This is a genomic window from Kitasatospora sp. NPDC032757, assembly GCF_055579305.1.
Window position 1 is genome coordinate 1 of sequence record NZ_JBVINN010000036.1, and the last position, 56,720, is coordinate 56,720.

The 56,720-nt window shown below is 71.9% G+C and carries 53 protein-coding genes (1 of these 53 running past the window's edge); 11 read left to right on the plus strand and 42 right to left on the minus strand.

What is annotated here, in order from left to right:
• The first annotated feature begins 231 nt into the window (after positions 1-231).
• Genes ACZ5WK_RS30240 through ACZ5WK_RS30250 form a run of 3 tightly spaced genes read left to right on the plus strand, consistent with a single transcriptional unit; the run spans position 232 to position 2,451 of the window.
• Positions 232-1,023, plus strand: a complete 792-nt coding sequence (locus tag ACZ5WK_RS30240; RefSeq protein ID WP_465552046.1) for a hypothetical protein — start codon at positions 232-234, stop codon at positions 1,021-1,023.
• Positions 1,020-1,754, plus strand: coding sequence for a DUF4166 domain-containing protein (locus ACZ5WK_RS30245; RefSeq protein WP_465552048.1), 735 nt, complete (start codon positions 1,020-1,022; stop codon positions 1,752-1,754). The genes ACZ5WK_RS30240 and ACZ5WK_RS30245 overlap by 4 nt, the downstream gene beginning before the upstream one ends.
• A gap of 52 nt (positions 1,755-1,806) precedes the next feature.
• The gene (locus ACZ5WK_RS30250) at positions 1,807-2,451 is read left to right on the plus strand and encodes a TetR/AcrR family transcriptional regulator (RefSeq protein WP_465552050.1); all 645 of its coding nucleotides are present in this window, start codon (positions 1,807-1,809) and stop codon (positions 2,449-2,451) included.
• A 74-nt stretch (positions 2,452-2,525) separates the two neighbouring features.
• On the opposite strand, the gene ACZ5WK_RS30255 is transcribed toward ACZ5WK_RS30250, so the two are convergent.
• The 9 genes from ACZ5WK_RS30255 to ACZ5WK_RS30295 form a co-directional block, all read right to left on the minus strand.
• Positions 2,526-4,049 carry a CoA-acylating methylmalonate-semialdehyde dehydrogenase gene (locus ACZ5WK_RS30255; RefSeq protein ID WP_465552052.1) on the minus strand — a complete coding sequence of 508 codons (1,524 nt, stop codon included), beginning with the start codon at positions 4,047-4,049 and terminating at the stop codon, positions 2,526-2,528.
• Positions 4,050-4,258: 209 nt separating this feature from the next.
• Positions 4,259-5,041 carry a hypothetical protein gene (locus ACZ5WK_RS30260; RefSeq protein WP_465552054.1) on the minus strand — a complete coding sequence of 261 codons (783 nt, stop codon included), beginning with the start codon at positions 5,039-5,041 and terminating at the stop codon, positions 4,259-4,261.
• Between the two features lie 85 nt (positions 5,042-5,126).
• On the minus strand, positions 5,127-5,558 hold the full coding sequence (locus tag ACZ5WK_RS30265) for a bifunctional DNA primase/polymerase (protein WP_465552056.1): 432 nt from the start codon (positions 5,556-5,558) through the stop codon (positions 5,127-5,129).
• A gap of 152 nt (positions 5,559-5,710) precedes the next feature.
• On the minus strand, positions 5,711-7,105 hold the full coding sequence (locus ACZ5WK_RS30270) for an NAD(P)/FAD-dependent oxidoreductase (RefSeq protein ID WP_465552058.1): 1,395 nt from the start codon (positions 7,103-7,105) through the stop codon (positions 5,711-5,713).
• A gap of 80 nt (positions 7,106-7,185) precedes the next feature.
• A complete protein-coding gene (locus tag ACZ5WK_RS30275) occupies positions 7,186-7,989 on the minus strand; it encodes an ABC transporter permease (RefSeq protein WP_465552060.1) in 804 nt (267 codons plus the stop codon).
• Positions 7,989-8,933, minus strand: coding sequence for an ABC transporter permease (locus tag ACZ5WK_RS30280; RefSeq protein WP_396325967.1), 945 nt, complete (start codon positions 8,931-8,933; stop codon positions 7,989-7,991). Before ACZ5WK_RS30280 ends, ACZ5WK_RS30275 begins: the two co-directional genes overlap by 1 nt.
• Entirely contained in the window at positions 8,930-10,072 is a 1,143-nt protein-coding gene (locus ACZ5WK_RS30285) for an ABC transporter ATP-binding protein (RefSeq protein ID WP_465552062.1), read from the minus strand. Before ACZ5WK_RS30285 ends, ACZ5WK_RS30280 begins: the two co-directional genes overlap by 4 nt.
• 41 nt (positions 10,073-10,113) lie before the next feature.
• Positions 10,114-11,367, minus strand: a complete 1,254-nt coding sequence (locus ACZ5WK_RS30290; protein ID WP_465552064.1) for an ABC transporter substrate-binding protein — start codon at positions 11,365-11,367, stop codon at positions 10,114-10,116.
• A gap of 55 nt (positions 11,368-11,422) precedes the next feature.
• Positions 11,423-12,934 carry a gamma-aminobutyraldehyde dehydrogenase gene (locus tag ACZ5WK_RS30295; RefSeq protein ID WP_465552066.1) on the minus strand — a complete coding sequence of 504 codons (1,512 nt, stop codon included), beginning with the start codon at positions 12,932-12,934 and terminating at the stop codon, positions 11,423-11,425.
• Between the two features lie 443 nt (positions 12,935-13,377).
• On the opposite strand from ACZ5WK_RS30295, the gene ACZ5WK_RS30300 reads away from it, so the two are divergent.
• Entirely contained in the window at positions 13,378-15,030 is a 1,653-nt protein-coding gene (locus tag ACZ5WK_RS30300; RefSeq protein ID WP_396325963.1) for a PucR family transcriptional regulator, read from the plus strand.
• An 85-nt stretch (positions 15,031-15,115) separates the two neighbouring features.
• Here ACZ5WK_RS30300 and ACZ5WK_RS30305 read toward each other — a convergent pair whose 3' ends face one another.
• The 3 genes from ACZ5WK_RS30305 to ACZ5WK_RS30315 all read right to left on the minus strand — a co-directional run bounded on the left by ACZ5WK_RS30305 (position 15,116) and on the right by ACZ5WK_RS30315 (position 19,429).
• On the minus strand, positions 15,116-16,315 hold the full coding sequence (locus tag ACZ5WK_RS30305) for a polyamine ABC transporter substrate-binding protein (RefSeq protein ID WP_465552068.1): 1,200 nt from the start codon (positions 16,313-16,315) through the stop codon (positions 15,116-15,118).
• A 67-nt stretch (positions 16,316-16,382) separates the two neighbouring features.
• Positions 16,383-17,741 carry an aminotransferase class III-fold pyridoxal phosphate-dependent enzyme gene (locus ACZ5WK_RS30310; protein ID WP_465552070.1) on the minus strand — a complete coding sequence of 453 codons (1,359 nt, stop codon included), beginning with the start codon at positions 17,739-17,741 and terminating at the stop codon, positions 16,383-16,385.
• 194 nt (positions 17,742-17,935) lie between these two features.
• Positions 17,936-19,429: a gamma-aminobutyraldehyde dehydrogenase gene (locus ACZ5WK_RS30315; protein ID WP_465552072.1), complete on the minus strand. Its 1,494-nt coding sequence runs from the start codon at positions 19,427-19,429 to the stop codon at positions 17,936-17,938.
• 251 nt (positions 19,430-19,680) lie between these two features.
• Here ACZ5WK_RS30315 and ACZ5WK_RS30320 point away from each other — a divergent pair, with 251 nt between their 5' ends.
• From ACZ5WK_RS30320 to ACZ5WK_RS30335, 4 genes are all read left to right on the plus strand, one after another.
• Entirely contained in the window at positions 19,681-20,154 is a 474-nt protein-coding gene (locus ACZ5WK_RS30320) for an Lrp/AsnC family transcriptional regulator (protein WP_030243538.1), read from the plus strand.
• Positions 20,151-21,545, plus strand: coding sequence for an aspartate aminotransferase family protein (locus ACZ5WK_RS30325; RefSeq protein WP_465552074.1), 1,395 nt, complete (start codon positions 20,151-20,153; stop codon positions 21,543-21,545). The genes ACZ5WK_RS30320 and ACZ5WK_RS30325 overlap by 4 nt, the downstream gene beginning before the upstream one ends.
• A 350-nt stretch (positions 21,546-21,895) precedes the next feature.
• Positions 21,896-22,681, plus strand: coding sequence for an ABC transporter ATP-binding protein (locus tag ACZ5WK_RS30330; RefSeq protein ID WP_465552076.1), 786 nt, complete (start codon positions 21,896-21,898; stop codon positions 22,679-22,681).
• A gap of 27 nt (positions 22,682-22,708) precedes the next feature.
• Entirely contained in the window at positions 22,709-23,860 is a 1,152-nt protein-coding gene (locus tag ACZ5WK_RS30335; protein ID WP_465552078.1) for a hypothetical protein, read from the plus strand.
• Positions 23,861-23,971: 111 nt separating this feature from the next.
• On the opposite strand, the gene rlmN is transcribed toward ACZ5WK_RS30335, so the two are convergent.
• Together rlmN and ACZ5WK_RS30345 are read right to left on the minus strand one after the other, a co-directional pair.
• Positions 23,972-25,072 carry a dual-specificity RNA methyltransferase RlmN gene (rlmN, locus tag ACZ5WK_RS30340; RefSeq protein WP_465552080.1) on the minus strand — a complete coding sequence of 367 codons (1,101 nt, stop codon included), beginning with the start codon at positions 25,070-25,072 and terminating at the stop codon, positions 23,972-23,974.
• A 124-nt stretch (positions 25,073-25,196) separates the two neighbouring features.
• On the minus strand, positions 25,197-25,475 hold the full coding sequence (locus tag ACZ5WK_RS30345; protein WP_465552082.1) for a hypothetical protein: 279 nt from the start codon (positions 25,473-25,475) through the stop codon (positions 25,197-25,199).
• A gap of 249 nt (positions 25,476-25,724) precedes the next feature.
• Between ACZ5WK_RS30345 and ACZ5WK_RS30350 the strand changes: the two genes are divergently transcribed.
• Complete coding sequence (locus tag ACZ5WK_RS30350) at positions 25,725-25,904, plus strand: hypothetical protein (protein ID WP_465552084.1); 180 nt, start codon at positions 25,725-25,727, stop codon at positions 25,902-25,904.
• 214 nt (positions 25,905-26,118) lie between these two features.
• Here the strand turns inward: ACZ5WK_RS30350 and ACZ5WK_RS30355 are convergent, their stop codons facing one another.
• The 5 genes from ACZ5WK_RS30355 to rpsB form a co-directional block, all read right to left on the minus strand.
• Positions 26,119-27,258 carry a phosphatidate cytidylyltransferase gene (locus ACZ5WK_RS30355; protein ID WP_465552168.1) on the minus strand — a complete coding sequence of 380 codons (1,140 nt, stop codon included), beginning with the start codon at positions 27,256-27,258 and terminating at the stop codon, positions 26,119-26,121.
• 293 nt (positions 27,259-27,551) lie between these two features.
• Positions 27,552-28,109 carry a ribosome recycling factor gene (gene frr / locus ACZ5WK_RS30360; RefSeq protein ID WP_148642762.1) on the minus strand — a complete coding sequence of 186 codons (558 nt, stop codon included), beginning with the start codon at positions 28,107-28,109 and terminating at the stop codon, positions 27,552-27,554.
• A gap of 119 nt (positions 28,110-28,228) precedes the next feature.
• A complete protein-coding gene (pyrH, locus tag ACZ5WK_RS30365; protein WP_465552086.1) occupies positions 28,229-28,993 on the minus strand; it encodes a UMP kinase in 765 nt (254 codons plus the stop codon).
• 263 nt (positions 28,994-29,256) lie between these two features.
• The gene (gene tsf, locus ACZ5WK_RS30370) at positions 29,257-30,096 is read right to left on the minus strand and encodes a translation elongation factor Ts (RefSeq protein ID WP_396325954.1); all 840 of its coding nucleotides are present in this window, start codon (positions 30,094-30,096) and stop codon (positions 29,257-29,259) included.
• 129 nt (positions 30,097-30,225) lie between these two features.
• Positions 30,226-31,128, minus strand: a complete 903-nt coding sequence (gene rpsB / locus ACZ5WK_RS30375) for a 30S ribosomal protein S2 (RefSeq protein ID WP_465552088.1) — start codon at positions 31,126-31,128, stop codon at positions 30,226-30,228.
• 1,061 nt (positions 31,129-32,189) lie between these two features.
• Between rpsB and ACZ5WK_RS30380 the strand changes: the two genes are divergently transcribed.
• On the plus strand, positions 32,190-32,603 hold the full coding sequence (locus ACZ5WK_RS30380; protein WP_465552090.1) for a M23 family metallopeptidase: 414 nt from the start codon (positions 32,190-32,192) through the stop codon (positions 32,601-32,603).
• A gap of 12 nt (positions 32,604-32,615) precedes the next feature.
• On the opposite strand, the gene ACZ5WK_RS30385 is transcribed toward ACZ5WK_RS30380, so the two are convergent.
• The 18 genes from ACZ5WK_RS30385 to proS all read right to left on the minus strand — a co-directional run bounded on the left by ACZ5WK_RS30385 (position 32,616) and on the right by proS (position 49,748).
• Complete coding sequence (locus ACZ5WK_RS30385) at positions 32,616-33,188, minus strand: TetR/AcrR family transcriptional regulator (RefSeq protein ID WP_465552170.1); 573 nt, start codon at positions 33,186-33,188, stop codon at positions 32,616-32,618.
• 236 nt (positions 33,189-33,424) lie between these two features.
• Positions 33,425-34,225: an RNA polymerase sigma factor WhiG gene (gene whiG, locus ACZ5WK_RS30390; RefSeq protein ID WP_465552172.1), complete on the minus strand. Its 801-nt coding sequence runs from the start codon at positions 34,223-34,225 to the stop codon at positions 33,425-33,427.
• A 666-nt stretch (positions 34,226-34,891) separates the two neighbouring features.
• Positions 34,892-36,070: a DNA-processing protein DprA gene (dprA, locus tag ACZ5WK_RS30395; protein WP_465552092.1), complete on the minus strand. Its 1,179-nt coding sequence runs from the start codon at positions 36,068-36,070 to the stop codon at positions 34,892-34,894.
• A gap of 38 nt (positions 36,071-36,108) precedes the next feature.
• Complete coding sequence (locus tag ACZ5WK_RS30400; RefSeq protein WP_465552094.1) at positions 36,109-37,803, minus strand: YifB family Mg chelatase-like AAA ATPase; 1,695 nt, start codon at positions 37,801-37,803, stop codon at positions 36,109-36,111.
• A 1-nt stretch (position 37,804) separates the two neighbouring features.
• Positions 37,805-38,191: a YraN family protein gene (locus ACZ5WK_RS30405; RefSeq protein WP_465552174.1), complete on the minus strand. Its 387-nt coding sequence runs from the start codon at positions 38,189-38,191 to the stop codon at positions 37,805-37,807.
• Positions 38,192-38,623: 432 nt separating this feature from the next.
• Positions 38,624-38,950, minus strand: a complete 327-nt coding sequence (locus ACZ5WK_RS30410; RefSeq protein ID WP_030306725.1) for a DUF2469 domain-containing protein — start codon at positions 38,948-38,950, stop codon at positions 38,624-38,626.
• 55 nt (positions 38,951-39,005) lie between these two features.
• A complete protein-coding gene (locus tag ACZ5WK_RS30415) occupies positions 39,006-39,479 on the minus strand; it encodes an NUDIX hydrolase (protein WP_465552096.1) in 474 nt (157 codons plus the stop codon).
• Positions 39,480-39,660: 181 nt separating this feature from the next.
• Positions 39,661-40,347: a signal peptidase I gene (gene lepB / locus ACZ5WK_RS30420; RefSeq protein ID WP_465552098.1), complete on the minus strand. Its 687-nt coding sequence runs from the start codon at positions 40,345-40,347 to the stop codon at positions 39,661-39,663.
• Positions 40,348-40,564: 217 nt separating this feature from the next.
• Entirely contained in the window at positions 40,565-41,569 is a 1,005-nt protein-coding gene (lepB, locus tag ACZ5WK_RS30425) for a signal peptidase I (protein WP_465552099.1), read from the minus strand.
• A gap of 245 nt (positions 41,570-41,814) precedes the next feature.
• A complete protein-coding gene (gene lepB / locus ACZ5WK_RS30430; protein WP_465552176.1) occupies positions 41,815-42,798 on the minus strand; it encodes a signal peptidase I in 984 nt (327 codons plus the stop codon).
• Positions 42,782-43,477, minus strand: a complete 696-nt coding sequence (gene lepB / locus ACZ5WK_RS30435) for a signal peptidase I (protein ID WP_465552101.1) — start codon at positions 43,475-43,477, stop codon at positions 42,782-42,784. The genes lepB (ACZ5WK_RS30430) and lepB (ACZ5WK_RS30435) overlap by 17 nt, the downstream gene beginning before the upstream one ends.
• Before the next feature lie 326 nt (positions 43,478-43,803).
• Positions 43,804-44,154 carry a 50S ribosomal protein L19 gene (gene rplS / locus ACZ5WK_RS30440; RefSeq protein WP_063347674.1) on the minus strand — a complete coding sequence of 117 codons (351 nt, stop codon included), beginning with the start codon at positions 44,152-44,154 and terminating at the stop codon, positions 43,804-43,806.
• Between the two features lie 154 nt (positions 44,155-44,308).
• Positions 44,309-45,127, minus strand: a complete 819-nt coding sequence (trmD, locus tag ACZ5WK_RS30445) for a tRNA (guanosine(37)-N1)-methyltransferase TrmD (RefSeq protein ID WP_465552103.1) — start codon at positions 45,125-45,127, stop codon at positions 44,309-44,311.
• Between the two features lie 110 nt (positions 45,128-45,237).
• Positions 45,238-45,798, minus strand: coding sequence for a ribosome maturation factor RimM (rimM, locus tag ACZ5WK_RS30450; protein WP_465552105.1), 561 nt, complete (start codon positions 45,796-45,798; stop codon positions 45,238-45,240).
• 143 nt (positions 45,799-45,941) lie between these two features.
• The gene (locus ACZ5WK_RS30455) at positions 45,942-46,181 is read right to left on the minus strand and encodes an RNA-binding protein (RefSeq protein WP_030306741.1); all 240 of its coding nucleotides are present in this window, start codon (positions 46,179-46,181) and stop codon (positions 45,942-45,944) included.
• 2 nt (positions 46,182-46,183) lie between these two features.
• The gene (rpsP, locus tag ACZ5WK_RS30460) at positions 46,184-46,612 is read right to left on the minus strand and encodes a 30S ribosomal protein S16 (RefSeq protein WP_396325485.1); all 429 of its coding nucleotides are present in this window, start codon (positions 46,610-46,612) and stop codon (positions 46,184-46,186) included.
• Between the two features lie 590 nt (positions 46,613-47,202).
• A complete protein-coding gene (locus tag ACZ5WK_RS30465; RefSeq protein ID WP_380327407.1) occupies positions 47,203-47,781 on the minus strand; it encodes a hypothetical protein in 579 nt (192 codons plus the stop codon).
• Between the two features lie 554 nt (positions 47,782-48,335).
• Complete coding sequence (gene proS / locus ACZ5WK_RS30470; RefSeq protein ID WP_465552109.1) at positions 48,336-49,748, minus strand: proline--tRNA ligase; 1,413 nt, start codon at positions 49,746-49,748, stop codon at positions 48,336-48,338.
• 339 nt (positions 49,749-50,087) lie between these two features.
• On the opposite strand from proS, the gene ACZ5WK_RS30475 reads away from it, so the two are divergent.
• Entirely contained in the window at positions 50,088-50,792 is a 705-nt protein-coding gene (locus tag ACZ5WK_RS30475) for a class I SAM-dependent methyltransferase (RefSeq protein ID WP_465552111.1), read from the plus strand.
• A 296-nt stretch (positions 50,793-51,088) separates the two neighbouring features.
• Here ACZ5WK_RS30475 and ACZ5WK_RS30480 read toward each other — a convergent pair whose 3' ends face one another.
• From ACZ5WK_RS30480 to ACZ5WK_RS30500, 5 genes are all read right to left on the minus strand, one after another.
• Complete coding sequence (locus ACZ5WK_RS30480) at positions 51,089-51,631, minus strand: GNAT family N-acetyltransferase (RefSeq protein WP_465552113.1); 543 nt, start codon at positions 51,629-51,631, stop codon at positions 51,089-51,091.
• 132 nt (positions 51,632-51,763) lie between these two features.
• Entirely contained in the window at positions 51,764-53,329 is a 1,566-nt protein-coding gene (ffh, locus tag ACZ5WK_RS30485) for a signal recognition particle protein (protein WP_465552178.1), read from the minus strand.
• A 148-nt stretch (positions 53,330-53,477) separates the two neighbouring features.
• Positions 53,478-55,976, minus strand: a complete 2,499-nt coding sequence (locus ACZ5WK_RS30490) for a [protein-PII] uridylyltransferase (protein ID WP_465552115.1) — start codon at positions 55,974-55,976, stop codon at positions 53,478-53,480.
• Between the two features lie 148 nt (positions 55,977-56,124).
• Positions 56,125-56,463 (minus strand): P-II family nitrogen regulator, encoded by a 339-nt coding sequence (locus ACZ5WK_RS30495; RefSeq protein WP_371479378.1) that lies wholly within the window; start codon positions 56,461-56,463, stop codon positions 56,125-56,127.
• Positions 56,463-56,720 carry the 3' end of an ammonium transporter gene (locus tag ACZ5WK_RS30500; protein ID WP_465552117.1) on the minus strand. Its footprint extends 1,110 nt past the window's final position, so only the last 258 of its 1,368 coding nucleotides appear in the window; the start codon falls outside the window, past its right edge — the gene reads right to left on this strand; its stop codon occupies positions 56,463-56,465. Before ACZ5WK_RS30500 ends, ACZ5WK_RS30495 begins: the two co-directional genes overlap by 1 nt.

Consider the following 56,720-nt stretch of genomic DNA (forward strand, 5'->3'; position numbering starts at 1 on the left):
GACCCAGCCCGAACCGGGAAGTGTGTTTCTAGGGATTGGCCGCCCCGGGACCGTCCGCGCCGATGCGTGTCCGGTGCTCCCTGCCGAGCGACTAGGGAACACTACGCCGATCGACAGGGCGACGCAAACGCCGGCCGGCCTCGACCCCCTCTTGAGCGGTCGCTCAAATCTCTGCCATCATGACGCCCATCGAAGTTGAGCAGTCGCTCAAACTCTCACTCGGGGGGAGTCATGCCTGCTACCAGGCGGCCAACCAGGCCGGTCTACGTCGAGACCCGGATCCGGGCACCGATGGACGTGCTCTGGGATCTCACCCAGACACCGCACGAGCACGAGAGGTGGGACGCACGCTTCACGCGGATCCGGTACGGAGCCTCGGCTCGTGAAGAGGAGGGCGGAGGGGCGGAACGCCCAGCCGCGATCCGCCGCTACTGGCTCGGACCACCGGGCGGCCCGGCGCTCACGGGCACCGGGATCACCACGGCCGAGCGGTGCCGGCCCGACGGGTCACGGATCAGCGCGCTGCGGTTCGTCGCCGACAACGGGCTCTCCCCTCTACAGGAGGGCTCCGGCTACTGGCGCTACGTTCCTGCTGCGTCACCGTCCGGCGGAACCGTCCGGTTCGTCACGGGCTACGACTACCGGAGTTGGCGATGGCCCGGTGGTGCCCTGGTGGACCGCTGGTTCGTGCGGCCCGTCGTCGGATGGCTCACCGCGTGGTCGTTCGACCGGCTGCGGCTCTGGGCCGAGCGCGGGATCCCGCCCGAGCGCGCGCGCCTGCATGCCGTGGCCGAGACCGGCGCGCGGCTGGGCACCACCGTCGCTGCCGCGCTCCTGACGGCCGCCGCGGCCGGTCCGGTCGTGGGAACGGCCTGCGGCGGGGCCGTCCTCCTTCTCTCCGCTCTCCTGCCGCCCTCCCCCGTCACCCCCGCCGCCCGGCGCTGTGCCAGACGCCCGGACCGGAGCGGCCCCGCCCTCAGCACCCGCCGGCCCCGCCTGCTCAACGCCCTGGAGACGCCGTGACCACCGCCGCAGCCTCAGCACGCACCACCGCCACCGCCACGACTGGGAGCGCAGGCCCGTCGATCTTCCGGCGGGCGCTGGGGGCCGACTTCGACCGGCTGCACCCCGAGCTGCAACGGCGGTTCGGCTTCTCCTCCCAGGACGGTGTCGCCTGCATCGGCACCGGCCGGATGGAGCGCATCCGGCAGGGGGCGCGGTGGCTGGCCCCACTGCTCCGGCTCGGGAGCCGGCAGAACATCCTGTTCCCGGAGCACGGCCGCGACGTGCCGTTCACCATCGCCAACTACGCCTACCGGGACGGCTTCGGCAGGGAGACCGTCACCTTCGTCCGGACGTTCCAGTTCACCCGGCCCCGCCGCTTCGACGCGACGATGGTGGCCGCACCGCAGCCGGGGACGGTCGTCGACTTCCTGGGGACGCACCAGCACCTCGCCGTGGACCTGCATGTCCGGGTCACCGGGCGCGGCGGGCTGGTGATCTCCTCGGGCGAGCAGCGGGTCTCCGCGCTCCCCGGTTCGCCGCGCTGGCCTGCCGTGCTGACGGGCCGGGCGGATCTGCACGAGTGGTTCGACGAGGAGGCCGGCCGGTTCCGCATTGAGGTCCGGGTCGTCAACCCGCTGGTCGGCCTGGTGATGGGGTACCAGGGGTGGTTCACCGCGGAATATCCGCTCATCGGCCCGGAGGGAATTCCGAACCATGTCCGGCCGGTCCGGGAATCCGTCCGCACGTGAGTGGTCGGAACCGCCGTCCGGATGGCCGGGTGCGGCAGCTACGCTGCCGCACATGAGCGACACACGCGAGCGGCTGATGGAAGCTGCCATCAGCGCGCTCAAACGGCAGGGAATCTCGGGAGTCTCGGCTCGCACCATCGCCGCCGAGATCGGCGTCAACCAGGCCTTGGTGTTCTACCACTTCAAGACGGTGGAGGGTCTGCTGGCCGCGGCCGCCCTGCGCGAGACCGGGCTGCGGCTGGACCGGTACCGGCCGCACTTCGAGGCGGCGGGCTCGCTGCGCGAGCTGCTGAGCATCGGGCAGAACCTCGACGAGGAGGAGCGAGCGGCGGGAAACGTCGCCCTGCTCGGGCAGTTCCTGGCCGGCGCCACGGGCCATCCGCAGCTCACGGAGGCGACGGCCGACGCGCTGCGGATGTGGACGGACGAGCTCCAGCGCGTTCTGGAGCGGTTGTACGCGGGACATCCCCTCGCCGAGTTCCTCGATCTACCGGGGCTGGCCCGCGCGGTGGCGGCGGCCTTCGTCGGGCTGGAGCTGTACGAAGGGGTGGATCCGCAGGGGGCGACCGGGGCGTTCGCGGCGCTGGACCGGCTGGGCGTGCTGGTCGAGGTGGTGGACAGCCTCGGTCCGGTGGTGTCGCTGGCGGTGCGCGCCAAGGTGCGCCGCGAGGTCGGCCGGAACGGCGAGCCGCGGTAGCCGCAGCAACGGCGAACGGCCGCCGGCCGGACCCCGGGGAGAGGGGTCCGGCCGGCGGCCGCAGCCAAGCGGGCTCAGCTGTTGGTCGGGAAGCCGAGGTTGATGCCGCCGTGCGAGGGGTCGAGCCAGCGCTGGGTGACGGCCTTGCCGCGGGTGAAGAACTGCACGCCGTCCGGACCGTACGCGTGGGTGTCTCCGAACAGGGAGGCCTTCCAGCCGCCGAAGGAGTAGTAGGCGACCGGGACGGGGATCGGCACGTTGATGCCGACCATGCCGACCTCGACCTCGTACTGGAAGCGCCGGGCCGCGCCGCCGTCGTTGGTGAAGATGGCGGTGCCGTTGCCGTACGGGTTGGCGTTGATGAGGGCGACGCCCTCCTCGTAGGAGGCGACGCGCACGACGGACAGCACCGGGCCGAAGATCTCGTCGTTGTAGACGGACATGCCGGGCTTCACGTGGTCGAACAGCGTGGGGCCGAGCCAGAAGCCGTCCGCCGTCGGGGCGCCGTTGCGGTCCTCGGCGGTGATCGGGTGCTTGCGGCCGTCGACCGCGAGCTCCGCGCCGTCGGCGACGCCGGACTCCACGTAGGAGGTGACCTTGTCCCGGTGCTGGCCGGTGACCAGCGGGCCCATCTCGGACTCGCCGTTGCAGCCGGGGCCGACCTTCAGGCCGGACATCCGCTGCTTGATCTTCTCGACCAGCTCGTCGCCGATCGGGTCGACCGCGACCAGGACCGAGATGGCCATGCAGCGCTCGCCGGCCGCGCCGAAGCCGGCGTTGATGGCGGCGTCGGCGCTGAGGTCGAGGTCGGCGTCGGGCAGGACGAGCATGTGGTTCTTGGCGCCACCGAGCGCCTGGACACGCTTGCCGTAGCGGGTGCCGGTCTCGTAGACGTACCGGGCGATCGGGGTGGAGCCGACGAAGCTGACCGACTTGATGTCGGGGTGCTCCAGCAGACGGTCGACGGCGACCTTGTCACCGTGCACGACGTTGAAGACGCCGTCCGGCAGGCCGGCCTCCTTCCACAGCTCGGCGAGGAAGTTGGCCGCCGACGGGTCCTTCTCGGAGGGCTTCACCACGACGGTGTTGCCGGCCGCGATGGCGATCGGGAAGAACCACATCGGCACCATGGCCGGGAAGTTGAACGGCGAGATGATCGCGACCGGCCCGAGCGGCTGTCGGATCGAGTAGACGTCGATGCCGGTGGAGGCCTGCTCGGTGAAGCCGCCCTTGAGGAGCTGCGGGATGCCGCAGGCGTACTCGACGACCTCCAGGCCGCGGGCGATCTCGCCGAGCGCGTCGGAGTGCACCTTGCCGTGCTCGGAGACGATGATCGCGGCCAGCTCGTCGCGGCGGGCGTTGAGCAGCTCGCGGAAGCTGAAGAGGACGGTGCTGCGCTTGGCCACCGAGGCGTTGCGCCACTCGGCGAAGGCCGACGCGGCGGCGGCCACCGCCTGGTCGACCTCGGCGATCTCCGCGAAGTCGACGTGGCCCGCGACCTGGCCGGTGGCCGGGTCGAAGATGTCACCGCGGCGGGGAGCGGTGCCGGCGGTGGCGACCGGCGCGCCGCCGATCCAGTGGATGATGTGCTTGCTCAAGTCCGTCTGCCTCCGAAGTCCCGGGCGGCGTCCTGCCGTCGGTCCCTTGTCTGGCGCCGCCCGCGAGTGGGCCGGGCGACGGGATCACGGGGCTACCGCGCTCACCACCCAGTCTGGTGGGCGTCGTGCCCGGCCTCAACGAACAGGCTGACGGGCATCGGGGATTCAGCCTTACAGGTCGTAGGCCGGCTGGGCCGAACGGGCGAAGCTCAGCGCTCCTCCGCCTCCGCGGCCTCCTCCTCGACGTCCTCCAGGTACGGGTCGTGCAGCCCGTCCGGAGCCTCCAGCGTCTCCAGCAGGTCCAGCCGGAGGTCCTGTGCCCAGGCGAGCGCCCACCGCTTCAGCCCGTCGACGGCGCTGCCGGCGACGCCCCTGGCGCGGTACCGCCCGTCGGCGGCGTCGGCCAGTGTCTCCAGCCGGTCGGCGAGGACGGTGGGCTGGAAGTCCGTGTCCAGCGCGCCGGCCAGCGCGAGCAGCTCGCCCTCCCGGTACCAGGCGGTCAGCGCGTGCACGTCGACCAGGTCGCGCGGCAGACCGCGGTCGGCGAGCAGTGCGGTGGTCAGTGCGGCCGCGTCCTCCAGGGCGACGGCGGTCATCGGCAAGGGCGCCTCCGGTGCGCCGAGGTCCAGGCGGACCGGGCGGTGGCCCAGCGGCTCCTTGCGCAGCTCCACCGTGTGCGTCCGCCCGCCGAGCGTCAGCCGGACGGAGAGCTGTTCCAGGCGCGGCGTGCCGGGGCGTTCGGCGACCCCGCCACCGGCCGCGCGGTAGGCGGCGGCCAGCTCCGCGGCGGCCTGCGGCAGGTCGGTGCCGCCGCTGGTCACCAGGGTGAGCCCGTCCTGGGCGCCGGCCGGCACCCCGTGCGCGCGCAGGGCGTGCCCGCCGGCCAGGGCGAGTCCGAGCCGGTCGCAGACGGGCCGGGCCAGCTCGGCGAGCCGCAGCTGCGCCGGGCCGGGGCGGAGGGACGCGTCGACGGCGTCGGGGACGGTGGTCACACGTCCAGTCTGACGCGGCCGCCCGCCCGGCGCGCCCACGCGCCGGGCGTCCTCCTCCACGGGAGCTGCCGGCCCGGGACTGCGCTCACCAGTCGGTGAGCCTGGCGGCGGCCCCGTGCAGGGCGAGTTCCAGCACGACCGGGTCGTTGAGCCGCCCGGACCCGTCGGGCGGGACGAGCCAGCGCACGCCCCGGCTGCGCCGCGCGGGGTGCGGGACGACGATCCAGGTGCCGTCTCCCGCGGTGCGCACGCCGGTGCCGACCCAGCGGGCGGCGGTGCCGACGGGGACGAGGAAGCCGACGCTCTCGCCGCCGAAGTCGGTGAGGACCGGGCCGCAGGAGCGGCCGTCCAGGATCTCGAGGACGGGACGGCCGAGCCGGCCCGGCACCGAGAGGACGTCCCAGCGCCGGCCGGCGGGCAGCAGCATCAGGCCCAGTCCGGTGCGTTCCCACTGCTCCCGGAAGGCCTCCGGGTCGGGTGCCGCCTCGGCGAGCCAGTGCAGTCCGGTGCTCTCCATGGTCCTGTCCCCGTCTCTCAGCCCGCTACCGGTCGTAGCTGCTCATCGTGGCGCGACGGGAAACCGAGACCCGCCGTCACCGACAAGAGGCGGGCGGCGGGTCTCTCTTACACAGGTACCGGATCACGTGATCCGAACGGCTCAGCCACGGCTCAGCTGTCGAAGCCCAGCCCCATCCGGTCGAGGGTGCGCAGCCAGAGGTTGCGCCGGCCGCCGTGGTGGTCGGCGTAGTCGAGCGAGCGGGTGGTGATCTCGATCCCGGCCCAGCGGACCGGCTCGGGCGGGAACGGCAGCGGCTTGCTGCGCACCATCTCCAGTGAGGTGCGCTCCGTCCGGGCGCCCTCCAGCAGGTCGAGCATCACCTCGGCGCCGAACCGGGTGGCGCCGACGCCGAGCCCGGTGTAGCCGGTCGCGTAGGCGACCCGGCCCCGGTGGGCGGTGTCGAAGAACGCCGAGAACCGGCTGCAGGTGTCGATCGCGCCGCCCCAGGCATGGGTGAAGCGCAGCCCCTCCAGCTGGGGGAAGCAGCGGAAGAAGTTGTGGGCCAGGGTCCGGAAGGTCTCCGGCCGCTGGTCGTACTCGTGCCGGACGCGCCCGCCGTAGTGGTAGACCGCGTCGTAGCCGCCCCACAGGATCCGGTTGTCCGCGGAGAGCCGGAAGTAGTGGAACTTGTTGGCGCTGTCGCCGAGCCCCTGGCGGCCGCGCCAGCCGATCGCGGCGAGCTGCTCGGCGTTGAGCGGCTCGGTCATCAGCGCGTAGTCGTACACCGGTACGACGTACGGACGGACCCGCTTGACCAGGGACGGGAACACGTTGGTGCCGAGCGCGACGCGGCGGGCGAAGACCCGCCCGTACGGGGTGCGGACGGCCATGCCGCTGCCGTACTCGCGCAGGTCGAGGGCCCGGGTGTGCTCGAAGATCCGCACGCCCTGGCCCAGGCAGGCGTCCTTGAGGCCCCAGGCGAGCTTGGCGGGGTGGACCATCGCCACGCCCTCCTTGTCCCAGATCCCGCCGAGGAAGGTCGGCGAGTCGACCTCGGCGCGCAGCGCGTCGGCGTCGAGGACGGTGACGTCGAGACCGTACTCGGTGACGGCCTCGGCGATCTCGTGCAGTTCCTCGACCTGGTGGGGCTGGGTGGCGACGTCGATCTCGCCGGTGCGCTCCCACTCGGCGTCGATGCCGTACCGCTTGAGGGTGGCCTCGATGCCGTCCAGGTTGGCCGCGCCGAGGCGTTCCAGCTGGGCGAGTTCGCCGGGCCAGCGCTGGAGGCCGTTGCCGAAGCCGTGGGTCAGGCTGGCCGCGCAGAATCCGCCGTTGCGTCCGGACGCGGCCCATCCCACCTCGTTGCCCTCGACCAGGACGACGTCGAGCGAGGGGTCGCGTTCCTTGGCGATGAGCGCGGTCCAGAGGCCGGAGTAGCCGCCGCCGACGACCAGCAGGTCGCACTTGACGTCGCCGACCAGGGCGGACAGCGCCTCCGGCCGGCCCGGGTCCTCCAGCCAGAACGGGGTGGGCCTGGCGTCACTGAGTGCGCGGGCGGAGTCCATGCATTATCAGCCACTTTCTGCACATCGATGGTGGTGGTGGGGCCGCCTCCCGACGGTAGCCCGGGAGGCGGCCCGGGCGGTCAGGCCGTGGCCTTGCGGCGGTTGCCGAGCCACTGGCCGGCCACGGTGAGCCCGACGGCGGCGATGAACATCGCGGTGCCGATGACGTTCACCTGCACCGGGATGCCCCGCTGCGAGGCCCCCCAGACGAACATCGGGAAGGTGACCGTGGTCGGGCCCGAGTTGAACTGGGTGATGATGAAGTCGTCGAAGGAGAGCGCGAAGCTGAGCAGCGCGCCGGCGGCGATGCCGGGGGCGGCGAGCGGCAGGGTGACCCTCAGGAAGGTCTGGACGGGGGTGGCGTAGAGGTCCTGGGCGGCCTGTTCGAGCCTCGGGTCCATGCTCATCACGCGCGCCTTGACCGCCGTCACCACGAAGCTGAGGCAGAACATGATGTGCGCGATGAGGATGGTGGTGAAGCCGAAGGGGATGCGCATGTTGAGGAAGAGGGTGCCGAGCGAGGCGGCCATCACCACCTCGGGCATGGCCATCGGCAGGAAGATCATCGCGGTGGTGGCGGAGCGGCCTCGGAAGCGGTAGCGGGCCAGCGCGAAGGCGACCATGGTGCCGAGGACGGTGGCGCCGATGGTGGCGAGCACCGCGACCTGGAGGCTCAGCGAGAGCGACTGGCACATGTCGGCGACGCCGCAGGGGTCGGTCCAGGCGTCGGTGGAGAACTCGGACCACTCGTAGTTGAACTTGCCGACCGGCTTGTTGAACGAGAAGGCGAGGACCACCAGGTTGGGCAGCACCAGGTAGGCCAGGGCCAGCAGGCCGGCCAGCACCACCAGGCGGGCGCGGATCCATGTGAACACTCGGGACATCAGACCAGTTCCTCCGTCCCGGCCTTGCGCATGTAGACCGTCACCATGCCCAGGATCAGGGCCATCAGGATGAAGCTCAGCGCGGCCGCCGTGGGGTAGTCGAGCACGTTCAGGAACTGCTTCTGGATGCCGTTGCCGACCATCTGCTCGCTCGGCGAGCCCAGCAGCTGGGCGTTGATGTAGTCGCCGGACGCCGGGATGAAGGTGAGCAGCGTGCCCGCCACCACGCCGGGCAGCGAGATCGGGAACGTCACCTTGCGGAAGGTCGTGAACGGGCGGGCGTAGAGGTCGCCGGCCGCCTCGTGCAGGCGCGGGTCGATCCGCTCCAGCGAGGTGTACAGCGGCAGGATCATGAACGGCAGGAAGTTGTAGGTGAGGCCGCAGACCACGGCGAGCGGTGTGGCCAGCACCCGGTCGCCGGAGGTGAGGCCGATCGCGCTGGTGACGTCCAGGACGTGCAGCGTGTTGAGCACGCCGACCACCGGGCCGCCGTCCGAGAGGATCGTCTTCCAGGCCAGCGTCCGGATCAGGAAGCTGGTGAAGAACGGCGCGATCACCAGGATCAGGATGACGTTGCGCCAGCGCTTGCTCGCCTTGAAGGCGATCGTGTACGCGAGCGGGTAGCCGATGGCCAGGCACATCACGGTCGCGGTGGCGGCGTAGCCGAACGAGCGGACGAAGTGCCAGCGGTACTCGACCAGGGCGTCCCAGTAGGTGGCGAAGTGCCAGGTGACGCGGAACCCGTCCTCCAGCGAGCCGGTCTGCAGGGAGGTGGAGCCCTGGTAGACCATCGGCACCGCGAAGAAGACGACCAGCCAGGCGATGCCGGGCAGCAGCAGCCAGTACGGGGTGAGCCGGCGCTTCTGCTTCGGGGCGGCTCCGGGGAGCGGGCCGCCGTCGGGCGGTATCGCCTGCGGCGGTGCCGCCGGGGTGGTGGTGGTCATGCCGCCTCCTCCCCGGTGCCCGCGTCGATCGCCTGCGCGGCGTCCAGGGCGAAGGAGTGCGCCGGGTTCCAGTGCAGGACGACCGGTGCGCCGGGGACGATCCGGGCGTCGCGCTCCATGTTCTGCTCGAAGACGGTGACCTCCTGGCCGCCGTCGGTGCGCACCAGGTACTGGGTGGAGACGCCGATGAAGCTGGAGTCGACCACGGTTCCGGCCAGCCGGTTGCGGCCCTCGGCGACCTCGGCGGAGGTGTGCTCGATGGTGATCTTCTCCGGCCGCACGCCGAGGTGGACCTTCTTCGCCTCGGTGGCGCAGCGGGCCTTCGGGACGGCGAGCCGGATGCCGCCGGCGGTGAGCAGCAGGTCGTCGCCCTCGCTGCCGGTGACCTCGGCGGGCAGCAGGTTGGACTGGCCGAGGAAGTTGGCCACGAAGGTGGTGGCGGGGTTCTCGTAGAGGTCGGCGGGCGCGCCGAGTTGTTCGACCCGGCCGCCGTTCATCACCGCGATGGTGTCGGCCATGGTCATGGCCTCCTCCTGGTCGTGGGTGACGTGGACGAAGGTGATGCCGACCTCGGTCTGGATCCGCTTGAGCTCCAGCTGCATCTGGCGGCGGAGCTTGAGGTCGAGGGCGCCGAGCGGCTCGTCCAGGAGCAGGACCTGCGGGTGGTTGATCAGCGCGCGGGCGACGGCGACGCGCTGCTGCTGGCCGCCGGAGAGCTGGTGCGGCTTGCGCCGGGCGTACTGGCCGAGTTCGACCAGTTCCAGCATCTCGTCGACCTGCTTCTTGACGTCCTTGCGGCCGCGCCGGCGCAGGCCGAAGGCGACGTTCTCGAAGATGTCGAGGTGCGGGAAGAGCGCGTAGCTCTGGAAGACGGTGTTCACCGGCCGCTTGTACGGGGGGAGGGCGGTGACGTCCTGGCCGCCGATCAGGACGGTGCCGCTGGTGGGCTCCTCCAGTCCGGCGATCATCCGCAGGGTGGTGGTCTTGCCGCAGCCGGAGGCGCCGAGCAGGGCGAAGAAGGAGCCCTGCGGGACGGTCAGGTCGAGCGGGTGGACGGCGGTGAAGGAGCCGTAGGTCTTGCCGATGCCGGTGAGGCGGACGTCGCCGCCGGTGGCCGCCGAGCGCTGCTGCTCTGTCATGGGTGGTGGTGTCTCTCTGGTTTCTCTGCCGTCAGTGGGGGTCAGGCGCCGATGAGCTTGGAGAACTTCTCCTCGAAGCCGCTCTCCTCGGTCTCGGTGAGGCTCCGGAAGACGTGCGCCTTGGCCGCCATCTCGGGGGTGGGGACGACCAGCGGGTTGGCCGCGCTGTCCGGGGCGAGGGCGGCCAGTTCCTCCTGCATCCCGGTGACGGCGGAGACGTAGCCGATGCCCGCGACCAGCTGCGCCGCGATCTTGGGCTGATAGTAGAAGTCGATCAGCTTCTCGGCGTTGGCCTTGTGCTGTGCCTTGGCCGGGACGAGCATGTTGTCCGTCGCGGTGACGAAGCCCTTCTCCGGGATCACGAACTCGATGTCCGGGTTGTCGGCCCGCAACTGGATCAGGTCGCCGCCCCAGGCGACGCAGGCCGCGATGTCGCCGGAGGAGAGTTCCTGGCCGTAGTCGTTGCCGGTGAAGCGGCGGATCTGCTTGTTGTCCACGGCCTTCTGCAGCCGGGCGATCGCCGCGTCGTAGTCGTCGGCGGTGAACTTCGCCGGGTCCTTGCCCATGTCCAGCAGGGTCATTCCGACGGTGTCGCGCATCTCGGAGAGGAAGGTGACCCGGCCCTTGAGGTCCGGGTCCTCCAGCAGCTGCGCGATGCTGGTGACCTCCTTCCCCTTGGTGGCCTTCCTGTTGTAGGCGACCACCGTCTGGATGCCGGCCCACGGGTAGCTGTAGAGCCGGCCCGGGTCCCAGTCGGGAGCGCGGAAGCGGGACTCGATGGTGGTGATGGCGGTGGTGACGTTGGCCGGGTCGAGCTTCTGCGCCCAGCCGAGCCGGATCAGCCGGGCGGCCATCCAGTCGGTGAGCACCATCAGGTCCCGGCCGGTGTCCTGGCCGGCCGCGAGCTGCGGCTTGACCTTGCCGAAGAACTCGACGTTGTCGTTGACGTCCTCGGTGTACCTGACCTTGATCCCGGTCGCGGCGGTGAAGGCCTCCAGCGTGCCGTGCTTCTCCTTGTCCGCCTCGTCGGTGTCGACGTAGAGCGGCCAGTTGGAGAAGTTCACCTCCTTCTCGCTGTCCGAGAGGTCCTTGGCGGCGTTCGCGGTGGAGTCACCGGTTGCGGCAGTCTTCGCGGGCGGGATGCCGCAGGCCGCCAGGCTGCCCGCGCCGGCGGTGAGGGCGGCGGCGCGCAGCACGGTCCGCCGGCTGAGGGCGGCCCGGCCGCTGGTCAGACTGCGTTCCCAGGCCTTGCGGACCGGTTCCGACAGACCGTCGGTGAGCTCGTTGAACGCCATGGAACGGGCCTCCTGGGGAGAGGTCGGGGCGGTGGGGGGCGCCCCTGACTGAGGGTTATCTGTCTCCGAAGACGGTGCGGTGCCAGTCCTTGCGGGCGACCGCGGTGGTGTCGAACATGACGTGCTTGACCTGGGTGTACTCGTCCAGCGAGTACTGCGACATGTCCTTGCCGTAGCCGGAGGACTTGTAGCCGCCGTGCGGCATCTCGCTGATGATCGGGATGTGGTCGTTGACCCAGACGCAGCCGGCCGCGATCTCCCGGGTGGCCCGCAGCGAGCGGTGGATGTTGCTGGTCCAGGCCGAGGCGGCCAGGCCGTACGGGGTGTCGTTAGCCAGTCGCAGGCCCTCGTCGTCGCCGTCGAATGGCAGCACGACCAGCACCGGGCCGAAGATCTCGCCCTGGACGATCTCGCTGTCCTGGGCGGCGCCGGTGACCAGGGTGGGCGCGTAGTAGGCGCCGCGGGTGAGGTCGGTGCCGTCGTGGCCCTTCGCGGGGGCGTGGCCGCCGGTCACCACGGTCGCGTACGAGCGGGCGCGCTCGACGAAGCCGGCCACCCGGTCGCGGTGGGTGAAGGAGACCAGCGGGCCCAGGTCGGTCCGCGGGTTCAGCGGGTCGCCGAGCCGGATCGCGCCGTACAGCTCGGCGACGCCGGCCACGAAGGCCTCGTAGAGCGGGCGCTGCACATAGGCACGGGTCGCGGCGGTGCAGTCCTGGCCGCCGTTGATCAGGGAGGCGGCGACCGCGCCGTGCACGGCGGCGTCCAGGTCCGCGTCGTCGAAGACCACGAACGGGGCCTTGCCGCCGAGCTCCAGGTGGGTGCGCTTGACGCTCGCGGTGGCGAGTTCGGCGACCCGCCGGCCGACCGGGGTGGAGCCGGTGAAGGAGACCATCGCGACGTCCGGGTGGGAGACCAGGTGCTCGCCCGCGGTGCGCCCTGCGCCGGTGACGACGTTGACCACGCCGTCCGGGATGCCGGCCGCGGTGCAGGCCCGGGCGAACATCAGCGAGGTCAGCGGGGTCAGCTCGGCCGGCTTGAGGACGATGGTGTTGCCCGCCGCGATGGCCGGGAGGATCTTCCAGGCGGCCATCTGCAGCGGGTAGTTCCACGGCGAGATCGAACCGACCACGCCGATCGGCTCGCGCCGCACGTACGAGGTGTGGTCGCCGGAGTACTCGCCGGCCGCCTTGCCCTCCAGGCTGCGGGCGGCCCCGGCGAAGAAGGCGGTGTTGTCGATGGTGCCGGGGACGTCGAACTCGGTGGCGAGCTTGACCGGCTTGCCGGTCTGCGCGGTCTCCACCGCGGCGAGGTCGGCGGCGGCGTCGGTGAGGACGGCGGCCAGCCGGGTCAGCGCCTCGGAGCGGGCGCCCGGGGTGGCGCCGGCCCACTCGGGCAGCGCGGCCCGGGCGGCGGCCACGGCGGCGTCGACCTGCTCGGTGGAGGCCAGGGCGACCTGCTCGACGACGCTGCCGTCGGCCGGGTTGACGACCTGGAAGGGCTCGCCGCTCCCCCGGCTCTGCCGGCCCGCGATGTACTGCGCGCCTGCCCCGAAGTCGGTCAGGTCCATCTGGTTCCTCCAAGTGCCCGGTGGTTCGGCGGCCTGCGCGTCGACTGCCCGTACGGCCTGCCGATCGGCTGATCCCCGTCATGCTGCCCGTGCCGGCGGGCACGGGGCCCGTACCGGCGTCGTACGACTGGTCGAGTCGCCGCGCCCCGGGTACGGGGGAATCCGGTCCGGTTGATCACCGAGGAGCGCGATCCTGACAGCACTGCGTTACCTCGACAAGGGATTCCGCTGTTGCTTTCTGGTTACGCGACGGATTCCGGCGGTGATGTCGTGTTTCGCCACAGCCGACCCGCTGACCATGCCCGGTGCCGCCCGCGCGTGACAAGGGTCACTGCGACAAGCGCGGCGCAAAGGGCCTTACAGGGTGGAAGGGTTCGGGCAGGGCAACAGATCGTCGCCGCGAGGGATGATTTACCTGACACTCTGAACCCTGGAGGCCCGCGATGCTCCCCACCGTCGCCCGTGTGCTCGACCTGGAGGTGATGCGGCGCGGCCTCCCCCAGGTCGTCGCCGGCGCCGGCCATCTTGAGCGCCCGGTCCGCTGGGTCCACGTCAGCGAACTGCCCGACGTCGCCGGCGTGCTCCAGGGCGGCGAACTGGTGCTGACCACCGGCATCGCCCTGCCCGAGCACCGCGAGGGCCTGGCGCAGTACGTGCGCGAGCTGGACGAGGTGGGGGTGGCCGGACTGGTCATCGAGTTCGGAAGACGGTACTTCGACTCACTGCCGCGCGCCCTGGTGCACGCCGCCGAGCAGCGCGGCCTGCCGCTGATCGCACTCCGCCGCGAGCTGCGCTTCGTCGCCGTCACCGAGGCCGTGCACGCCCTGGTGGTCAACGCCCAACTGGAGCAGCTGCGCATCTCCGAGGCGGTCCACCAGGTCTTCAACGAGCTGGTGGTGGAGGGCGCCGAACCGGCCGAGGTGGTCCGCCAGGTGGCCCGGATGGCCGGCGGGCCCGTCGTCCTGGAGAACCTCGCCCACCAGGTGCTCGCGCACGACACCGCCGGCCGGCCCGAGACCGAGCTGCTGGAGGACTGGGAGCGCCGCTCGCGCGGGGTCCGCCCGGCCGGGCGGACCGGCCACGACCCGCGCAGCGGCTGGCTGGTGACCACCGTCGGAGCGCGCGGCCAGGACTGGGGCCGGCTCGTCCTGGTGCAGGACCCGGGGCCGCTGCCGGAGGGCGGCACCCACCCCCACACCATGCTGCTGGAGCGCGGGGCCTCCGCGCTGGCGCTCAACCGGCTGGTGGTCCGCGACCGGGAGAGCCTGGAGCGGCAGACCCACCGCACGCTGCTCTCCGGCATCCTGACCCACGCGCTGACCGTGTCCGAGGTGGCGCTGCGCGCCCAGGCGCTCGGCGTGCCGCTGGACGGCCGGCGGCTGGTCGGGGTGGTGCTGCGCCAGCGCCGCGGGCCGATCCCGGCCGCGCTGGAGGCGCAGGCCCGGCTGCGCGACTTCACCGAGCTGGCGGCGAGCGCCGTCCGCGTCTGCCGGCTCTCCGCCCTGGTCGGCGCGCTGGACGACGAGGGCGTGGGCGTACTGATCGCGCTCGGCACCCAGCAGGACGAGCACGCCGCGCTGGACGCCTTCGCCGCGGCGCTGCGCCGGCTGAACGCGGAGGCCCACCGGGACGCCGCGCCCGCCCCGGCCCCGGTGGTCGCCGTCGGCTCCTCGGTCGGCTCCGTCCGCGACGCCCGCCGCACCCTGCTGGAGGCCACCCAGGTCGCCGACGCCGCCCTGCACGACGCACCCGGCGGCCGGGCCGCCGCCTACTACCGGCTGCCCGACGTCCGGCTGCGCGGCCTGCTGCACCTGCTGCGTGACGACGCCCGGCTGCAGACCTACGTGGAGCGGGAGCTGGGCCCGCTGCTCGCCTACGACGCCGAGCACAACGCCCAGTTGGTGCAGATGCTGCGGATCTACCTGGAGCAGGGCCGGAACAAGTCCGCGGCGGCCGACGCCGCGCACCTGTCCCGGCCGTCCTTCTACGACCGGCTGCACAAGGTCGAGCGGATCCTCGGCGTCGACCTCGACCAGGTGGAGTCCTGCCTCTCCCTGCACGTCGCGCTGCTCGCCCTGGACGCGGTACGCAGGTGAGGGCCGGCCCCGGTGACGCGTCGCGGGGGCCGGACCCAGATGAGGCATCGCCGGGGGCCGGACCCCGGTGAGGCGTCGCCGAGGGTCAGACCCCGGTGATGCGCCCCCAGACCTTGTGCAGACCGGGCCGCTCGGCCGAGGTGACGTCGCGCATGGTGTGCAGCCGGGCCCGCATCTCCTCGGTCGGGAAGACCAGCGGGTGCTCCGCCAGCTCGGCCTTCTCCTTGTCCCCGCTGGCCGCCAGCACCTCGCGGGCGGCCGGCACCGGGCAGATGTACTGCACGGCGGCGGCCAGTTCGGCGGCCACCTCGGGCCGGTAGTAGTGGTCGATCAGCAGCTCGGCGTTCCGCTTGTGCCCGGCGCGGTTGGGGATCAGCAGGCTCTCCGCCCAGAGTTCGCCGCCCTCCTCCGGCACCACGAACGCGATGTCCGGGTTCTCCGCGGTGAGTTGGACGGCGTCGCCGGAGTACGCCTGGCAGGCCAGCGCGGCGCCGGAGGCCAGGTCGCTGGTGTAGTCGTTGCCGGTGAAGCGGCGGATGTGCCGGGCGTCGACCATCTTCTGCACCACGTCCATCGCCCGGTGCGCGTCGTCCTCGGTGAAGGCCGCGAGGTCGGCCCCGTGCGCGAGCATCAGCAGCCCGAGCGCCTCGTCCAGCCCGGCGAACAGGGTGACCCGGCCCTTGAGGTCGGGCGCCCAGAGGTCCGCGGTGGACTTGATCTCCCGGCCGAGCTCCTTGCGGTTGTAGGCGATGCCGGTGATCCCGGACTGCCACGGCACGCTGCGCCGGCGCCCGGGGTCGAACGCCGGGCCGGCCAGCTGCGGGTCCAACTGGGCCGTGACGTTGGGCAGGTTGGCCCGGTCCATGGTCTGCACCCAGCCGAGCGAGACGTACCGCCCGGCCATCCAGTCGCTGACCACCATCAGGTCGCGGCCGGGGTCGGTGCCCTGGGTGAGCACCGGGCCGATCTTGCCGAAGAACTCGTCGTTGTCGTTGATGTCCTCGGTGTAGGTGACCTTGATCCCGGTCCGCTCGGTGAACGCGTCGAGGGTGGGGCGCCCGCCCTCGTCGTCGGTGTCGATGTACTGCGTCCAGTTGGAGAAGGCCAGCCGCTGCTCGCGCTCCGAGCGGTCGGGGGCGGAGCGGCGGTCCTCGGCGACGTACGCGGACGGGATGCCGCAACCGGTCAGCGTGCCGAGGCCGAGCAGCCCGGCGGTGCCGAGCACGCTGCGGCGGGTCGGCCGACGGCGGCCGGCCGGGCGGCGGGTGAGGGTGGTGCTGGACATGGTGGGGCCTCCGGGGCATGGGACGGCCCCGGGCGCACGGGCAACCCGGGGCCGTCCTGTCGGTAGGTCAGACAGTGTGTGCGTCGGTGAGCGACAGCACCTCGTCGAGCACCGCGAGGCCGGCCTTGGCCTCCTCCTCGGTGACGGTGCACGGCGGGACGACGTGGAACCGGTTCATGTTGACGAACGGCCAGAGCCCGCGCTGCTTGCAGGCCGCGGCCAGCTCGGCCATCGGCGCGTTGGCCGCGCCGGCGGCGTTGTACGGCACCAGCGGCTCGCGGGTGGTGCGGTCCCTGACCAGGTCCAACGCCCAGAACACGCCGAGGCCGCGCACCTCGCCGATCGAGGGGTGGCGCTCGGCCAGCTCGCGCAGGCCGGGGCCGAGCACGTTCTCGCCGATGTGCTTCGCGTTCTCGACGATGCCCTCCTCCCCCATCACGTTGATGGTCGCGACGGCCGAGGCGCAGGCCAGCGGGTGGCCGGAGTAGGTGAGCCCGCCGGGGAACGGCCGCTCGGCGAAGGTCGCGGCGATCTCGGCGTTGATGGCCACGCCGCCCAGCGGGACGTAGCCCGAGTTGACGCCCTTGGCGAAGGTCATGAGGTCCGGCGTGACGCCCCAGTGATCGGCGGCGAACCAGGCGCCGGTGCGGCCGAACCCGGCCATCACCTCGTCCAGGATGAAGACGATCCCGTACCGGTCGCAGATCTCCCGCACCCCGGCCAGGTAGCCCTGCGGCGGGATCAGGATCCCGGCGGTGCCGACCACCGTCTCCAGGATGATCGCCGCGACGGTGCCCGGCCCCTCGAAGGCGATCATCTCCTCCAGGTGCCGCAGCGCGCGCTCGCACTCCTGCGCCTCGTTCTCGGCGTGGAACGGGGAACGGTAGGCGTACGGGCCCCAGAAATGGACCACACCGGAGACGCCGGTCTCGTTGGCCCAGCGGCGCGGGTCACCGGTGAGGGCGATCGCGTTGGCGGTGGCGCCGTGGTACGAGCGGTAGGTCGACATGATCTTCTGCCGGCCGGTGTGCAGCCGGGCCATCCGGATGGCGTTCTCGACGGCCTCGGCGCCACCGTTGGTGAAGAAGATCTTGTCCAGGTCGCCGGGGGTGCGCTCGGCGATCAGCCGCGCCGCCTCGCTGCGGGCCTCGACGGCGAAGCCGGGCGCGATGGTGCAGAGCTTCGCGGCCTGCTCCTGGATCGCCGCGACCACCTTCGGGTGCTGGTGCCCGATGTTGGTGTTCACCAGCTGCGAGGAGAAGTCCAGGTAGCGGTTGCCCTCGTAGTCCCAGAAGTAGGAGCCCTCGGCGCCGGCCACCGCGAGGGGGTCGATCAGTGCCTGGGCGGACCACGAGTGGAAGACGTGCGCGCGGTCGGCGGCCTTGACGGCCTGGCCGGCAGCTGAGTCAGCGGTGGGGATGCTCATGCGGTAAGGCTAGGGAGTCACGGCCGTGAAATGCAGGTTCATCTTGTCAGGCGGTCACGCGAACGGCCGACAGGGTGACAAGACACAGGGCCCGGGTCACAGAGACCCGGGCCCATTGTCAGATCACACGATCACTCAGAACGCGGCTCGGCGCGCGGCTCAGAACGCGGCTCGGACCGCCGTGCGGATCCTGTTCAGATCGCCGTCATGACGTGCTTCACGCGGGTGTAGTCCTCGAAGCCGTAGGAGGAGAGGTCCTTGCCGTAGCCGGACTTCTTGAAGCCACCGTGCGGCATCTCGGCGACCAGCGGGATGTGGGTGTTGATCCAGACGCAGCCGAAGTCCAGCCGGCGCGACATCCGCATCGCCCGGGCGTGGTCCTTGGTCCACACCGAGGAGGCCAGCGCGTACTCCACGCCGTTGGCGTAGTCGACGGCCTGGTCCTCGTCGGAGAACTTCTGCACGGTGATGACCGGGCCGAAGACCTCGTTCTGGATGATCTCGTCGTCCTGGTTCAGGCCGGAGACGACGGTCGGGGCGTAGAAGTAGCCCTTGTCGCCGACCCGGTGGCCACCGGCCTCGACCTTGGCGTGCGCGGGCAGGCGCTCGATGAAGCCGGTGACCTGCTGCAGCTGGTTGGCGTTGTTCAGCGGGCCGTAGAGCACGTCCTCGTCGTCCACGCCACCGGTCTTGGTCTCGGCCGCGGCCTTGGCCAGCGCCTCGACGAAGGCGTCGTGGATCGACTCGTGCACCAGCACGCGGGTGGCGGCGGTGCAGTCCTGGCCCGCGTTGAAGAAGCCGGCCACCGAGATGCCCTCGACCGCCTCGGCGATGTCGGCGTCCTGGAAGACCACGACCGGGGCCTTGCCGCCCAGCTCCAGGTGGACGCGCTTGACGTCCTTGGAGGCGGACTCGGCGACCGAGATGCCGGCGCGCACCGAGCCGGTGATGGAGGCCATCGCCGGGGTGGGGTGCTCGACCATGGCCTTGCCGGTCTCGCGGTCGCCGCAGATCACGTTGAAGACGCCGGCCGGCAGGTCCAGCTCCTTGAGCACGCCGCCGATGATCTCGGCGAGCAGCACGGTGGAGGCCGGGGTGGTGTCGGAGGGCTTCAGCACGACGGTGTTGCCGGCGGCGATGGCCGGGGCGAACTTCCAGACGGCCATCATCATCGGGTAGTTCCACGGCGCGACCTGGGCGCAGACGCCGACCGGCTCGCGGCGGATGATCGAGGTCATCCCGTCCATGTACTCACCGGCGGCCTTGCCCTCCAGCAGGCGCGCGGCGCCGGCGAAGAAGCGGATCTGGTCCACCATCGGGCCGATCTCCTCGGAGAGGGTCAGCGCGCGGGGCTTGCCGGTGTTGCGCACCTCGACGTCGACGATCTCGTCGGCACGCGCCTCGACCGCGTCCGCAATCTTGAGGAGCAGCTTCTGCCGGGTGCTCGGGGTGGCGTCGCGCCAGACCGGGAAGGCCGCGGCGGCGGAGGCCATGGCGGCGTCGACGTCGGAGGCGCCCGAGAGCGGGGACGTCGCGTAGACCTCGCCGGTGGTGGGGTCCACGATGTCGAGCGTGCGGCCGTCCGCCGCATCGACGAACTCACCGTTGATGTAGTTGCGCAGCGTGCGAAGGTCGCTCACGGGTCTCTCCTCGGTCTGGGCCTGCGGCGTTGCAGATTCCGGCGCCATGGTACGTCGGCGGGTCCGCCGGACGAAGGGTGCCGAGTGGCCGGGCCGGAAGCGGCACGGTCCACTGGTTGGGGGTACGCCCGCTGCGCTGCGAAGCTGCGCGCGTACCGGGCCAGGGTAGCCGCACGGCTGCGGTTATCGACAGGCCAACTCGGATATCACGATGAAATCCGCATGGGATTTCCAAGATCACGACGAAATCAGCAGCTACCGCGCTTGCGAACGCAGGGACGATCAGGCACAGTTGCGGCGTGGCCAACCGCGACCGGAACGCCAGCGTTCCCCTCGACGCCGCCTCCAAGGCGATCATCGAGCAGCTCCAGGAGGACGGGCGCCGCCCGTACGCCGCCATCGGCAAGGCCGTCGGCCTGTCCGAGGCAGCCGTACGGCAGCGCGTCCAGAAGCTGCTCGACCAGGGCGTGATGCAGATCGTCGCCGTCACGGACCCGCTCACCGTCGGCTTCACCCGCCAGGCGATGGTCGGAATCCGGGTGGAGGGCGACATCGAGCCCGTCGCCGACGCGCTGGCCGCCCTCGACGAGGTCGACTACGTCGTCTGCACCGCAGGCTCGTTCGATCTCCTGGCCGAACTGGTCTGCGAGGACGACGAGCACCTGCTCGAACTGATCAACAAGCGCATCCGCGCGCTTCCCGGCGTGCGGAGCACCGAGAGCTTCGTTTACCTGAAGCTCCGGAAACAGACCTACACCTGGGGCACCCGATGACAGCCGACCCGGCGCAGAAGGACCTTTCCAAGACCGCCTACGACCACCTGTGGATGCACTTCACCCGCATGTCGTCGTACGAGAACTCCCCCGTGCCGACGATCGTCAAGGGCGAAGGCACCTACGTCTGGGACGACAAGGGACGCAAGTACCTCGACGGCCTCGCCGGCCTGTTCGTCGTCCAGGCCGGCCACGGCCGCGAGGAGCTGGCCGAGGCCGCTGCCAAGCAGGCCAAGGAGCTCGCCTTCTTCCCGGTGTGGAGCTACGCCCACCCGAAGGCCGTCGAGCTGGCCGAGCGCCTGGCCAACTACGCCCCGGGCGACCTGAACAAGGTCTTCTTCTCCACCGGTGGTGGCGAGGCCGTGGAGACCGCCTGGAAGCTCGCCAAGCAGTACTTCAAGCTGACCGGCAAGCCGACCAAGTACAAGGTCATCTCGCGCGCCGTCGCCTACCACGGCACCCCCCAGGGCGCCCTGTCGATCACCGGCCTGCCGGGCCTGAAGGCCCCGTTCGAGCCGCTGGTGCCGGGCACCCACAAGGCCCCGAACACCAACATCTACCGCGCCCCGGCCTTCCTCGAGGGCCCCGACGGCACGGTCGACCCCGAGGCCTACGGCCGCTGGTGCGCCGACGAGATCGAGGTGGCCATCCTCAACGAGGGCGCCGAGACCGTCGCCGCCGTCTTCGTCGAGCCGGTGCAGAACGCCGGTGGCTGCTTCCCGCCGCCGCCCGGGTACTTCCAGCGCCTGCGCGAGATCTGCGACCGCCACGACGTGCTGCTGGTCTCGGACGAGGTCATCTGCGCCTTCGGCCGCCTGGGCACCATGTTCGGCGCCGACAAGTTCGGCTACCAGCCCGACATGATCACCTGCGCCAAGGGCATGACCTCGGGCTACTCCCCGATCGGCGCCACGATCATCTCGGACCGCCTCGCCGAGCCGTTCTACAAGGGTGACAACACCTTCCTGCACGGCTACACCTTCGGTGGCCACCCGGTCTCCTCCGCGGTGGCGCTGGCCAACCTCGACATCTTCGAGCGCGAGGGCCTGAACCAGCGCGTGCTGGACAACGAGGCGAACTTCCTCGGCACCCTGAACAAGCTGCGCGACCTGCCGATCGTCGGCGACGTCCGCGGCAACGGGTACTTCTACGGCATCGAGCTCGTGAAGGACAAGGTCACCAAGGAGTCGTTCAACGACGACGAGGTCGAGCGCGTGCTCTACGGCTTCCTGTCGAAGGCGCTCTTCGACAACGGCCTGTACTGCCGCGCCGACGACCGTGGCGACCCGGTCATCCAGCTGGCCCCGCCGCTGATCTCCGACCAGTCGACCTTCGACGAGATCGAGCAGATCCTGCGGGTCAGCCTCACCGACGCGTGGGCGAAGATCTGACGACCTGATCTTTCTTCCTCACCCTCCGCCGAAGGGCGGTCCCGCTTCCCGCGGGGCCGCCCTTCGGTGTTTCCTGCGCGACGGTCACCGAGTTCCGGCGAGCGGCCGTCCGCAGCCAGCGGGCTGCCGTCCATTTCCGGCGTGCGGCCGTCCCACCTCCACCGGCCAGCCGTCCATTTCCGGCGGGCTCCCGCACGTTTTCCGCCGGGATCCCGCATCGAAGACGAACCAAACACGCCTGATTGCGGGTGATTTGCCCCTGATGGGCCAGTGCGCCGCAACCGCGCCACGGCCCGATCGTTCTAATCTGACGACTGTCATATCCCTGCAGCCACCCAGGATGGAACCTCATGTCAGCGGCCCCGCCTGACAACGACGTGCTGTGGGCCCGGGGGATCGTCAAGTCCCATCACGGCACCCCCGCCCTGCGCGGTATCTCGCTCGGCGTCCGGGAGGGCGAGGTACTGGCCGTCACCGGCCCGCGCGGCTCCGGAAAGAGCACGCTGCTCGGCTGTCTCTCCGCCCTCCTCCCGGTCGACGAGGGCGAGGTCTGGTTCAACAGCGCCCCCGTCCACACCCTCGGCCGGGCCGGCCGCGAACGGCTGCGCCGCGACCGCTTCGGCTTCGTCGGCTCCGAACCGCACCTGGTGCCCGAGCTGACCGCCCGGGAGAACGTCGCCCTGCCGCTGCTGCTGGCCGGCGCCGGCAACAAGGCCGCGTACACCGCCGCCGACGAGTGGCTGGAACGCCTCGACGTCGGCGACATCGCCCGGATCCGGCCCGACCGGCTGATCCAGAGCCAGCGCCAGCGGATCGCCGTCGCCCGGGCGCTCGCCCCGCTGCCCCCGGTGGTCTTCGCCGACGACCCGACCGCCCCGCTCCACCGCGAGGCCGCCGATCAGGTCCTGCGGATACTGACCAGCGCGGCCCGCTCGCACCAGCTCACCCTCGTCCTGGCCACCCACGACCCCGAGCTCGTCCGGTTCGCGGACCGCGCCGTCGCCCTCGTCGACGGACGGCTGGCCGCCCCCGCCGCACCCGTCCCGCGCACCACCGCCGGATTCACCGGGACGGCCGGGACCACCGCCGCGCCGGGAGCCACCGGGGCGTCCGCCGTATCGGCCACGCGCCGCTGACGCCGCCCCGCCGCTGAAAGAGTCGACGTGTTCTATCTCCGTCTGGCCCGGGGCTACCGGGTGACCGACCTCGGCCGCTGGCTGCTCACCGCAGTGGCCGGCGCCGTCGTCACCGCCTTCCTGCTGCGGGCCCTCGGCCGGGCGATGAGCGACCCGCCGGGCGGCGGCGACACCCTCGCCCGCCTGCTCTGGTGCCTGCCCCCGCTGGCCGCGGTCGCCTGGTTCGCCGCCGTTGCCGCCCGCGCGGTGCCCGCCCAGCGGCCCGAGCGGATCACCGGCCTCACCGCCGCCGGGGCCGGTTCGGCCCGGATCCGGGCCCTGATCGCCGGCGAGGTCGCACTCGCCTGCACCCTCGGCTCCGTGCTGACCCTGCTGCTCTTCCTGGTCCTGCGCAACGACATCGCCGGGCCCTCGCTCGCCGCCGACCTCGGCATGGGGGTGAAGCTGCCGGCCGCCGCGCCGGTCACCCTGCTCGCCCTGGTACCGCTCACCGCCGGGATCGCCGCCGCAGGCGCGGTGCCACTCGCCGAGACCCTGCCCGGCCGGCCGCGGCCGGTCCGGACCGGCTTCGGCCCGGCGCGGATCGCACTGCCGGTCGGCCTGGCCGTGATCGGCCTCGCACTGGAGCTGATCGCCCTGCGGCCCGGCGCCGCCGTCGACGGCCGCCCGATCCACCTGCCGGCCGGTCTCGGCACCACCAGCACCGCCGCCCTCGGCGGCTGGGCCGCGAGCGCCCTCGGCCTCGCCCTGCTGACCGGTCCGCTGCTCTCCTGGGCCGGCCGGCTGCTCTCGCTCGGCCGGCCGACCCCGCTGCGGCTGCTGGCCGGGCGGGGCCTGACCACCCAGGCCCGCCGGCTCGGGCCCCCGCTGGCCGTGCTCGCCCTGGCGCTCGCGCTGGTGCTCACGACCATCCGCTACTGGATCGGCACGCCCGACAGTGCCGACGCCCTGCCGGCGATCGAGGCCGGCCTGGTGCTCGGCTGCACGGCGGCCGCCGTGGCGGCCCGGCTGGCCGAGCTGCGCACCGCCCGTCAGGACGTCGCCGACGCCCTGCTGCGGCTCGGTGCCTCACCCCGGCTGCTGGCCGGGGCGGTGGCGCTGCGGACGCTCGCGGCCGGCACCGTCCTGCTGGTCACCGGCGGGCTCACCGCCGTCCTGGCGGCCGCCGGGCTGCGCTGAGCTGCCGCCCCCGGGGCTTTGCCGGTCGGCTGCTGCTGGCTCCCGTGGCTCCGCGGCCGGCGGCACGCGTCTCCCGGGGCGCCGCGGCCGGCCGCCGCCTCCCGGGCCTCGTCAGCCCGCCGCGGCGAGCTGGCCGCAGGCGCCGTCGATCTCCTGGCCGCGGGTGTCCCGGACGGTCGTCGGCACACCGTGGGACTGGAGCCGGCGGACGAACTCACGCTCGTCCTCGGGCCGGGAGGCCGTCCACTTGGAGCCCGGAGTCGGGTTCAGCGGGATCAGGTTGACGTGCACCCGGTGATTCTTGATCAGCCGCCCGAGCAGGTCCGCCCGCCACGCCTGGTCGTTGATGTCCTTGATCAGCGCGTACTCGATGGAGATCCGGCGGCCGGACTTCTCCGCGTAGTTCCAGGCCGCGTCGAGCACCTCGGCCACCTTCCACCGGGTGTTCACCGGCACCAGCTCGTCACGCAGCTCGTCGTCCGGGGCGTGCAGCGACAGCGCGAGCCGGCAGGACAGGCCCTCGTCGGCGAGCCGGTTCATGGCCGGGACGAGGCCGACGGTGGAGACGGTGATGCCGCGCTGGGAGAGGCCGAAGCCGTCCGGCGCCGGGTCGGTGAGGCGGCGGATCGAGGCCAGCACCCGGTTGTAGTTGGCCAGCGGCTCGCCCATGCCCATGAAGACCACGTTGGACAGGCGCGCCTCGCCGCCCGGGATCTCGCCGGCCTTGAGCGCGCGCATCCCGGCGGCGATCTGCTCGACGATCTCCGCGGTGGAGAGGTTGCGGGTCAGCCCGGCCTGGCCGGTCGCGCAGAAGGGGCAGTTCATGCCGCAGCCGGCCTGCGAGCTGATGCACATCGTGACCCGGTCCGGGTAACGCATCAGCACCGACTCGACCAGCGTGCCGTCGAACAGCTTCCAGAGCGTCTTGCGGGTGGTGTCGTCGTCGCACGAGACGTGGCGGACGACCGACATCAGATCGGGCAGCAGGCTCTCGGTGAGCTTCTCCCGGCTGGCGGCGGGGATGTCCGTCCAGGCCGCCGGGTCGTTCGACATCCGGCCGAAGTAGTGGTTGGAGAGCTGCTTCGCGCGGAACGGCTGCTCGCCCAGCTCGGCGACGGCCTCCTTGCGCTCGGCGGGGCTCAGGTCGGCGAGGTGTCGCGGGGGCTTGGCGCCACGCGGCGCGACAAAGGTCAGTTCTCCGGGCTTAGGCATGGTTCATCCAGTGTCGCAGACCGCCAGAGCGGACCCGTCTCCCCCTTGGGGAGCAACCGTCGCCCCTGGGCGCCGTCTGTCATCGTTGGGTGTCCTCAGACGGCCCACGGACGGCCCCCGTTACTCACCCGGACTCGCTGCTTGCCGATGAGTCTTCGTCGCCCCCCATAGCGGCAATAAGGCGATTCCTAGCTTGCTCAAGGCGACCGGCGTAGTCCGGCATGAAGATCTCAGGCAGCGCCTTCTCAAGAGGCCCGGAGATCGAATACACGGCGGACCACACCGCCTTGTCCGGCACGATTGCGTCCAGCCGGTCGGACTTGATCATCACTTCAAACAGCCAGTCAGACAGCACGAACGCCTGATCGCGGGTGAGGCTGATGGTCACCGGTTCCTCGTTCACCTCGGCACCGTACCGCGCGGAGGCAGAGTGATCTCGGCCAATACGGCAGCGAGCGGCCGAAGCCACGCTGGAGCACCTGCGGGCCTTGACCGGGCGGTGAGGCCAGGAGCTGCCCTGAACGGGGCACGGTGCCACCGGCTGCCGCCTACCGGCTCCCGGCCTCGGCCTCGGCCTCGTACGTCCGGCTCTGGCCGGTTCCTCGGTACTCCGACACGGGATGGGCTCGGCCCCGGGCCGCATACGGGCGGTGTGCGCTATCAGGCCATGGCCGGCCTGGGAGCCGGGTGTGGGCTCCGGCAGGGCGCGATCATCGGTCTCGCCGACCCGGCCCTGACGCTCCGGGTCTGTGCCCACCTCATGCCGAACAGCCAGGACCGCGCCCGGAGGGCCGTGGACCGGCTGTTCCTGCCGGGCGAACCGACCGCCTGACGGCCCAGGGACGGCCCAGCGCATGAACGAAGGCCCCCCTACCGGCGGCAAATCCGCTGGTAGGGGGCCCTTCGTTGCGTCACCCGTCAGTGTTCTCCGGCTTGGGCCTGGTTCATCCAATGTCGCGGACGCCGCGGGGTGCGCAGACGGCACAGGGCCCCGGACGCCTGGCGTCCGGGGCCCCGCTCGTACCGGTCCGACCGGTTGCGGTCGGTCAGCTGCCGACGAAGGCCGCCAGCAGCAGCCAGACCACCGGGGCGGTCGGCAGGAGCGAGTCCAGCCGGTCCATGATTCCGCCGTGACCGGGCAGCAGCGTGCCCATGTCCTTGATGCCGAGGTCCCGCTTGATCATCGACTCGCCCAGGTCGCCCAGGGTCGCCACGACCGCCGCACAGCCGCCCAGGATCAGGCCCTGCCACCAGCTTCCGTCGTCGATGATCAGCTGCATCAGCAGCGCACCCGCCAGCATCGACAGGCCGATGCCGCCGGCCAGGCCCTCGCGGGTCTTGCCCGGGCTGATCGTCGGGGCCAGCTTGGTCCTGCCGAACTTGTAGCCCACCGCGTAGGCGCCGGTGTCGCTGCAGACGGTGACGATCAGGAACAGCACGATCCGCTGCGGGCCGTCGTCGGCCGCCAGCATCAGCGCCACGAAGGTGGCCAGGAACGGCACGTAGAAGGCGGTGAAGATGCCGGCCGTTATGTCGCGCAGGTAGTTCTCCGGCGGCTCGGCCATCCGCCAGACCATCACCGCCAGCCCGGTCAGGGCCAGCGATGCCGCCGCCCACTGCACCCCGGACCAGTAGCCGGTGGCGATCATCGCGATGCCGCCCGCGACCAGCGGGATCAGGGGCGCCTTGATCTGCTTGCGCTCGGACAGCCGGCTGGTCAGCTCCCAGACGCCGACGGACACCGCCGCCATCACCACGACCAGGAACAGCGCCTTGACGACGAACAACGAGGCGATGATCACCGCGCCGAGGCCGACCCCCACGCCTATCGCGGCCTGGAGGTTGCGACCACCGCGCTGCTTGCGCGGCTGCGGCTGCGGGTCGGGCTGGGCCACGGGTGTCTCCTGCCCTGGGGGGAACGACGGCACAGGGTGGGGCTGCCCGGCCGCCGGGTGGCTCTGCGGCGGCGCGGGGTACGCCGAGGCCCCCGGGTGCGGCGGCTGACCGCCGTGGCCGGGGGTGGGGGCGACGTCGTCGGTGATCGCGCGCAGCACGACCGTCTCCGCCGCACCCGGCACCGCCGTCCGGGGCTGCTCGTCCCGGAACAGCGGGCCGCTCAGCCGCCCGGCCTCCCGGGCCGGCCCCTCGGCGGGGTCTGGCCCTGGGTCGGCCGGTACGGGAGGCATGACCTGAGTCTCCTCCGCGTCGCCGCCCCAGTACACCGGAGGCTGCTGCGAGTGACCCGTTCGGTGGCCGGGGTCACCCGCAGCGGCGCCCGGGCCGGCCGGCTGCTGCGGCTGCCGGTGTTGCAGCTGCTGCGCGGGCCGGTGCTGCCCGGGCTGCGGCTGGTACTGCGGGGGCTGCTCCGGCCCGGCCGGCTGCGGAGCCGGCGCGGGCCGGTACGGGGGGTGCGGCTGGTACTGCGGGTACTGCTGGTCGGATGGGCCCCAGTAGCCAGGGGCGTCAGGGGCGTCGTTCATCAGACTTCGAGCAGCTCGGCTTCCTTGTGCTTCAGCAGCTCGTCGACGCCGGCCACGTACTTGGCCGTCGTGTCGTCGAGCTCCTTCTCCGCGCGGCGGCCCTCGTCCTCGCCGATCTCGCCGTCCTTGACCAGCTTGTCGATGGCGTCCTTGGCCTTGCGGCGCACGGAGCGGATCGAGACCTTGGCGTCCTCGCCCTTGCCGCGGGCGACCTTGATGTACTCGCGGCGGCGCTCCTCGGTGAGCTCGGGGAGCACCACCCGGATGATGGAACCGTCGTTGCTCGGGTTGACGCCCAGGTCGGAGTCGCGGATCGCCTGCTCGATGGCCTTCAGCGCGGTCTTGTCGAACGGCGCGACGACCGCCATCCGCGGCTCCGGCACGGAGAAGGACGCCAGCTGGTTGATCGGCGTCACGGCGCCGTAGTACTCGGCCACGATCTTGGCGAACATCGCCGGGTGGGCACGGCCGGTGCGGATGGCGGCGAAGTCGTTCTTGGCGACCTCGACGGCCTTCTCCATCTTCTCCTCGGCCTCGAGGAGGGTCTCTTCGATCACTGTGTACTCCCTGTCCGGTTCATCTGCTGGTGTCCCGACCGGTGTCGGCGTCGAAGCCGGTCGCGGTGTGGAGGGAACCGGTCACGGTGCCGGCGCCCTCCCGTACGGCTGACTGCTGCTCAGGCCCGGACAGAATCCTGGCTGATGAGTGTGCCGATCTTCTCACTCTTCACCGCACGCGCGATATTGCCCTCCGCCAGCAGCTCGAAGACGAGCATCGGGAGGTTGTTGTCCTTGCACAGCGTGATCGCGGTGAGGTCGGCGACCTTGAGGTCGCGGGCGATGACCTCGGAGTACTCCAGCGCGTCGAACTTGACCGCGTCCGGGTTGGTCCGGGGGTCGGAGTCGTAGACGCCGTCCACGCCGTTCTTGCCCATCAGCAGGACGTCGGCGTGGATCTCCAGGGCTCGCTGGACGGCCGTGGTGTCGGTGGAGAAGTAGGGCATGCCCATCCCCGCGCCGAAGATCACGACACGGCCCTTCTCCAGGTGCCGGACGGCGCGCAGCGGCAGGTACGGCTCGGCGACCTGGCCCATGGTGATGGCCGTCTGTACCCGGGTCTCGATGCCTTCCTTGACCAGGAAGTCCTGCAGGGCGAGGCAGTTCATCACGGTGCCGAGCATGCCCATGTAGTCGGATCGGGCCCGGTCCATGCCGCGGACCTGCAGCTCGGCGCCGCGGAAGAAGTTGCCACCGCCGATGACCACTGCCACCTCGGTACCGGCGCGGACGACGGTGGCGATCTCACGGGCGATCGCGTGCACGACGTCCGGGTCGACGCCGAGCCCGCCGCCACCGGCGAAGGCCTCACCGGACAGCTTCAGCAGCACCCGGCGGCGCGAGCCGCCCTGGGGGTCCTGCGCGGTCTCCTGCGTCTCCTGCATGGACTTCTCCTTCTACACCTACTGGTTCACAGACGCTGGGGTGCGGATCCCAGGCCTGCGCGTACACGCGAGGAGGCCACTGCCGCGGGAACCGGTTCGGTGTCCTGCACGGCAATGGCCTCCTCGTCGTTCATGGTGCCGACGCGGCCCGCCCGTAGACGGATGACGCTGGGGTGAGCCCGTTCGGCGCGTCCCTCCCGCCCTGCTCAGCGGGCGGGGGCGGTTCCCAGCCTAAGCGTGCCGGGAGTCCGGTGGAACGTGGCTCAGGCGCCGACGCGGAAGCGGGCGAAGCGCTTGAGGGCGACGCCGTTCTCCTCGAGGACCTTGGCAACGGTCTTCTTGTTGTCCTTCGCGAAGGCCTGCTCCAGGACGGAGTTCTCCTTCACGAAGCCGGTGACGCGACCCTCGACGATCTTCGAGAGGGCGGCCTCCGGCTTGCCCTCCTCGCGAGCGGTGGCCTCGGCGACGCGGCGCTCGTTCTCGATGTCCTCGGCCGGGATGTCCTCGCGGGAGAGGTACTTCGGCGCGAAGGCGGCGATGTGCTGCGCAACGTCCTTGGCGACGTCGGCGTTCTCCTTGTCCAGCTCGACCAGGACGCCGACGGCCGGCGGCAGGTCGGGGCTGGTCTTGTGGAGGTAGACCGCGACGAAGCCGTCACCGTCGAACTGGGCGAAGCGACGGAAGACGATCTTCTCGCCCAGGGTCGCGTTGGCCTCGTCCACGAACTGCTGGACGGTCTTGCCGGCCTCGATCTCGGAAGCCAGGGCGGCGTCCAGGTCGGCCGGGGCGCTGCTGGCGACGTGGGCGGCGATCGCGTCGGCGACCTTGACGAAGTTGTCACCCTTGGCGACGAAGTCGGTCTCGCAGTTCAGCTCGACCAGAACGCCGGACTTCTTGTCCTCGGCGATCAGCGCGGCAACGGCGCCGTTGGAGGCGTCGCGGCCCTCGCGCTTGGCAACGCCCTTCTGGCCCTTGATGCGCAGGAGCTCGACGGCCTTCTGGACGTCGCCCTCGGCCTCGTCAAGGGCCTTCTTGCAGTCCATCATGCCGGCGCCGGTGAGCTCACGGAGCTTCTTGACGTCCGCGGCGGTGAAGTTCGCCATGGTGTGAATCTCTTCTCGCGTCTCGCGTGTCTGCGTGGGGTTGCGCCGGGACCGCTGGTTCGGTCCAGGCACGGGAGAGAGGGGCACCGACCGGTGTCGTACCGGTGGGCGCCCCTCACCCTTGGTACGTCAGGCCTGCTCGGCCGGAGCCTCGGCAGCGGGGGCCTCGGCGGCCGGAGCCTCGGCAGCGGGGGCCTCGGCGGCCGGAGCCTCGGCGGCGGGGGCCTCGGCGGCGGCGGGGGCCTCCTCGGCCTTCTTCTCGCCCTCGAGGATGTCCTTCTCCCAGTCGGCCAGCGGCTGGTCGGCGCCCGGCTCGGCCTTGACGTCGCCCTTGGCGACACCGGCGCGGGACTTGAGGCCCTCGGCGACGGCGTCGGCGATCACACGGGTCAGCAGGGTGACGGAGCGGATCGCGTCGTCGTTGCCCGGGATCTTGTAGTCGACCTCGTCGGGGTCACAGTTGGTGTCGAGGATGGCGACGACCGGAATGTTGAGCTTCCGGGCCTCACCGACCGCGATGTGCTCCTTCTTGGTGTCCACGATCCAGACAGCGCTGGGAACGCGCTGCATGTCACGGATACCGCCGAGGGTCTTCTCCAGCTTGTCGTGCTCGCGCTGGAGGACCAGGAGCTCCTTCTTGGTCAGGCCGGAGCCGGCCACGTCCGAGAAGTCCAGCTCGCCGAGCTCCTTGAGGCGCTGCAGACGCTTGTAGACGGTCGAGAAGTTGGTCAGCATGCCGCCGAGCCAGCGCTGGTTCACGTAGGGCATGCCCACGCGGGTGGCCTGCTCGGCGATGGCCTCCTGGGCCTGCTTCTTCGTGCCGACGAAGAGGACGCTGCCGCCGTGGGCAACGGTCTCCTTGATGAACTCGAAGGCGCGGTCGATGTAGTTCAGCGACTGCAGGAGGTCGATGATGTAGATGCCGTTGCGCTCGGTAATGATGAAGCGCTTCATCTTCGGGTTCCAGCGACGGGTCTGGTGACCGAAGTGGACGCCGCTCTCCAGCAGCTCCCGCATCGTGACGACGGCCATAGCCGTACTCCTAAGGTGTTGCGCCCGGCTCCGCGCAGCCGATGTCGTGGTGCGCACGGTGGCGCTCCCCGCTCGCGTCTGCGTACGGCCGGGTCAGGCTCGGTTTTGTCCGTGGCAGCCAGGTGACAGCCACGCCTGACGCCCCGAACGTGCCGAGCCGCTTCGGCCCGAGCGGTCCGGAGACCGGTACGGGCTCGGCGGACCGAGCGGCACTCGCACCTGGCGGGGGCGGCGGCTGAGCCACATCCGTCCACCGGTGGCGGGGCGTGCGAAGTCGACCCGGCGGACCGGGTCGCGTGTGAAGTGTACGGGAAGCGCCGAGCGACGGGCGACTCCAGCGGGGTGGAGGGGTGAGCGGAGGGCGCGCGGGCGGGGCGGAGTGGGTGGGCGCCGTGGGTGTGGGGCGGGCGGGGCGGAGTGGGTGCGTGGGTGGAGTGGGGTGGGTACCGGGCGATCGGGATGGGCGGGATGGGCGGGATGGGCGGGATGGGAAGGGTAGGTGGCTGAGTGACTGCCGGGGCTGTGTACGCCCGGCGGGGGGACGACGGTTGTCCACAAGGGCGGGTTGTCCACAGGAATCGGGGTGGGGCTGGCCGGGGTGGCGGGCTGTGGGGAGTCTCGTGCGCATGAGCGCTGCTGCCGGTGTGACCGGTTCCTTGGGTGGGGCCCGGGTCGGGTCGTGGGTCAGGTCGTGGGTTCGGTCGTGGATCAGGCCTCGGGCCAGGCCTTGGGCCACGCTGTGGGTTGGGGCGACCGCCGTCGGTTCGGGAGGTGCTCCCGGTTCGTTCCCGGACCTCTCGCTCCCCGAGCTGTCGTCCCCGCCGCCTGGGCCTGGGCGCAGCCACCGGGTCCGGCTGGTGCTCCTGGCTCAACTGGTGCTGACAGCGCTGCTGACGGTCACGCTGCCGGAGCCGGTCGGGCATGCGGCGGGCGGTGCTGGGAGCGTTGCCGGGGGGAGCCGTGCCGGTGGGGGTGGTGCCGGCGGCGGGAGCCGTGGCGGTGGCCAGGGTGGCGCCGACGGCGGTCCCGGGAGTGGCCCTGGTGCCGGGCGGGCGTGGCCGGTGGGTGGGCCGGGCGGGCTGGTCGCGCGGTTCGAGGCGCCGCCGACGCCCTGGGCCGCAGGACACCGGGGTGTCGACCTGCTAGCCGCACCCGGGACCGACGTCCGGGCAGCCGCCCCGGGCGTGGTCTCGTTCTCCGGCCTGGTGGCGGGCCGACCGGTCGTGACCGTCACGCATTCCTCGTCCGGCGCTCCCCCGCTGCGGACGACCTATCTGCCCGTCACCGGCTCCGTCCCCGTGGGCACCACGGTCACCGCGGGCCAGGTGATCGGACAGCTCGCGCCCGGCACCGGTCACTGCGCCGGCCGTGACTGCCTGCACTGGGGGCTGCTGCGCGGCGAGCGCTACCTGGACCCGCTGGCGCTGTTCGGCGGGGGAAGGTCACGACTGCTCCCGCTCGGCCGGGACCGGTGAGCGCGCCTCCGCTCAGCGACCGCCCAGGCCGTGCAGCGCAAGGGCGACGGCGGCGTCCGCGATCACGTCCTGGTTCTCGGACAGGCCGCCGGCCGCCCGCTGCTCGGCCTGCCGGACGGCAGCCTCCACGATCCCCTGGAGCAGCGCCGCCGCGAGCCGGGGCTGCTCGTGGCCGAGATCCTCCATGGCCTGGATCACCAGCCCGACCAGCTTTCCGTGCGCCGCCCGGATGCGCTCGCGCGCCGCCTCGTCCAGCTCCAGCGCCGAGATCGCCGTCACCGCCCGGTGGCGAGGATCCCCGGCCAGTGCGAGCTGACCCCGGACGTACGCCTCGATCCGGCCGGCCGCGGTGTCGCAGCTCTCCATCCCGGCCTCGATCTCGGCCGCCCAAAGCGGAAAGTCGACCTCGCAGAGCACCTCGACCACGGCGGCGCGGGAACGGAAGTACTCGTAGACCGAGGAACGCGCCAGCCCGGTGCGCGCCGCGAGCGCGGGGAAGGTCAGGGCCTCCATGCCCCCCTCGGTGAGGAGGCTGCGGGCAGCGTCGAGTAGAGCTGCCCGCTGCAGCTGGCGATGCTCGGCCAAAGTGGCCGCTCGGATCTTCGGCACCCTCCCACTGTACGGAGCCCTACATCCCGCCGATACGGCGCCGCGGATGCCGGACGATTGCGGGCGTGAGCTGGCGCATGCGGGCGGCTGCGTGAGTGGAGGCAAGTAGGTACGGGCGTGGGTGCGGGCGAGGGCGCGGGCGTGGGTGCGGGCGCGGGCGCGAGCGAGGACGCGGGTGGGCGGGTGCTGTGTGCGGGCGGGTGCTCTGTGCCCTACCGGATGTCGGACAGCTTGGCCCGCAGCTGCAGCACCGACTTGGTGTGGATCTGGCTGACCCTGCTCTCCGTCACCCCCAGGACCTGTCCGATCTCGGCGAGGGTCAACCCCTCGTAGTAGTAGAGCGTCACCACCGTTTTCTCCCGCTCGGGGAGGGTGTTGACCGCCTGCGCCAGCAACCTGCGCAGCTCCCTGTCCTCGGCGACCTCGACGGGGTTGTCCGCCGTGTGGTCCTCCAGGGTGTCCATCAGGCTCAGCCGGTCCCCGCCCTCGCCGACCGGGTGGAGCAGCTCATCGAGCGCCACCACGTTGGCGAGGGAGAGCTGGCTGAAGATGGCGTGCAGGTCCTCGATCGCGATGCCCATCTCGGCCGCGACCTCGGGCTCGTGCGGCGTCCGGCGCAACCGGGCCTCTAGCGTCGCGTACGTCCGCTCGATGGCCTTGGCCTTCTGCCGCACCGAACGCGGGATCCAGTCCAGTGCCCGCAGCTCGTCGATGATCGCGCCGCGGATCCGGCTGATGGCGTACGTCTCGAACTTGATGGCGCGGTCGATGTCGAACTTCTCGATCGCGTCGATCAGCCCGAAGACGCCGGAGGAGACGAAGTCGGCCTGCTCGACGTTGGAGGGCAGGCCGACGCCGACGCGGCCCGCGACATATTTGACGAGTGGTGAGTAATGCAGGATCAACTGCTCCCGGAGCCGCTGGTCACCCGTCTCCTTGTAGGAGCGCCAGAGCACTTCGAGCGCCGTCCGTTCCTGGCCGCCCGTGTCCCGCCGGGGCGCGGGCGGGGGCACCTCGGCGGGCGGGGGCACCACACTCTGGTCGGGGGCCCCGGGTTGGTCGGGAACATCGGGCTGGTCGTGGACACCTGCTTGCGTGGGAGTAGCGGGCTGCTCGGGGGCGGCGTCCGGCGCACCGGGCGCGTCCGGCCGGTCGGCGTACGCCCCGGTGTGCGCCGGCCGGCCGCCCTGCCGGGCGAGGGCCCCCATCGCACCCGTCGCCTTGGGCGGGAACTCGATCACGGGGCGCCGCTCGGTCCGCGGCCCTCCCGACGACCGGGCGCCACCGGTCACTCTGTGTCCGGGAATGTGTGTGGGCATGCGTTGGTCTGCGCCGTTCTGCCGAGTCATGTGCTGATAGGGAAGGCATGGCGAGCGTAGCGTGACCGACTCACTGCAATGTGCTACCGCCACTCGGTCGTCCCCCGATCCGGTGGCGTTCGTGTCACCGGATCCGGACGCCGGAGGTAGACGAGCCGCAACCCCTCCCCCTTTACTTCCTCCTCTCCCGGTCGTAGCCGGGCCTTTACTCAGGACTCCCCCAGGCCCTACCGCCTCCTTCCAGCCCCTTGCCAGCCCCTTGCCCGCACCCTCGTCAGGCCGTGCCCCTCGTCCGATTCCTCGCCCTCCCCCACCCGCTCCCCTGCCTCCGCCCTCGCCGGCCCCGACCCGCCGCCCTGGTCAGTCGCCTCCCCTTCTCCGCACCAGCCGCCAGTGCGCGCCGTGCCGCTCGACATAGCCGAGCGACCCCAACTCATAGAGCCGGTGGAGCACTTCGTCCGGCAGGAGCCCGGACTGCCGGGCCAACCGCTCCACCGGGGCGCCCTCCGCGGTGGCGGGCACGGCCTCCAGCACCCGGGCGACCGCCGGCTCCAGCAGGTCCCGGGGCAGCACCGGACCGCTTCGCTGCGGCGCCAGGTCGTCGCCGATCGCCCCGATCAACTCGGCCACCTCTGACGCGTCGGTGACCAGGGTCGCGCCGCTGCGGATCAGGGCATGCACCCCGGCGGAGAGCTCCGAGGTCACCGGGCCGGCGACGCCCATGGTGTGCCGGTTGAGGTCACGGGCGCGTCTGGCCGTACTGAGCGCCCCGCTGCGCAACGCCGCCTCGACCACCACGGTGCCCCGGGTGAGCGCCGCGATGACCCGGTTGCGCAGCACGAACCGGAACCTGTTCGGGTGCTCCCCCGGCGGGAGTTCGCTCAACAGCAGCCCCTGCGAGACGATCCGTCGGATCAGCTCCGCGTTGCCGCGCGGGTAGGCGACGTCCACACCGCAAGCGAGGACACCGATGGTCATACCGCCGACGGCCAGCGCACCCCGGTGCGCCGAGGCGTCGATCCCGTACGCCGCACCGGAGACCACCACCCACCCTCGCTCAGCGAGCTGTGCCGACAGCTCCCCGGCCACATGGGCGCCGTAGGCCGTACAGGCCCGTGCGCCGACGACCGACACCGAGCGGAGGGCGAGCAGCCGCAGCGAACCCGTCCCGGCCAGCCAGAGCCCGATCGGCCGCCCGTCCCCCAGGTCGTCCAGCTGGCTCGGCCACTCCGTGTCGCCCGGAATGATGAAGCGCCCGCCGACGGTTCGCACCCGCTCCAGATCCGCGACGGGGTCCACGTCCACGAGTCTGGCCCGGTAGGCCGCGAGCCGGTCCGCGTCCAGCCCGGGCTGGGCGGGCACGGTGCCGTCCCGGATCGCCTGGACGACATCGACGGCGGTGAGTCGGGACAGCCATCGCCCCAGGACTGCATCGCCCGGTTCGCTGAGCCGGCTCAGCACCGCCCTGGCGTAGCGCTCGGTACCGGCCGCCGCAGCCGTCTCGGAGGGAGGCTGACGGTGGTTGATCGTCTGATTCACGGTCTCGTCTCCTCGTGCCCTGGTCTGCTGAGTCCCGGTCATCCGCCGCTACCGGCCGGGCTGGGCCGGGCCGCCTTTCCGCCCTTCGGCGTGTCTCCCGCTGCCCTGCCGACGCCGATCCGGCCGAAGGCGCGCTCGGTCAGCGGCAGCCCGTGTTCGACGCCGGTCCGCAGCACAAGGGCGGTCCGCACGTCCCGTTGGTCCGGGCGGTCCCTCCCGGCGAGATCGGCGACCGTCCAGGCGACCCGGAGCACCCTGTCCAGGCCGCGGGCGGTCAGCAGCCCTCGCTCCAGTTGGCGCGCGGCGTCGTTCAGCGCGCCGGACCCGAGGTCCCAGCGGGTACGCAGCTCATGGCCGGGCACCTCGGCATTGGTCAGCCACGGTGTGTTCGCCAGGCGGGCCGCCGCACGCTCCCGCGCGGCCAGCACCCGGGCCGCGACGATCTCCGTGCTCTCGGCCGTGGTGTCCCGCTCCATGAGCTCGACCCTCGTCACCGGGGCCACCTGGACCTGGAGATCGACCCGGTCGAGCAAAGGGCCCGAGAGCCTCCCCTGGTACCGGCTGACCATCGCGGGGGTGCACTCGCAGCCCTCGCCCCGGCGGGAGTACCGCCCGCACGGGCACGGATTGGCCGCCAGGCAGAGCAGGAATCTGGCCGGGAGCCGGAGCGATCCGGCCGAGCGGGCGATCACCACTTCGCCCGACTCCAGCGGCTGGCGCAGCGCGTCGAGGACCCTGACCGGAAACTCCGGGGCCTCGTCCAGGAACAGCACTCCCCGGTGCGCCAAGGACACCGCGCCCGGCCTGGGCAGGCCACTGCCGCCGCCGACGATCGCCGGCATGGTGGTTGAGTGGTGCGGGGCGCAGTACGGCGGGCTGGCGATCAACGGCCTGCCGGCCGGGAGGAGCCCCGCCACGGAGTGGACGGCGGTGACCTCCAGGGCCTCCTTCTGGGTGAGTGGTGGCAGGAGCGCCGGCAGCCGCTCCGCCAGCATCGTCTTCCCCGCGCCCGGCGGGCCCTTGAGGTACAGATGGTGACCGCCCGCGGCAGCGATCTCCAGGGCTCGGCGGGCCTCGTACTGGCCGGCCACATCGGCCAGGTCGAGGCGGGAGGCCTTGTCGTCGGGCAGTCCCCGCACGCCTGCGGTGGGGAGCATCAACCCTGCCATCAGCGGGTCGGGGCGGCCGCCGATCGGGTCGGGTGGTTCCTCCGGCGCGGGAGCGCCGGTGAGGACGGCGACCAGTTGGCGCAGGCTGCGCACCCCGATGACGGTGACGCCCGGGACCAGCGAGGCCTCGGCGGCGGTCTGCTCGGCCACGACGACCCGCTGGTACCCGGCATCGGCGGCGGCCAGCACCGAGGGAAGAACGCCGCGCACCGGGCGCACCCGGCCGTCCAGCCCCAGCTCGCCGATGATCAGCAGATCGGCGATGGACGACGGGTCCAGCCGTTCGGCGGCGGCGAGGACGGCGCAGGCGACGGCGAGGTCGAAGCCACTGCCGCTCTTGGGCACCGCGGCGGGGCTGAGCCCCACCGTCAGCTTCCGCTGCGGCCACGCCTCGCCGCTGTTCACGACGGCCGCGCGCACCCGGTCGCGAGCCTCGGACAGCGCCTTGTCGGGCAGGCCGACCAGGGCGAACGCGGCGACTCCCGGTTCCAGGTCGGCCTGGACCTCGACGATCACACCGTCGACACCCACCAGGGCGACGGAGCAGGTACGGGCGAACGCCATCTCAGACCACCCCCCGCAGGTGGTCCACCGAGGCCGCGCCGCGGACCCGGTTGATCACGGCCACGAGGTCGATCCGGACGCCGCCGGGCGGGATCGGCGGCCACTGCGGGTCGGCGGGAGCGGGCTGGTACTCGGGGCCGGCCAGCCTGGCGAAGTGGCTGGGCCAGCGCTCGGCCATCCAGCGCTCGGCGAGACGCTGGAGCCGGGCGGCCTTGGCCCGGTCGATGGCCTCGCTGGGCTGCTGGAACCCTCGCTCGGAACGGGTCTTGACCTCGCAGACCGCGAGGGTGTCCCCGTCGAGGGCGACGATGTCGAGCTCACCCTCGACGCAACGCCAGTTGCGGTCCAGGATGCGAAGCCCGTCCTCGGCGAGGCGGCGGGCGGCCACCCGCTCCCCGTAGCGGCCGAGGCCGTTGTTGGTACTGCGCCCGGCGCCTGCCCCGCCCGGACGCGGCCTCTCCGCGGCGGCTCCGGCCTCGCCGCCCCTGTCCGGTCCGGCCCGTTCCGCGCGCGGCGGAGCGGACCCACCCGGCGCGGACGGCCCTCCCTCCGGCCGTCGCGCCGCCTTGCGCCGGGACTGAGCGCCCTGCTGGGCCTTCGGTGCCTGCGCCGACGGTGTCTGCTTGCGTGTGGTGCGCTTGGTGTCCTGCACGGTGACCACCTCCGCCGGGGAGGTTGCCGTGCGGCCCGGGACGGGACCAGAGAGTTGTCGATTCCTGTGGACAACTCGCGCCTGTGGATAACTTCTGTCACCCGCAGGGGTGAGAATCCCGGAATAGTCGAAATTCCCCTGGACACCGCGGGACCGGGCGGTCCAACGTCAGTTCCCGAAGCCCGGCTCGTCCGAGGGCAGCTCCAGATCGCTCTTCGCGAGCTCCTCGATGTTCACGTCCTTGAAGGTCAGCACCCGGACCTTGCGGACGAACCGGGCCGGCCGGTACATGTCCCAGACCCACGCATCCGCCATCGACACCTCGAAGAAGACCTCGCCCTGGACCGAGTGCACCTGCAACTCGTAGTCATTGGTGAGGTAGAAACGTCGCTCGGTCTCGATCACGTACTTGAACAGGCCGACGACGTCCCGGTACTCCCGGTAGAGCTTGAGCTCCATCTCGGTCTCGTACTTCTCGAGATCTTCGGCACTCATCCAGGCGTCCCCTCAACTTGTCACGTCCACCCATTGTGGACCACCGCACCCACCCTCAGAGCCTTACCGGAACGACTGGGGGCCCTTCGGCCACCAATTGCTCCAGGAAGTCCGCCAGCCCGACCGGGTAGACCGTCTCGGCGGTTTCCCTCAACTCCTCGATCGTCCACCAGTGCACCGCCAGCAGTTGCGCGTGCTCGTCCGCCCCCATTCCCGAGTGGTCGAGCACTGTCTCCGTGGTCCGCGCCAGATGGAACCACTGCTCCTGCTCGTAGCGCTGTCCCTGAAAGGAGAACGAAGCCGTGCCGTACGCAACCAGTGGACCGAGCTCCACGCCCCGCAGCCCGGTCTCCTCCGAGAGCTCCCGCACCGCGGCCTCGTACACTCCCTCGCCGGCCTCCAAACCGCCCCCGGGGGTGAACCACCAGGTGACGCCCGGCACCGCAGGGTCGGAGCCCCGGAAGAGCAGGAGGCGGTCCTGCCGGTCGAGCAGCAGGATCCGGGCGGCCTTGCGGCGCTGCGGTTCCATGACGGCTCTTCCCCCTCCCCACGTGTACCTCGCTGACTCTCCCGATCCTGCCACCCGGCACGACCGTGCGGGGCATTGTTCGGCAGAGCCACACGAGCGGCAGCAGTGGCGCTGGCTGCGGCTGCCCCGGCTGCGGTCGCCGTTCCGGCTGACCCGACGGCGATCGCTGCGGCCGTGGTGGTCAGGCCTCCGCGCGGCGGCGGCCGAGCCGCCGGGCCAGGCCCGCCACCCCACCCACCGCGGAGGTCACCACGATCGTCGCCGCGCCTACAACGGTGGCGTAGAAGGCGGGCTCCAGCGGTCCCGGTTCACCGGCCTTCGGCCCGCCGATCCCGTCGAAGGCCGTTGTCCGGGCGAACATTCCGGTGCGACCGAACGGCAGGACGGTGGCCTCAACCCGGGCCTGCACCTCACTGGCCGGGATCGTGCCTCCGTCGATCTCCAGATGGAGACGGGAGTCGAGCGACCCCTGCCGGTTGTCGCCCATCAGGAAGAGGCGGCCAGGCGGTACTTCCACACTGAACGCGCTGCCCTGGGGTCCCTGCGCCGCCAGGTAGGGCTCATCCACCGGCTTGCCGTTGACGGTCAGACGCTGGTCGTCCCCAGTGGTGGCCACGGTGTCGCCGCCGACCGCGACCACCCGCTTGACCATGAGCTCACCGCCCCAGGCCTGGTCGCGGAAGACCACGACATCGCCCCGGCCGACGGTCTTGCCGTCGATCTGCCGGGCGACCACGGTGTCCCCGACCTTGAGCGTGGGGGTCATCGAGCCCGTCGGAATGCCGTACGGCCGGTAGTCGACCGCCATGACGACGAAGCCACCGACCATGAGCACCAGGCCGAGCCCGATCAGCAGACCCTGAAGCACGGCCGCAGTCCGGCGCCGGGGCCGCGTGACGGCAGGCGGGCGATCCGTCGTCTCGTCCACGACACTGCTCATCGACACCGTCCAACCCCGACCGAACCGGAAACGCTCATGGCGCGCCGGGGCCACAGGCGGAAAACCCGGCGGGCCGTGGCACGTCCGAGCAGATTACTCGTCGGTACTACGGCCCGCGCAAGACCCGGGGTCGACCCGGCTGAGGTCAGGACGTCTTCTTGCGGTCCGCCCGGTCCCTCAGCCGACGCGTCAGCGGCAGCAGGCCGACGGCGCCGACGGCCCCGGCCACCGGCGGCACGAGCGGCGCGGCCGCCGCCAGCCCCTTCTGGTCGAAGGTGGCCGGCACCGGGAGCGTCGCCCAGTGATCGACCGGCCAGGCCACCACGAACGCGCGGCCGATCACGTCGTCCACGGGGACGGTGCCGCCGCCCGGCTGGTCCATGTGGAAGCGCGAGTCCAGCGAGTCCCCGCGGTGGTCGCCCATCACCCAGATCCGGCCCTCCGGCACCTTCACCGGGCCGAAGTCCTTCAACTGGCAGGGGGTGTTCCCGGGGAAGACGTACGGCTCGTTGAGTGCGATCCCGTTGACCTTGACCGGCCCGTCGCCATGGCACTCGACGGTGTCCCCACCGACGGCGATGACGCGCTTGATGAGGTCCTTCTCGTTGTCGGAGGGCATCAGGCCGACGAAGCTGAGCACGTCCTGGACGCCCCGGACAAAGGAGTTGCTGCTCTGACTGGTGGGCTCGTCGGCCAGCCAGCCGCCCGGATCGCGGAACACCACGACCTCTCCGCGCTCGGGCTCGGCCCCGAACCACGGGGTCAACTTGTCCACCAGGACACGGTCGCCGACCTGAAGCGTGTTCTGCATCGATTCCGACGGAATGGAGAACGCCTGGACGAAGAACGTCTTGATCACCAGCGCCAGGACGAGCGCGATACCGACCAGGATCGGCAGCTCTTTCCAGAAGGACCGCTGCTTGCGCTCCTGGTCGGCGGGCTTCTCCTCCGACTGCTCGGCCGACCCCACCTCGTCCTGGAAGTCGTCCGGCACGTCACCGGTGCCGTTGCCCTGTTCGTCGGCGGACTGGGCCGCCGAGTCCTCGGCGGATGCCGAAGACACTGCGGACTCCGCGGACCGGGCCGCCTGGCCGCCGGAGCCCTCGGGCTCTCCGGCGCCTGAGCGGGCGCCGATCACCAAATCCCCCACAACGTCTCCTCCCTGCTGTGCGGACGCCTGTGCGCCCGCGCTCACAGTGCCGCACAGCGGGCACCACGCTCCACCATCGACCGTGAACGCCCCAGGGCCGCCCGCCTCGGGCACACCTGACACCAGCACAGCCTTCGGACGCGGCCGTTGTCGCACACCGGCCGCATCAGCACTTCTCTATCACTCCCAGGCGTCCGGCTCGCGCTCCCACGCGCCCGGGCCGGCCGGTCACCGGCCGGCCCGCGCTACTCCGGAGATCGCTCCGGCCTTCGGCCGACAAGCGGAAGGATGCCCAACACACCCATAACGAGCGGAGGTTCCTCCGGAAGCGGCACAACCCCCATCGAGTTCGGCGCAGTTCCGCGAGCCTCCGGAGCCCTCGCCACCTTGGAGAGTGAAGCCGGCACATCAAGTTGATGCACCCGACCCACCGGCCAGGCGATCATGAACGCCCGGCCCACCACACCGCTCAGCGGGATGGTGCCCTGTCCCTGATTCCCCATGTGGAAGCGGGAGTCGGCGGACACGTCCCGGTGGTCGCCCATGACCCAGAGCCGCCCCTCCGGCACCTTCACCTTGAAGGGCTGGCGTGACGGCGGGTTCCCCGGAGCCAGGTAGGGCTCGTCCACCGGGGTGCCGTTGACACTCAGCCGGCCCTGCTCGTCACAGCACTCCACGGTGTCCCCACCGACCCCGATCACGCGCTTGATCAGATCCTGCTCGCCGGCGGACGGCAACAGCCCGACGTAGGTGAGGGCCTGCTTGGCCCCACGCAGAACCGGCCCGTCCGTGGACGGCTTGCGATCGGCCTCCAGCCAGCCGCCCGGATCCTTGAACACCACGACATCGCCGCGCTCCGGCTCGGCACCGAACCAGGGGGTGAACTTGTCCACCAGCACCCGGTCCCCGATCTGGATGGTCTGCTCCATCGAACCGGAGGGAATCACGAAGACCTGCACCATGAACGTCTTCATCACCAGCGCCACCATCAGCGCCACCAGGACGATCAACGGAAACTCGCGCAGCAGCGAGCGCTTGCGCCGGCGGGCCGCCCGGCGGGCGGTGCGACGGCGCTCGGCCCGGCCGCGTGCCGGCGCCTCCGGGGCGGCCGCACCCGTTATCTCCTCCGCAGGCCCTGCGGCGGGCCGGTCGGCGAACCGGTCGGTGGAGCGGCCCGCCGCGCGGTCGGCCGGGCGGTCGGCCAGTCGGCCTCTACCTCTGGTCCCCATGTCCACCGGTCCTCCCTGTCGCGGCGAACGCCGCCGGCCGGTCCAGGCTGGTCCAGTGGCCGACCGGGAAGACCACCCACTCCGCCCGTCCGATCACCTTGTCCTCCGGGACGAACCCGCCACCGGGCTCGCCCAGGTGGTCGCGGGAGTCACGGGAGGCACTGCGGTAGTCGCCCATCACCCAGAGCGCGCCGGACGGCACCACCACATCGAAGGCCACGCTCGACGGATCGTCCCCCGGCGCGAGGTAGGAGGACTCGTCGATCGGCACGCCGTTGACGGTGATCCGCCCGCCCGGGCCGGTGCTCGTCACCCGGTCGCCGCCGACGCCGATGACGCGCTTCACGTAGATCGAGTCGCCGGCGGGGGCCAGTCCGAGGTCCTGGCCGAGCGCCCGCAGTCCGTCCCAGAAGCCGGACGGCTCGGCCGGCCCCTGCCGGAAGGAGCCCGTTCCGTCGAAGACCACGACATCGCCGCGCCGGGGGTGGCCACCGAAGGAGTAGGCCAGCTTGTTCGCGATCAGACGGTCGCCGGTGCGCAGGGTGTTCTCCATCGATGCGGACGGCACCGCGAACGGCCGTGCCACGAAGGCATTCACCAGCAGCAGGGTGAGCAGGCAGATACCGACCAGCAGGAGGAGGTCACGCGACCGAGAACGACCCGGCTCTTCGACGCCCACGCCCACGTCCGCGTCCTCGTCACCGCCCTCATCAGCGCCCTCATCAGCGCCCTCCGGGGAATCCCCTTCGGAATCCTCCGCCGCCTCCGCCTCCACAGCCGCCGGCTCACGCGCGGGGCCCTGCCCAGACCCCTGCTCGGAGCCCGGCGCCGGGGCGACCGCAGAAACGACCGCGGACCGCGACGGCGAGTCCGCACCGGTGGGTGCGGGACTGCCGTCGCGGTCCGCGGATGGTTCGTGCGTGCTCATCGGGGGCTGAGCTTACCTTGCGGCAGCGGCGCCCCCCAGAGCGCTCCGATCCCCCGGCAGAACCGGGGGCCGGTGGATCAGCGGTCGCGCTTCTCCTTGATCTTCGCGGCCTTGCCGCGGAGGTCACGCAGGTAGTACAGCTTGGCGCGGCGAACCGCACCGCGGGTCACGACCTCGATCTTCTCGACGACCGGGGTGTGCACCGGGAAGGTGCGCTCCACGCCGACGTTGAAGCTGACCTTGCGGACGGTGAAGGTCTCACCGACACCGGCGCCGTGGCGGCGGATGACGACGCCCTGGAAGACCTGGACACGGGAGCGGTTGCCCTCGATGACCCGGACGTGAACCTTCAGGGTGTCACCGGCGCGGAAGGCCGGAATGTCGCTACGCAGCGAAGCCGCGTCGACAGCAGCGAGCTTGTTGCTCATGTTGCTCTCCATCGCAGGCGCCACGGGCCGCCCACGGAAGTTCGTCACAATGGGGTCAGCTGCGGGCCGCGTCGGTTGGCGATGAACCCCCCGTGGCGGGGGCACCGGACCACGTGACTCCTACAGGAGGAGACCAGCGACAGACAGCAGCCGCCTATTCTTCCACACCATCGGCCACGGACCGAAATCGGCCGAGCCGCTCGTCCCAGGCCAGGCCGAGGATGCTGAGCGCTTCGCGGTCCTTCTTGTCGAAGGCGCCGTACTGCCAGCGTTCCACCAGGTCGGACCGGTTCGCCAGGGTGCGGGCGAACGCCTGCTCGCGCCGCCAGCGGGCGATCCGGCCGTGGTTGCCGCTGAGCAGCACGTCCGGGACGGTCCGACCGCGCCACTCGGCGGGCTTGGTGTAGACCGGGCCTTCCAGCAGGTCGGCCATCGCACCGGGCGCGAAGGAGTCGTCCCGATGGGACTCCGCGTTGCCGAGCACACCCGGCAGCAGCCGGGCGATCGCCTCGACCATGACCAGGACGGCAACCTCGCCGCCGGCCAGGACGTAGTCGCCGATCGACGCCTCGACCACCGGCATCCGGGTGGCCGCCTCATCGATCACGCGCCGGTCGATGCCCTCGTACCGGGCCGGGGTGAAGGTCAGCCACGGACGCCCGGCGAGTTCCTGCGCGAGCTCCTGGGTGAACGGGCGCCCACTGGGGGTGGGCACCACCAGCGTGGGCACCTCGCCGGCCGGGCCCTGGCCGATGACGGCGTCCAGCGCCTCGCCCCACGGCTCGGGCTTCATCACCATGCCGGGGCCGCCGCCGTAGGGGCTGTCGTCCACGGTCCGGTGGATGTCATGCGTCCAGGTGCGCAGGTCGTGGACGTGGACGTCGAGCTGGCCGCGGGCGCGGGCCTTGCCGACCAGCGAGATGTCCAGCGGCTCCAGGTACTCCGGGAAGATCGTGACGACGTCTATCCGCATCCCGTCCTGTACGGACGGCGCAGGCGCGGCAGACGACGCAGGCCCGGCGGACGGCGAAGACGCGCCGGACGGCGCCTCGGGGCGCTCCTGCGGCGGCAGTCCCCCGGCGGTCACTCCGACTCCTCCGGCTCCTCCGCCGAGGCCTTCACGACCTCGGCCTGCTCCGGGTCGATCAGCCCGGGCGGCGGGTCGATCACCACCTGCTGGTTCTCGAGGTCGATGGTCGGCACGATGCGGGTGACGAACGGCACCAGCACCTCCGTACCGTCGGGCTTCTCCACCGTGAGCAGGTCCTGGTAGGGCAGGTGGACGACCTCGGTCAGCTCGCCGACCCGGGTCCCGTCCAGCAGCACCACGTCCATGCCGATCAGCTGGTGGTCGTAGTACTCCTCCGGGTCGTCCGGGCTCTCGTCCGGGTCGACCTCGGCGATCAGGATGGTGCCGCGCAGCGCCTCGGCGGCATTGCGGTCCTTGACGCCGGCGAAACGCAGCAGCAGCCGGCCGCTGTGCACCTTGCCGGACTCGACGGTCAGCGGTCCGGCCGACGCGGGGTCGGTGAGCACCACAGCACCGGGGCCGAGCCGGAGTTCCGGCTCGTCGGTGCGGACCTCGACGCTGACGTCCCCCCTGATGCCGTGGGCGCGGCCGATCTTGCCGACGACGAGCTGCACGGTGATCGTTCTCCTGGATGGGTGCTAGGGAAAGGCCTAGGGAAGGCAGAGCAATGAAAAGACTGGAGAAAAACGGCGAAGGCCGGCCGGGACGACATGCGTCCCGACCGGCCTCAAGCCTGACGGCTGAACGAGCAGCAGCGTCAGCGAATGCTGTCCACGTCGACCAGGTCGACCCGGACGTTGCGACCGCCGAGGGCGCCGACCACGGTGCGCAGTGCGCGCGCCGTGCGGCCGCCCCGGCCGATCACCTTGCCGAGGTCATCGGGGTGCACTCGCACCTCGATGGTGTTACCCCGACGCAGGTTGCGCGAACGCACCTGCACCTCGTCGGGGTGCTCGACGATGCCCTTCACCAGGTGGTCGAGGGCGTCCTCGATCACGATCAGGCCTCGGCGGCGGCGTCGGCCTCAGCCTCGGCCTTGTCCGACTTCTTGGCCTTCGGGGTGATGGCAACACCGGTGGTGGCGTCCTCGAAGCCGGCGACGGCCTTCGCGAACAGGTGCGAGAAGTCCTCGACCTTGGGCTCGGCCACCAGCAGCGGAGCCGGAGCCGGCAGGCCCTTGAACTTCTGCCAGTCGCCGGTCAGCTTCAGGATGGCGAGCACCGGCTCGGTCGGCTGGGCGCCGACGGACAGCCAGTACTGAGCGCGGTCGCTGTCGACCTCGATCTTCGAGGGGTTGTAGGTCGGCTGGTAGATGCCGATCTCCTCGATCGCGCGACCGTCACGCTTGGTGCGGGCGTCGGCGACGACGATGCGGTAGTGCGGGGAGCGAATCTTGCCGAGACGCTTGAGCTTGATCTTGACTGCCACGGGAGTGGATTCTCCTGGTGTTGACGTGGGTGAGCAGCCTTGCCCTCGCGTGGGGTTGCGGGGGTGGGCCGTTCAAGGGACACGCCAGCCGTAGGAGAGAGGGGTCCTGCTCGGCTGCCGAGTACTCAGCTGTCCATTCTGCCACACCGCCGCGAACCGCCTTGACCGACCTCCGGCGGACCGACAGGGACGGACACGGCCCGGCACCGACCGGCACGGCCCAACACGTACCGACACGGACCTCGGCGGCTCGGAGCCGGCAGCCCGGAGCGGCCGGACGGCAGGGAATCCCGGAAAACGACGCCGGGGACGGGCCGGGTGCAAGAGCAGACACGGCGCTGGAGCAGGCAGGGCGCCAGACCGGGGAGGGAGCTAGAGCGGGGAGAGAGCTAGAGCGGGGAGAGAGCGGGGGCGGAGCAAGAAGAGTGCGGGGCGCAGGGGCCGGGAGGGACAGGTCGACCGGGAGCCCCCGCTCCCGGTCAGCCCAACTCACCACCACTGATCGGCCGAGTGCCGATCGGCGCCGCGCAGATTCGCTCCGGCCGGGCCAACTGCCCGCACAGCTGCCGGCCGTTTCTCCTGGCCGCCGACTACGCGATCTTGAACGGCTGCTGGCAGGCGCCGCAGACGATGGACGCCTGCGCGAGCACCGACGGAACGACCCGGACATTGCGCCCGCAGCCGCAGACCGCCTTGACCCGGACGCCGCCCCCGGAGGAGCCGTGCCGAGCAGCCGGGCCGCGGAAGGCGCGCGACGCACCGTCGCCGGTCACCGCCTCCTGGTGCGCGCCGAGGGCGCGGTCCAGGCGCTCGATGGTCTCCGCGTACCGCTCGCGCGTCTCCTTGAGCATCGTCACCTGGGAGAAACCGCTGCTCGCGTGCGGTTCGACCGGGTGCGCCAGGCCCAGCTCCGAGGCGAGGAGCAGGAAGCGTCGGTTGTGGTAGCGGCCGGCGCGCGAGGTGTCCCGGATGTCCCGGGCCGCAGCCAGACCGTGGGCAGCCTCATGGAGGAGCCGCTCGAAACCGAGCCGCGTGCCACAGGCCGAGGAGGACTCGCCGATCAACGCCTCGGGCGAGGCGAGGTCGGGGAGGTCCTGATGGAAGGCCTGGATGTCGCTCCAGGCGGCGGCCAGTTCGGCCGCGAGAACGAGGGGCTGTGTCGTGCTCACGCTAGACCAACGATGGAGTGCGAGCCGATGTTCCGCGTGTTCCCGTTCCCCGGGAATTCCCAGGAAACTCTCAGGAATGTACGAGCGCGCGCAAATTGCGCGTTCCGGATCTGACGCAAGACCAACCCCCTGCACGTTTGGGCCCGTCGTAGTCGGCGGGCCTCGTCCTTTTCCGCCTCGGGGAACGGGCTGTCGACCCCCGGACGTACGTACGGCCCATGATCCTGTCGAGTTGACAGGGCCACGGGCCGTACACCGTACCGCTATTCCGTTAATACCGGGAGTTGACCGGTCAGTAGGTATGTCGTCAGTTGAGACAACGCCCGTGCGGTTACCGCCGGAATTCCCGACGATGGTTGTCGGCGCCCGTCACTACTCATCAGTACATGTCGGTTTCCGACAACCCGGACGCCTCGAAAACACGACGGAACACCCCGAACCGCTCAGTACCGAAACCAAACCGTCCAGTACGGAACCGTCCAGCACCGAACCGCTGCCGCCGGTCCGAACTGTCCAGCACCGAACCGCTGCCGCCGGTCCGCCCGCTACTGAACTCAGTAGGCGCGCGCGACGATGGCGATGTTGCCGTCCTGGTCGTCCGTCGCCGGCACCGAGCCGTCGGCGGCCACGATGCAGCGCACCGAGACGCCCTGCTCGGCCAGCTTGGCCTCGCCCTCCGGACCCAGCTCGGCCCAGGAGATGCGGCCCCAGCCGGTGGCGGCGGCCTCGACGGCCTCGTCGAGGTTGCTCACGTCGACGGTGCGGGCCTCGCGGCGCTCGCGGGACTGGCGCAGCAGCAGCGCCTGGTCCTCCTCCAGCACGCCCGGCAGCAGCGACGCCAGGGCGTCGATCGAGACCGGCTCCTTGCCGCCGGGGATGCGGCGGGCCAGCATCGCGGTGCCGTTCTCCAGGTCGCGCGGGCCGACCTCGATGCGCAGCGGCACGCCCTTGAGCTCCCAGTCGACCGCGCGGCGGCCGAACGGCGTGTCGGTGCGGTCGTCGACGACCACCCGGATGCCGGCGGCCTCCAGCGTGGCGCCGATCTCGCGGACCTTGGCGATCACCGCGTCGTCGCCCTTGATGGCGAGGACGACGGCCTGCACGGCGGCCAGCCGCGGGGGCACCCGCAGGCCGTTGTCGTCGCCGTGGGACATGATCAGGCCGCCGACCATACGGGTCGAGACGCCCCAGGAGGTCTGCCAGACGTACTCGCGCTCGGCGCCCTGGAGCTGGTAGGTGGTGTTGAAGGCCTTGGCGAAGTTCTGGCCCAGCTCGTGGCTGGTGCCCATCTGCAGCGCCTTGCCGTCGCCCATCATGCCTTCGAGCGTGAGGGTGTTGATCGCGCCGGCGAACCGCTCCTTGGCGGTCTTGCGGCCGAGCACGACGTCGATGCCGAGCACGTTGGTCATGAAGTCGCCGTAGACCTGGGTGTGGATCATCGACGCGTAGTCACGGGCGTCCTCGTAGGTGGCGTGGGCGGTGTGGCCCTCCTGCCAGAGGAACTCGGTGGTGCGCAGGAAGATGCGCGGGCGCAGCTCCCAGCGGACCACGTTGGCCCACTGGTTGATCAGCAGGGGCAGGTCGCGGTGGCTCTGCACCCACTTGGAGAAGTACTCGTTGATGATCGTCTCGGAGGTGGGCCGGACGACGACCGGCTCGTCCAGCTGCTTGCCGCCGCCGTGGGTGACCACCGCGAGCTCGGGGGCGAAGCCCTCGACGTGCTCGGCTTCCTTGGTCAGGTAGGACTGCGGGATGAACATCGGGAAGTAGGCGTTCTGCGCGCCGGCCTTCTTGATGCGGGCGTCCATCTCCTGCTGCATCCGCTCCCACAGGCCGTAGCCGTACGGTCGGATGACCATGGTGCCGCGCACCGGACCGTTGTCGGCCAGCTCGGCCTTGTTGATGAGGTCCTGGTACCAGCGCGGGAAGTCGTCCGCCTGGGGGGTGAGAACGGGTGCCTTTGCCATGGGGCGAATGTTACGGCGCCAGGAGCCCCGACTTCGAATCGGTACCGGCCCGGTGAACGGGACCGGTGACGCGGCTGCTGCCGGGGGGCGCACGACCGCGACACGCGCGCACCACCCTGCACCCCTCTGGACGCCACGCCCGAGCCGCTGTTCGCTGGAGTGGGGCGGGACTTTGGGGGAGCCGTAGCAGCACACCGAAGGACCGGATGGGAGGCCGCGATGGCTTCAGCTCGAACGACCGGCACAACCGTACGACCCGCGGGCGCACGACCGCACGACCCGCTGCCCGCGGCAGCGTGGCCCGCGCGGGCGCGCGACTGGGCGGAGATCCAGGAACGCATGCTGGTGCCGCTCTACGAGGCGGTCTACGACCGCCTGGAGGTCGGCCCGGCGACCAGCGTGCTGGGTCTGGGCTGCCGGTCGGGCCTGGCCCTGCTGCTGGCGGCCGGGCGGGGTGCGCAGGTCGCCGGACTGGAGCCGGAGGACGAGCTGCGCGAACTGGCCCGGGGCCGCCGGCTCCAGGTCGGCGCGAGTGCCCGGACGGCGGCGGCCGTCCCCCGGTCGGCCCATTCGCTGGTCACGGTTTTCGAGCAGCTGCCGGGGGCCGCCGACCCCCAGCGCGAGGTGACCGAGGCGGCCCGGCTGACGCTGCGCGGCGGTCATGTGGTGCTGGCCGCCTGGGGCCCGCCGGAGCGTTGCGAGAGCGCGGCCGTGCTGGACGTGGCCCGTCGGATGGCCGGGCGCACCACGGCGCGTGACCCGTTCGGGTTGAGTACGCCCGGCGCCCTGGAGGATCTGCTGGCACCGGCCGGCCTGCGCCCGGCCGGCAGCGGCCGGGTGAGCTGCCCGTTCGCCTACCCGGATCTGGACAGCGCGGTCCGCGGACTGCTCTCGACCGGCCTGTACGACGCGGCGGCGGAGTTCTCGGGGCTGCCGCTGGTGGCGAAGGAGCTGGCGGAGGTGCTGCACCCGTACCTGCGCCCGGACGGATCGGTCCGGATGGAGAACGTCTTCCGCTACCTGGTCGCCGAACAGCCACGCTGACCACCCGGCTGCTCAGGCTCAGCACCCACCAGCCCGGCACCGACAGCCACACCACCGCCCCAGGCACACCAACCCCCAGGCACAGCACCCACGAGCACGGCGCGCCACACCGAAGGGGCGCTCGCAACCTCGCGAGCGCCCCTTCGAAGGCCACCCCGAGAGCCACCGCGAAAGTCGGGAGTCACCCCGAGAGCCGCCTCCGGCGACGGCGGTGAGCCGGCCGCGCTGGGCAGGGCTCGGCGCACGAGCAGCGGCCGCTCCCGGGAGCGGAGAGGGCGGCGCCGAGGGCCCGGCCGCTACCGGTCCAGCCCCGGCCACTCCTCGGCGGTGAGCGCGAACCGCTCGTGATCCCGCCAGGTGCCCTGCAGGAACAGCATCCGCGGCGTGAACCCCTCGTGCCGGAAGCCCAGCCGCTTGGCCAGCCCGATCGAACGCCCGTTGTCCGGCTGCACGTTGATCTCCAGCCGGTGGAGCCCCAGGCCGCCGTCCGTCTGCGGGGCGAAGCAGCGGTCGAGCACCAGCCGCATGCCCTCGGTCATCCGGCCGGTGCCGGCGAACGGCAGGTACGAGTCGTAGCCGAGCGCGGCGTTGCAGAACCGCCCCATCACGATGTTGGCGACGTTGACCTTGCCGACCAGCCCGCCGGTCTCCTGATCGAGTATCAGGAAGGTGCGCAGCCCGGCCCCCTGCCGCTCCAGGAGGTCCGGCAGCCCGTCCGGCTCGACCGGGTTCCATCGTCCGATGTGATCGGCAGACCGTCGGACCGCCTCGGCGTACGCAACCTCGTCCTCGGCCCGCGGGGCCCTGATCGTCACTCTCACCCCCTCATCATCGGACATGCGAACGGCCCGCCGCCCGGAGGAACCGGACGGCGGGCCGTTCACCCGCGACAGGGAGGGGGCCCTACAGGCCTAAGGGCCCACGGAGACCTGCGGGGGCCCCACGAGGCCCCACGAGGCCCCACAGGCGCCCTACAGCAGGTCCTTGAACTCCTTCGGCAGCTCGAAGTCGGCCGGGCCCTTGCCCGCGCCGAGTCCGAACGCGCCACCCTGGGCCGGGGCCTCGCCACTGCCCGGGCCGAGCGCGCGGCGCTCGGCGGCCGCGGCCTCCTCCTGCGCGCGCTTCAGCGGGTTGCCGCTCTTGCGCTTGCCCTTGGCCGCCGGTGCCTTCTTCGCGGACTTCTTCGAGCCGCCGCCCATGCCCGGGATCCCCGGCATGCCGGGGATGCCCTTGCCGGAGGCCATCGCCGACATCATCTTGCGGGCGTCGAAGAACCGCTCGACCAGGTTGTTGACCTCGCCGACCTGGACGCCGGAACCCTTGGCGATACGGGCGCGGCGCGAGCCGTTGATGATCTTCGGGTCGGTCCGCTCGGCCGGGGTCATCGACTTGATGATGGCGCCGACGCGGTCGACGTCCTTGTCGTCGATGTTGTTGATCTGCTCGCGGATCTGCCCCATGCCGGGCAGCATGCCCAGCAGCTTGGAGATCGAGCCCATCTTCCGGACCTGCTCCAGCTGGGCCAGGAAGTCGTCGAGGGTGAAGTCCTTGCCGCCGCCCTGCAGCTTGGAGGCGATCTTCTCGGCCTCGGCCTGCGAGAAGGTCTGCTCGGCCTTCTCGATCAGCGAGAGCATGTCGCCCATGCCGAGGATGCGCGAGGCCATCCGGTCCGGGTGGAAGGCGTCGAACTCGTCGACCTTCTCGCCGTTGGAGGCGAACATGATCTGCCGGCCGGTGACGTGCGCGACCGACAGCGCGGCACCACCACGGGCGTCGCCGTCGAGCTTGGAGAGCACCACGCCGGTGAAGTCGACGCCGTCGAGGAAGGCCTGGGCGGTGGTGACCGCGTCCTGGCCGATCATCGCGTCGACGACGAACAGGACCTCGTCCGGGTTGACCGCGGCCCGGATGTCGGCGGCCTGCTGCATCAGCTCGGCGTCGATGCCGAGGCGGCCGGCGGTGTCGACGATGACGACGTCGTACTGCTTCTGCTTCGCGTACTCGATCGAGTCGCGGGCGACCTGCACCGGGTCGCCGACGCCGTTGCCGGGCTGCGGGCCGTAGAAGGCCACGCCCGCGCGGTCGGCGACGACCTGGAGCTGGTTGACGGCGTTGGGGCGCTGGAGGTCGCAGGCGACCAGCAGCGGGGTGTGCTTCTGCTTCTTCAGCCAGTGGCCGAGCTTGCCCGCGAGGGTGGTCTTACCGGCACCCTGGAGACCGGCGAGCATGATCACCGTCGGGCCGCTCTTGGCGAACCTCACCCGACGGGTCTCGCCGCCGAGGATCGCGATGAGCTCCTCGTTGACGATCTTGATGATCTGCTGCGCCGGGTTCAGCGCGCCGGAGACCTCGGCGCCGAGCGCCCGCTCCTTGACCTGCTTGATGAAGGCCCGCACGACCGGCAGCGCGACGTCCGCCTCCAGCAGCGCGATGCGGATCTCGCGGGCGGTGGCGTCGATGTCCGCCTCGCTGAGGCGGCCCTTGCCCCGGAGGTTCTTGAACGTCGCTGCGAGGCGATCGGAAAGGGTGTCGAACACGTCGTCGCGGGTCCTCTGCGGCATCGGTATCAGTACGGTCGTCGCCCCCAAGGGTATCCGGCCGCCCCGGGAACGGTCTCCACCCCCGGGACGACCTGCCCCGGGGGATGCCCGGAGGGGGCCTGACGTGCCCTCCCCCGGGCGGGCTTCAGCCCAGCGCCGCCCGGACTGCGGCCGCCACCTCCCCGGCCCGTTGGGCGGTGAGCGGCCGCCCCGCGTCGTCGGTGAGGTAGAAGGAGTCGACGGCATCGGCGCCGAGCGTGGAGACGTGCGCGGTCCGGACCCGGACGCCGGCGCCGTCCAGCGCCCGGCCGATCCGGTGCAGCAGGCCGGGGGCGTCGTGGGCGCGCACCTCCAGCACGGTCGCGGTCGCCGAGACCACGGCGGGCGCCACCGCGACCAGCGGCGGCGGGGTCGGGATGCCGCGCCGGCGCGGGGCGGCCGCGTCGCGCTCGGCGAGCCGGCGCGAGACGTCCAGCGAACCGTCCAGCGCCCGGCGCAGGTCGGCCCTGAGCCGGGCCGCCTCCGGCAGCTCGCCGAACTCGGCGGCCACCGTCCAGGAGAGCAGCAGCACCGGGCCGGCGCCGACCGGGTCCAGCTCGCGCAGGCCGGCCGAGCGGACGGTCAGCCGGTGCAGCGCCAGCACCCCGGCGACGGTGCCGAGCAGCCCGGGCCGGTCCGGTACGGCGAGGGTCAGCCGGACGCCCATCGGCTCGGTGCCCGGTTCGCCCGCGCCCGGCCCGCCCGTCACCCCGGCCCGGCCCACGGTCTCCGCCCGGCCTCCCGACTCCGCCTGGGCCGCCACCTCGGCCTGGGCCAGCAGCGAGAGCGCCGGACCGCCCGTCCGGGCGGCCTCCACCGCGAGCCGCTCCTGCTCGGCGGTCGGCGCGGCCTCCCCCGGGGCGGGGTACGCGCCGGCCAGCTGGGCGGCGGCCCGGGCGGCCAGCCCGTCCACCAGCGAGGCCCGCCAGCGGCTCCAGGCGGCCGGGCCGGTCGCCGTCGCGTCGGCCTCGGTCAGTGCGTGCAGCAGCTCCAGCTGCGGCAGGGTGGCGACCACCTTGGTGATCGCCTCCACGGTGGCCGGATCGTCCGGGTCCCGCCGGGTCGCGGTGTCCACCAGGGTCAGGTGGTGGCGGACCAGCATCGCCAGGGTCTCGACCGACTCCCGGTCGAAGCCCATCCGGACCGCCACGTCGCGGACGATCACCTCGCCCGCCTCGCTGTGGTCGCCGGGCCAGCCCTTCCCGATGTCGTGCAGCAGCGCGGCGACCAGCAGGAGGTCCGGCCGGGCCACCCGGCGCGTCATCGCGGCGGCCCGCACCGCCGTCTCCACCAGGTGCCGGTCCACCGTCCAGCGGTGCACCGCGTTGCGCTGCGGACGGCAGCGGACCCGCTCCCAGTCGGGCAGCAGCCGGGTGATCAGCCCCTCCGCCTCCAGCGCCTCCCAGACCGGCAGACAGGCCTCGCCCGCGCCGAGGAGCGTGACCAGCTGTTCGCGGGCCTCGTCCGGCCAGGGCACCGGCAGCGGACGGCACTCGGCGGCCAGCCGGCGCACCGTCGCGTAGGAGATGGTCAGGCCGTTCTGCGCGGCGGCGGCCGCGGCGCGCAACGGCAGCACCGGGTCGGCGGCCGGGCGGGCGCCCTGGGCGAGCACCGCCTCGCCGTCCTGCTCGACCACGCCCTCGGCTAGCGGACGGCGCTCGACGGCGCCCCGGGCCACCGCCCCCGCGCCGCGCCCGGAGCCGGTGAACGGGAAGGAGAGCCGGGAGGGGCGCCGGACCCGGCCCGAGCGGGCGGCAAGCACCCGGTCCACCGCCCGCCAGGTGACGTCACTCGCGTAGGCGACGGTGCGGGCGGCCTCGTAGACCTGGCGCAGCAGGGTGTCGGCGTCCAGCACGCCGAGCCGCTCGGCGACCTGGTCCTGGTCCTGGAGGCTGAGCCGCTCGGTGGCCCGGCCGGTGACCAGGTGCAGCGCGTCCCGGACGTCCGCCAGCCGCAGCGCGGCGGCGTCCAGGCCGTCCCGCGGGGCGTCGGCCAGCCAGGTGGCGGCGATCGCGTTGAGCGCGACGACGTCGCGCAGGCCGCCGCGGGCCTCCTTGAGGTCCGGTTCCAGCAGGAAGGAGAGCTCGCCGTGCCGCTCGGCCCGCTCCCGGCCGAGGTCGCGCAGCTCGGGCAGGCGGGCGGGGGCGGCGGCGCGCCAGTCGGCGAGGACGGCGGAGCGCAGCCCGGCGGTGAGCGCCGGGTCGCCGGCGACGTGCCGGGCGTCCAGCAGGCCGAGCTGCGCCTTGAGGTCGGCGGCGGCGACCGCGCGGGCCTCGGCGGGGGTGCGTACCGAGTGGTCGAGGGCGGTGCCGGTGTCCCAGACCGGGTACCAGATCCGTTCGGGCAGCGCCGGGTCGAGCGGGCCGTCGTGCAGCAGCAGCACGTCGAGGTCGCTGCGCGGGGAGAGTTCGCCGCGCCCGTAGCCGCCGACGGCGACCAGGGCGACGCCGGGCGGGGCTCCGGCCGCCGTGAGCAGACCGGCCAGCCAGTCGTCGGTGAGCGCGGCCAGTGCGGTGCGGCGGGCGCTGCCGGCGGGGCCTGGCTCGCCCAGCAGCCGGGCGCGGGCGGCGCCGTAGTCGCAGGGGTCGTCGGTTTCGGTGGCCATGCGGAGTCCCCGTCCGTCGTGCGGTTGAACCAACGGCGCCGATACGCCGTCAGCGGACCTGCGACCGTGGGCTGGTCGCAGGTCCGCCTGCGTGATCAAGCTGAACGAGCTGAATGCTAGGTCCTGCCCGGCCCGGGCCGGGCCCGGTTCAGAGGGCGTCGGGGCCGCGCTCGCCGGTCCGGACCCGGACGGCGGTTTCGACCGGGACGCTCCAGACCTTGCCGTCCCCGATCTTGCCGGTCCGGGCCGCCTTGACCAGGACGTCGATCAGCTGCTCGGCGTCGTCGTCCTCGACCAGGACCTCGATTCTGACCTTGGGCACCAGGTCCACGGTGTACTCCGCGCCCCGGTAGACCTCGGTGTGGCCGCGCTGGCGGCCGTAGCCGCTGGCCTCGGTCACGGTCAGACCGTGCACCCCGAAGGCCTGCAGGGCGGCCTTCACGTCGTCCAGGCGGTGCGGCTTGATGACCGCGGTGATGAGCTTCATCAGGCGTCGACCTCGGTCTTCTCGGTGCTCTTGTCGGTGGTCTTCGCGGCGGCGGCCCCGGCGGGGGCGGCGACCACGGCCGCGGCCGGGGCCGGGGTGGTCCGGGCGAGCCCGGAGCCCAGCGCACTGAAGTCGTACGCGGACTCGGCGTGCTCGGCCTGGTCGATACCGGCGACCTCGACCTCCTCGGCGACCCGGAAGCCGACCGTCTTGTCGATCGCCTGGGCCAGCAGCCAGGAGAGGACGAAGGAGTACGC

Coding starts and splice junctions, on each gene's coding strand:
- ACZ5WK_RS30240 (WP_465552046.1), top strand. CDS start 232: ATGCCTGCTACCAGGCGGCCAACCAGGCCGGTCTACGTCGAGACCCGG.
- ACZ5WK_RS30250 (WP_465552050.1), top strand. CDS start 1,807: ATGAGCGACACACGCGAGCGGCTGATGGAAGCTGCCATCAGCGCGCTC.
- ACZ5WK_RS30265 (WP_465552056.1), bottom strand. CDS start 5,558: ATGGAGAGCACCGGACTGCACTGGCTCGCCGAGGCGGCACCCGACCCG.
- ACZ5WK_RS30270 (WP_465552058.1), bottom strand. CDS start 7,105: ATGGACTCCGCCCGCGCACTCAGTGACGCCAGGCCCACCCCGTTCTGG.
- ACZ5WK_RS30275 (WP_465552060.1), bottom strand. CDS start 7,989: ATGTCCCGAGTGTTCACATGGATCCGCGCCCGCCTGGTGGTGCTGGCC.
- ACZ5WK_RS30280 (WP_396325967.1), bottom strand. CDS start 8,933: ATGACCACCACCACCCCGGCGGCACCGCCGCAGGCGATACCGCCCGAC.
- ACZ5WK_RS30285 (WP_465552062.1), bottom strand. CDS start 10,072: ATGACAGAGCAGCAGCGCTCGGCGGCCACCGGCGGCGACGTCCGCCTC.
- ACZ5WK_RS30290 (WP_465552064.1), bottom strand. CDS start 11,367: ATGGCGTTCAACGAGCTCACCGACGGTCTGTCGGAACCGGTCCGCAAG.
- ACZ5WK_RS30295 (WP_465552066.1), bottom strand. CDS start 12,934: ATGGACCTGACCGACTTCGGGGCAGGCGCGCAGTACATCGCGGGCCGG.
- ACZ5WK_RS30300 (WP_396325963.1), top strand. CDS start 13,378: ATGCTCCCCACCGTCGCCCGTGTGCTCGACCTGGAGGTGATGCGGCGC.
- ACZ5WK_RS30305 (WP_465552068.1), bottom strand. CDS start 16,315: ATGTCCAGCACCACCCTCACCCGCCGCCCGGCCGGCCGCCGTCGGCCG.
- ACZ5WK_RS30310 (WP_465552070.1), bottom strand. CDS start 17,741: ATGAGCATCCCCACCGCTGACTCAGCTGCCGGCCAGGCCGTCAAGGCC.
- ACZ5WK_RS30315 (WP_465552072.1), bottom strand. CDS start 19,429: ATGGCGCCGGAATCTGCAACGCCGCAGGCCCAGACCGAGGAGAGACCC.
- ACZ5WK_RS30325 (WP_465552074.1), top strand. CDS start 20,151: ATGACAGCCGACCCGGCGCAGAAGGACCTTTCCAAGACCGCCTACGAC.
- ACZ5WK_RS30330 (WP_465552076.1), top strand. CDS start 21,896: ATGTCAGCGGCCCCGCCTGACAACGACGTGCTGTGGGCCCGGGGGATC.
- rlmN (WP_465552080.1), bottom strand. CDS start 25,072: ATGCCTAAGCCCGGAGAACTGACCTTTGTCGCGCCGCGTGGCGCCAAG.
- ACZ5WK_RS30355 (WP_465552168.1), bottom strand. CDS start 27,258: ATGCCTCCCGTACCGGCCGACCCAGGGCCAGACCCCGCCGAGGGGCCG.
- pyrH (WP_465552086.1), bottom strand. CDS start 28,993: ATGCAGGAGACGCAGGAGACCGCGCAGGACCCCCAGGGCGGCTCGCGC.
- tsf (WP_396325954.1), bottom strand. CDS start 30,096: ATGGCGAACTTCACCGCCGCGGACGTCAAGAAGCTCCGTGAGCTCACC.
- rpsB (WP_465552088.1), bottom strand. CDS start 31,128: ATGGCCGTCGTCACGATGCGGGAGCTGCTGGAGAGCGGCGTCCACTTC.
- ACZ5WK_RS30400 (WP_465552094.1), bottom strand. CDS start 37,803: ATGGCGTTCGCCCGTACCTGCTCCGTCGCCCTGGTGGGTGTCGACGGT.
- ACZ5WK_RS30410 (WP_030306725.1), bottom strand. CDS start 38,950: ATGAGTGCCGAAGATCTCGAGAAGTACGAGACCGAGATGGAGCTCAAG.
- ACZ5WK_RS30415 (WP_465552096.1), bottom strand. CDS start 39,479: ATGGAACCGCAGCGCCGCAAGGCCGCCCGGATCCTGCTGCTCGACCGG.
- lepB (WP_465552176.1), bottom strand. CDS start 42,798: ATGGGGACCAGAGGTAGAGGCCGACTGGCCGACCGCCCGGCCGACCGC.
- rplS (WP_063347674.1), bottom strand. CDS start 44,154: ATGAGCAACAAGCTCGCTGCTGTCGACGCGGCTTCGCTGCGTAGCGAC.
- trmD (WP_465552103.1), bottom strand. CDS start 45,127: ATGCGGATAGACGTCGTCACGATCTTCCCGGAGTACCTGGAGCCGCTG.
- proS (WP_465552109.1), bottom strand. CDS start 49,748: ATGGCAAAGGCACCCGTTCTCACCCCCCAGGCGGACGACTTCCCGCGC.
- ACZ5WK_RS30475 (WP_465552111.1), top strand. CDS start 50,088: ATGCTGGTGCCGCTCTACGAGGCGGTCTACGACCGCCTGGAGGTCGGC.
- ACZ5WK_RS30480 (WP_465552113.1), bottom strand. CDS start 51,631: ATGTCCGATGATGAGGGGGTGAGAGTGACGATCAGGGCCCCGCGGGCC.
- ACZ5WK_RS30490 (WP_465552115.1), bottom strand. CDS start 55,976: ATGGCCACCGAAACCGACGACCCCTGCGACTACGGCGCCGCCCGCGCC.
- ACZ5WK_RS30495 (WP_371479378.1), bottom strand. CDS start 56,463: ATGAAGCTCATCACCGCGGTCATCAAGCCGCACCGCCTGGACGACGTG.